This is a genomic window from Paracoccus maritimus, from assembly GCF_025195095.1.
GTDB classification, from domain to species: Bacteria; Pseudomonadota; Alphaproteobacteria; order Rhodobacterales; family Rhodobacteraceae; genus Paracoccus; species Paracoccus maritimus.
Window position 1 is genome coordinate 225,867 of record NZ_JANAVZ010000006.1, and the last position, 46,965, is coordinate 272,831.

53 protein-coding genes and 1 tRNA gene (1 of these 54 cut by a window edge) are annotated in these 46,965 nt (G+C 64.0%); 13 read left to right on the forward strand and 41 right to left on the reverse strand.

The window, feature by feature from the left end:
• A protein-coding gene (pyrC, locus tag MU516_RS12450) for a dihydroorotase (RefSeq protein WP_260277525.1) crosses the window boundary here: on the forward strand, positions 1 to 368 show its final stretch. Its footprint begins 922 nt before the window's first position; 368 of the gene's 1,290 nt are visible here — the last part of the coding sequence; the start codon falls outside the window, past its left edge; the stop codon is at positions 366 to 368.
• Complete coding sequence (gene plsY, locus MU516_RS12455; RefSeq protein WP_209055722.1) at positions 365 to 949, forward strand: glycerol-3-phosphate 1-O-acyltransferase PlsY; 585 nt, start codon at positions 365 to 367, stop codon at positions 947 to 949. Before pyrC ends, plsY begins: the two co-directional genes overlap by 4 nt.
• Here plsY and MU516_RS12460 read toward each other — a convergent pair.
• The 4 genes from MU516_RS12460 to MU516_RS12475 all read right to left on the reverse strand — a co-directional run bounded on the left by MU516_RS12460 (position 946) and on the right by MU516_RS12475 (position 3,747).
• Positions 946 to 1,374 carry a hypothetical protein gene (locus MU516_RS12460; protein ID WP_260277526.1) on the reverse strand — a complete coding sequence of 143 codons (429 nt, stop codon included), beginning with the start codon at positions 1,372 to 1,374 and terminating at the stop codon, positions 946 to 948. The two genes, plsY and MU516_RS12460, sit on opposite strands and share 4 nt — an antisense overlap.
• 100 nt (positions 1,375 to 1,474) lie before the next feature.
• The gene (locus MU516_RS12465) at positions 1,475 to 1,729 is read right to left on the reverse strand and encodes a hypothetical protein (RefSeq protein ID WP_260277527.1); all 255 of its coding nucleotides are present in this window, start codon (positions 1,727 to 1,729) and stop codon (positions 1,475 to 1,477) included.
• A 63-nt stretch (positions 1,730 to 1,792) separates the two neighbouring features.
• Positions 1,793 to 3,163, reverse strand: coding sequence for a glutamate--cysteine ligase (locus tag MU516_RS12470; protein ID WP_260277528.1), 1,371 nt, complete (start codon positions 3,161 to 3,163; stop codon positions 1,793 to 1,795).
• Positions 3,164 to 3,231: 68 nt separating this feature from the next.
• Entirely contained in the window at positions 3,232 to 3,747 is a 516-nt protein-coding gene (locus MU516_RS12475) for a hypothetical protein (RefSeq protein WP_260277529.1), read from the reverse strand.
• 300 nt (positions 3,748 to 4,047) lie between these two features.
• Here MU516_RS12475 and MU516_RS12480 point away from each other — a divergent pair, with 300 nt between their 5' ends.
• Complete coding sequence (locus tag MU516_RS12480; RefSeq protein WP_260277530.1) at positions 4,048 to 4,446, forward strand: pore-forming ESAT-6 family protein; 399 nt, start codon at positions 4,048 to 4,050, stop codon at positions 4,444 to 4,446.
• Between the two features lie 97 nt (positions 4,447 to 4,543).
• Here the strand turns inward: MU516_RS12480 and ilvC are convergent, their stop codons facing one another.
• Positions 4,544 to 5,566, reverse strand: coding sequence for a ketol-acid reductoisomerase (ilvC, locus tag MU516_RS12485; RefSeq protein WP_260277531.1), 1,023 nt, complete (start codon positions 5,564 to 5,566; stop codon positions 4,544 to 4,546).
• A 129-nt stretch (positions 5,567 to 5,695) separates the two neighbouring features.
• Between ilvC and MU516_RS12490 the strand changes: the two genes are divergently transcribed.
• Both MU516_RS12490 and MU516_RS12495 read left to right on the forward strand, forming a co-directional pair.
• Positions 5,696 to 6,151 carry an Lrp/AsnC family transcriptional regulator gene (locus MU516_RS12490; RefSeq protein ID WP_260277532.1) on the forward strand — a complete coding sequence of 152 codons (456 nt, stop codon included), beginning with the start codon at positions 5,696 to 5,698 and terminating at the stop codon, positions 6,149 to 6,151.
• Positions 6,148 to 6,627 (forward strand): Lrp/AsnC family transcriptional regulator, encoded by a 480-nt coding sequence (locus MU516_RS12495; RefSeq protein WP_260277533.1) that lies wholly within the window; start codon positions 6,148 to 6,150, stop codon positions 6,625 to 6,627. Before MU516_RS12490 ends, MU516_RS12495 begins: the two co-directional genes overlap by 4 nt.
• Positions 6,628 to 6,746: 119 nt before the next feature.
• Here the strand turns inward: MU516_RS12495 and MU516_RS12500 are convergent, their stop codons facing one another.
• The 8 genes from MU516_RS12500 to MU516_RS12535 all read right to left on the reverse strand — a co-directional run bounded on the left by MU516_RS12500 (position 6,747) and on the right by MU516_RS12535 (position 14,782).
• On the reverse strand, positions 6,747 to 7,547 hold the full coding sequence (locus tag MU516_RS12500; RefSeq protein ID WP_260277534.1) for a pyrroline-5-carboxylate reductase family protein: 801 nt from the start codon (positions 7,545 to 7,547) through the stop codon (positions 6,747 to 6,749).
• A 78-nt stretch (positions 7,548 to 7,625) separates the two neighbouring features.
• A complete protein-coding gene (locus tag MU516_RS12505; RefSeq protein WP_260277535.1) occupies positions 7,626 to 8,111 on the reverse strand; it encodes an RNA pyrophosphohydrolase in 486 nt (161 codons plus the stop codon).
• On the reverse strand, positions 8,104 to 9,534 hold the full coding sequence (locus tag MU516_RS12510) for a S41 family peptidase (protein ID WP_260277536.1): 1,431 nt from the start codon (positions 9,532 to 9,534) through the stop codon (positions 8,104 to 8,106). The genes MU516_RS12505 and MU516_RS12510 overlap by 8 nt, the downstream gene beginning before the upstream one ends.
• Before the next feature lie 16 nt (positions 9,535 to 9,550).
• Positions 9,551 to 10,726: a murein hydrolase activator EnvC family protein gene (locus tag MU516_RS12515; protein ID WP_260277537.1), complete on the reverse strand. Its 1,176-nt coding sequence runs from the start codon at positions 10,724 to 10,726 to the stop codon at positions 9,551 to 9,553.
• The gene (gene gpmI / locus MU516_RS12520) at positions 10,723 to 12,240 is read right to left on the reverse strand and encodes a 2,3-bisphosphoglycerate-independent phosphoglycerate mutase (protein WP_260277538.1); all 1,518 of its coding nucleotides are present in this window, start codon (positions 12,238 to 12,240) and stop codon (positions 10,723 to 10,725) included. Before gpmI ends, MU516_RS12515 begins: the two co-directional genes overlap by 4 nt.
• Positions 12,241 to 12,434: 194 nt before the next feature.
• On the reverse strand, positions 12,435 to 12,902 hold the full coding sequence (gene rlmH / locus MU516_RS12525) for a 23S rRNA (pseudouridine(1915)-N(3))-methyltransferase RlmH (RefSeq protein ID WP_260277539.1): 468 nt from the start codon (positions 12,900 to 12,902) through the stop codon (positions 12,435 to 12,437).
• 16 nt (positions 12,903 to 12,918) lie between these two features.
• The gene (gene rsfS / locus MU516_RS12530; RefSeq protein WP_425606854.1) at positions 12,919 to 13,218 is read right to left on the reverse strand and encodes a ribosome silencing factor; all 300 of its coding nucleotides are present in this window, start codon (positions 13,216 to 13,218) and stop codon (positions 12,919 to 12,921) included.
• A 199-nt stretch (positions 13,219 to 13,417) separates the two neighbouring features.
• Positions 13,418 to 14,782, reverse strand: coding sequence for a mechanosensitive ion channel family protein (locus MU516_RS12535; RefSeq protein WP_260277540.1), 1,365 nt, complete (start codon positions 14,780 to 14,782; stop codon positions 13,418 to 13,420).
• A 256-nt stretch (positions 14,783 to 15,038) separates the two neighbouring features.
• Between MU516_RS12535 and leuC the strand changes: the two genes are divergently transcribed.
• Positions 15,039 to 16,469, forward strand: a complete 1,431-nt coding sequence (leuC, locus tag MU516_RS12540; RefSeq protein ID WP_260277541.1) for a 3-isopropylmalate dehydratase large subunit — start codon at positions 15,039 to 15,041, stop codon at positions 16,467 to 16,469.
• A 66-nt stretch (positions 16,470 to 16,535) separates the two neighbouring features.
• On the opposite strand, the gene MU516_RS12545 is transcribed toward leuC, so the two are convergent.
• Positions 16,536 to 17,090: a hypothetical protein gene (locus tag MU516_RS12545; protein ID WP_260277542.1), complete on the reverse strand. Its 555-nt coding sequence runs from the start codon at positions 17,088 to 17,090 to the stop codon at positions 16,536 to 16,538.
• Between the two features lie 81 nt (positions 17,091 to 17,171).
• On the opposite strand from MU516_RS12545, the gene leuD reads away from it, so the two are divergent.
• Both leuD and MU516_RS12555 read left to right on the forward strand, forming a co-directional pair.
• Positions 17,172 to 17,777, forward strand: coding sequence for a 3-isopropylmalate dehydratase small subunit (leuD, locus tag MU516_RS12550; RefSeq protein WP_260277543.1), 606 nt, complete (start codon positions 17,172 to 17,174; stop codon positions 17,775 to 17,777).
• Entirely contained in the window at positions 17,768 to 18,868 is a 1,101-nt protein-coding gene (locus MU516_RS12555) for an endonuclease/exonuclease/phosphatase family protein (protein ID WP_260277545.1), read from the forward strand. The genes leuD and MU516_RS12555 overlap by 10 nt, the downstream gene beginning before the upstream one ends.
• Here the strand turns inward: MU516_RS12555 and MU516_RS12560 are convergent.
• From MU516_RS12560 to MU516_RS12620, 13 genes are all read right to left on the reverse strand, one after another.
• Complete coding sequence (locus MU516_RS12560) at positions 18,805 to 20,043, reverse strand: adenosylmethionine--8-amino-7-oxononanoate transaminase (RefSeq protein ID WP_260277546.1); 1,239 nt, start codon at positions 20,041 to 20,043, stop codon at positions 18,805 to 18,807. The genes MU516_RS12555 and MU516_RS12560 overlap by 64 nt on opposite strands.
• Positions 20,040 to 20,756 carry an ATP-dependent dethiobiotin synthetase BioD gene (gene bioD / locus MU516_RS12565; protein WP_260277547.1) on the reverse strand — a complete coding sequence of 239 codons (717 nt, stop codon included), beginning with the start codon at positions 20,754 to 20,756 and terminating at the stop codon, positions 20,040 to 20,042. The genes MU516_RS12560 and bioD overlap by 4 nt, the downstream gene beginning before the upstream one ends.
• Positions 20,741 to 21,913: an 8-amino-7-oxononanoate synthase gene (locus MU516_RS12570; protein WP_260277548.1), complete on the reverse strand. Its 1,173-nt coding sequence runs from the start codon at positions 21,911 to 21,913 to the stop codon at positions 20,741 to 20,743. The genes bioD and MU516_RS12570 overlap by 16 nt, the downstream gene beginning before the upstream one ends.
• Before the next feature lie 3 nt (positions 21,914 to 21,916).
• Positions 21,917 to 22,978: a biotin synthase BioB gene (gene bioB / locus MU516_RS12575; RefSeq protein WP_260277550.1), complete on the reverse strand. Its 1,062-nt coding sequence runs from the start codon at positions 22,976 to 22,978 to the stop codon at positions 21,917 to 21,919.
• An 84-nt stretch (positions 22,979 to 23,062) separates the two neighbouring features.
• Positions 23,063 to 23,434 (reverse strand): hypothetical protein, encoded by a 372-nt coding sequence (locus tag MU516_RS12580; RefSeq protein ID WP_260277551.1) that lies wholly within the window; start codon positions 23,432 to 23,434, stop codon positions 23,063 to 23,065.
• The gene (gene flhB, locus MU516_RS12585) at positions 23,428 to 24,489 is read right to left on the reverse strand and encodes a flagellar type III secretion system protein FlhB (RefSeq protein WP_260277553.1); all 1,062 of its coding nucleotides are present in this window, start codon (positions 24,487 to 24,489) and stop codon (positions 23,428 to 23,430) included. The genes MU516_RS12580 and flhB overlap by 7 nt, the downstream gene beginning before the upstream one ends.
• On the reverse strand, positions 24,489 to 25,241 hold the full coding sequence (locus tag MU516_RS12590) for a flagellar biosynthetic protein FliR (protein ID WP_260277554.1): 753 nt from the start codon (positions 25,239 to 25,241) through the stop codon (positions 24,489 to 24,491). The genes flhB and MU516_RS12590 overlap by 1 nt, the downstream gene beginning before the upstream one ends.
• The gene (locus MU516_RS12595) at positions 25,241 to 27,340 is read right to left on the reverse strand and encodes a flagellar biosynthesis protein FlhA (RefSeq protein ID WP_260277555.1); all 2,100 of its coding nucleotides are present in this window, start codon (positions 27,338 to 27,340) and stop codon (positions 25,241 to 25,243) included. Before MU516_RS12595 ends, MU516_RS12590 begins: the two co-directional genes overlap by 1 nt.
• On the reverse strand, positions 27,337 to 27,615 hold the full coding sequence (locus MU516_RS12600) for a hypothetical protein (RefSeq protein WP_260277556.1): 279 nt from the start codon (positions 27,613 to 27,615) through the stop codon (positions 27,337 to 27,339). The genes MU516_RS12595 and MU516_RS12600 overlap by 4 nt, the downstream gene beginning before the upstream one ends.
• The gene (motA, locus tag MU516_RS12605) at positions 27,615 to 28,481 is read right to left on the reverse strand and encodes a flagellar motor stator protein MotA (protein ID WP_260277557.1); all 867 of its coding nucleotides are present in this window, start codon (positions 28,479 to 28,481) and stop codon (positions 27,615 to 27,617) included. Before motA ends, MU516_RS12600 begins: the two co-directional genes overlap by 1 nt.
• A 12-nt stretch (positions 28,482 to 28,493) precedes the next feature.
• Positions 28,494 to 29,036, reverse strand: a complete 543-nt coding sequence (locus tag MU516_RS12610) for a MotE family protein (protein ID WP_260277558.1) — start codon at positions 29,034 to 29,036, stop codon at positions 28,494 to 28,496.
• Entirely contained in the window at positions 29,029 to 29,379 is a 351-nt protein-coding gene (locus MU516_RS12615) for a hypothetical protein (protein ID WP_260277559.1), read from the reverse strand. Before MU516_RS12615 ends, MU516_RS12610 begins: the two co-directional genes overlap by 8 nt.
• On the reverse strand, positions 29,376 to 29,852 hold the full coding sequence (locus MU516_RS12620) for a flagellar basal body-associated FliL family protein (RefSeq protein WP_260277560.1): 477 nt from the start codon (positions 29,850 to 29,852) through the stop codon (positions 29,376 to 29,378). Before MU516_RS12620 ends, MU516_RS12615 begins: the two co-directional genes overlap by 4 nt.
• Positions 29,853 to 29,943: 91 nt before the next feature.
• Here MU516_RS12620 and fliF point away from each other — a divergent pair, with 91 nt between their 5' ends.
• From fliF to fliP, 4 genes are all read left to right on the forward strand, one after another.
• A complete protein-coding gene (gene fliF, locus MU516_RS12625; protein ID WP_260277561.1) occupies positions 29,944 to 31,548 on the forward strand; it encodes a flagellar basal-body MS-ring/collar protein FliF in 1,605 nt (534 codons plus the stop codon).
• 104 nt (positions 31,549 to 31,652) lie between these two features.
• Complete coding sequence (locus MU516_RS12630; RefSeq protein WP_260277562.1) at positions 31,653 to 32,120, forward strand: hypothetical protein; 468 nt, start codon at positions 31,653 to 31,655, stop codon at positions 32,118 to 32,120.
• On the forward strand, positions 32,108 to 32,365 hold the full coding sequence (locus MU516_RS12635) for a FliM/FliN family flagellar motor switch protein (protein ID WP_260277563.1): 258 nt from the start codon (positions 32,108 to 32,110) through the stop codon (positions 32,363 to 32,365). Before MU516_RS12630 ends, MU516_RS12635 begins: the two co-directional genes overlap by 13 nt.
• Entirely contained in the window at positions 32,362 to 33,078 is a 717-nt protein-coding gene (gene fliP / locus MU516_RS12640; protein ID WP_260277564.1) for a flagellar type III secretion system pore protein FliP, read from the forward strand. Before MU516_RS12635 ends, fliP begins: the two co-directional genes overlap by 4 nt.
• Positions 33,079 to 33,117: 39 nt before the next feature.
• On the opposite strand, the gene dxs is transcribed toward fliP, so the two are convergent.
• The 6 genes from dxs to dapF form a co-directional block, all read right to left on the reverse strand.
• Complete coding sequence (dxs, locus tag MU516_RS12645) at positions 33,118 to 35,034, reverse strand: 1-deoxy-D-xylulose-5-phosphate synthase (protein WP_260277565.1); 1,917 nt, start codon at positions 35,032 to 35,034, stop codon at positions 33,118 to 33,120.
• 25 nt (positions 35,035 to 35,059) lie between these two features.
• Entirely contained in the window at positions 35,060 to 35,923 is an 864-nt protein-coding gene (locus MU516_RS12650) for a polyprenyl synthetase family protein (protein ID WP_260277566.1), read from the reverse strand.
• Positions 35,923 to 36,159, reverse strand: coding sequence for an exodeoxyribonuclease VII small subunit (locus MU516_RS12655; RefSeq protein WP_260277567.1), 237 nt, complete (start codon positions 36,157 to 36,159; stop codon positions 35,923 to 35,925). The genes MU516_RS12650 and MU516_RS12655 overlap by 1 nt, the downstream gene beginning before the upstream one ends.
• Positions 36,156 to 37,076: a histone deacetylase family protein gene (locus MU516_RS12660; protein WP_260277568.1), complete on the reverse strand. Its 921-nt coding sequence runs from the start codon at positions 37,074 to 37,076 to the stop codon at positions 36,156 to 36,158. Before MU516_RS12660 ends, MU516_RS12655 begins: the two co-directional genes overlap by 4 nt.
• A 76-nt stretch (positions 37,077 to 37,152) precedes the next feature.
• Positions 37,153 to 38,406, reverse strand: a complete 1,254-nt coding sequence (gene mtaB, locus MU516_RS12665) for a tRNA (N(6)-L-threonylcarbamoyladenosine(37)-C(2))-methylthiotransferase MtaB (RefSeq protein ID WP_260277569.1) — start codon at positions 38,404 to 38,406, stop codon at positions 37,153 to 37,155.
• Complete coding sequence (gene dapF / locus MU516_RS12670) at positions 38,403 to 39,233, reverse strand: diaminopimelate epimerase (RefSeq protein WP_260277571.1); 831 nt, start codon at positions 39,231 to 39,233, stop codon at positions 38,403 to 38,405. The genes mtaB and dapF overlap by 4 nt, the downstream gene beginning before the upstream one ends.
• A 232-nt stretch (positions 39,234 to 39,465) precedes the next feature.
• Between dapF and MU516_RS12675 the strand changes: the two genes are divergently transcribed.
• Positions 39,466 to 39,541, forward strand: a tRNA-Lys gene (locus tag MU516_RS12675).
• A 169-nt stretch (positions 39,542 to 39,710) separates the two neighbouring features.
• On the opposite strand, the gene MU516_RS12680 is transcribed toward MU516_RS12675, so the two are convergent.
• From MU516_RS12680 to MU516_RS12715, 8 genes are all read right to left on the reverse strand, one after another.
• Positions 39,711 to 40,115: a hypothetical protein gene (locus tag MU516_RS12680; RefSeq protein WP_260277573.1), complete on the reverse strand. Its 405-nt coding sequence runs from the start codon at positions 40,113 to 40,115 to the stop codon at positions 39,711 to 39,713.
• Between the two features lie 952 nt (positions 40,116 to 41,067).
• Positions 41,068 to 41,304, reverse strand: a complete 237-nt coding sequence (locus tag MU516_RS12685) for a hypothetical protein (protein ID WP_260277575.1) — start codon at positions 41,302 to 41,304, stop codon at positions 41,068 to 41,070.
• 209 nt (positions 41,305 to 41,513) lie between these two features.
• Entirely contained in the window at positions 41,514 to 42,008 is a 495-nt protein-coding gene (locus MU516_RS12690; protein WP_260277576.1) for a hypothetical protein, read from the reverse strand.
• A complete protein-coding gene (locus MU516_RS12695) occupies positions 42,005 to 42,337 on the reverse strand; it encodes an STAS-like domain-containing protein (RefSeq protein WP_260277577.1) in 333 nt (110 codons plus the stop codon). Before MU516_RS12695 ends, MU516_RS12690 begins: the two co-directional genes overlap by 4 nt.
• 11 nt (positions 42,338 to 42,348) lie before the next feature.
• Positions 42,349 to 43,407, reverse strand: coding sequence for a hypothetical protein (locus MU516_RS12700; RefSeq protein ID WP_260277578.1), 1,059 nt, complete (start codon positions 43,405 to 43,407; stop codon positions 42,349 to 42,351).
• Between the two features lie 265 nt (positions 43,408 to 43,672).
• Complete coding sequence (locus tag MU516_RS12705; RefSeq protein WP_260277579.1) at positions 43,673 to 43,981, reverse strand: hypothetical protein; 309 nt, start codon at positions 43,979 to 43,981, stop codon at positions 43,673 to 43,675.
• A gap of 61 nt (positions 43,982 to 44,042) precedes the next feature.
• Positions 44,043 to 45,992, reverse strand: a complete 1,950-nt coding sequence (locus MU516_RS12710; RefSeq protein ID WP_311319109.1) for a PepSY domain-containing protein — start codon at positions 45,990 to 45,992, stop codon at positions 44,043 to 44,045.
• Positions 45,993 to 45,995: 3 nt separating this feature from the next.
• Positions 45,996 to 46,205 (reverse strand): hypothetical protein, encoded by a 210-nt coding sequence (locus MU516_RS12715; protein ID WP_260277580.1) that lies wholly within the window; start codon positions 46,203 to 46,205, stop codon positions 45,996 to 45,998.
• Positions 46,206 to 46,965: the final 760 nt, after the last annotated feature.

Sequence of the window (46,965 nt, forward strand, 5' to 3'; positions counted from 1 at the left end):
GCTTCCATACCCCGCAGGACGAGGAATCCAAGCGCCTGCCCTTCGAGGCTGCCGCCCCCGGCGCGGTCGGCCTGCAAACGCTGCTGCCCGCTGCGATGCGGCTGTATCATCAAGGTGGGCTGTCCCTGCCGCAATTGTGGCGGGCCATGTCGCTGAACCCGGCCCGCCGGCTGGGGCTGGACGCAGGCCGGATCGAGCGTGGCGCACCCGCCGATCTGGTGCTGTTCGATCCCGACGCCCCCTTCGTTCTGGACCGCTTCAAGCTGCTGTCGAAATCGAAGAACACGCCCTTCGACGGCGCAAGGCTGGAAGGCCGGGTGCTGGGCACATGGGTCGCGGGGCGCCGCGTCTTCGGAGGTGATGCATGAGCCTGATCCTGTGGACCGTGCTGGGCTATCTTCTGGGGTCGATCCCGTTCGGCATCGTCATCGCCCGCGCGCTGGGGCTGGGCGATCTGCGCAAGATCGGGTCCGGCAATATCGGTGCGACCAATGTGCTTCGCACCGGCAACAAGCCCGCCGCGCTGGCCACGCTGCTGCTGGATTCCGGCAAGGGCGCCATCGCGGTGCTGCTGGCGCGCCATTTCGCCGGCGAGACGGCGGCGATCATGGCCGGCGGCGCGGCATTTCTGGGCCACTGCTTTCCGGTCTGGCTGGGCTTCAAGGGCGGCAAGGGCGTCGCGACCTTCCTTGGCACGCTGATCGCGCTGAACTGGCCCCTTGGGCTGATCGCCTGCGGGATCTGGCTGCTGACGGCACTGGTCAGCCGGATCAGTTCCCTGTCGGCCCTGATGGCGGCCGCCTTGTCGCCGGTCTTCGCCTGGGCGCTGGGACGGACCGACCTGATCCTTGTCTGCCTGTTCATGGCCGCGCTGATCTTTCTGCGCCACAAGGCCAACATCGCCCGGCTGATGGACGGCAGCGAACCGCGGATCGGCAAGAAGGGTTAGCGTTCGGCGACCAGTTTGCGTCCGGACGGGCGCGCCGGACGCGCAGGCGCGGCCACCGGATCCTGATCGGGCTCGGGCTGCTGCGCCACTTCGCGCAGCGGGCTTGCAGAAAACGGGCGCGCGCCGCCCGACACAGGTCCGGTCATAGGACCAGCCACCGACGCAGCACCAACCGGCTGGGAGGCAAGACGCCGCAGCGCCTCGGTGCCCCGTCGTGCCGAAATCGCGATCGAGATCAGCGCCATGCACGCGCCAGCCAGAAGCAGCAGCGCGACAAGACCAAGCAGTCCGACATAGACCGGCAGCGGCGGCACGCCTTCGGCCTGCCGCACCAGCGTGACCACCGTCGCGCCCAGACCGAACACCCCGACCAGGAAAACAGCCGCCACCAGCCGCTGGGTCCACACCATCAGATCCGCCCGCATCACACCCTCGTCTTTTCTTGCCCTTCGACCCGGGTGCCACCGGACCGAGCGCATTTCAAGACTGCCAAGGTCGTGCCCCTGTCACCTTGTCGTGCGCGGATCAGGGCCGGTCGGCCAGACGCTCGATCGCGTCGGCGGTCCGGCGGGTGTTGTTGTAGATGCCCAGACCCAGATAGATCATGCCCCCCAGCAGGATCATGTAAATCGTTCCGCCGACCAAGACGGCCAGCCCTTGCAAGATACCGCCCTGCGGGCTGAACATCGCGGCGATGGCACCGATCAGGACGCCGATCGCGCCCAGGATCACCACGACATTGACGATCCGTTCCATCCAGACAATAAAGAAATCACGCATTTAAAACGCTCCGCTTGATTGAAATCGCGGGACGCTTGGCACGCTGACAGCGGCGAGGCAAGATCAGTAGGAATATTCGGCGTAGATCCGGTTCAGATCGCCCTGCCATTCGCCCTGATATTTTTCCAGCAGCTCGTCGGCAGGCACCTTGCCGCTGTCGATGCTTTCCTTCAGTGCATTCAGGAAATGCGTCTCGTCGGGGACCAGCCCGCCGGCACCGGGACACGCACGGGCCTTCAATCCGGCCTCGGCGATCTCCAGAACCTGACGCGCCAGATCGTGCATCCGGATGCCATTCGCCTCGCCCTGCAAGGCGTCGCGTCCGGCCGCGCGGCGCAGCCCTTCGCGCGTCTCGTGGTCCCAGTCCTTGACCAGATCCCATGCGGCATCCAGCGCGGTCTGGTCATAGGTCAGGCCGACCCACAGGGCCGGCAGCGCACACAGACGCCGCCACGGCCCGCCATCGGCACCGCGCATCTCGATGAATTTCTTGACGCGCGCCTCGGGGAACACGGTGGTCAGGTGATCCGCCCAGTCCGACAGGGTCGGGATCTGGCCCGGCAGCGCGGGCAGCTCGCCCTTCAGGAAATCGCGGAAGGATTGTCCCAACGCGTCGATATACTTGCCGTCGCGATAGACAAAATACATTGGCACATCAAGGACATAATCAACCCACGCCTCGTAGCCGAAGCCATCTTCGAAGACAAAGGGCAGCATGCCGGTGCGCGCGTCGTCCAGGTTCTGCCAGATATGCGCGCGCCAGCTTTTCATGCCGTTCGGCTTGCCATCAAGGAAGGGTGAATTGGCGAACAGCGCATTCGCCACCGGCTGCAACGCCAACGCGACCCGCAGCTTCTTGACCATGTCGGCCTCGGACGCGAAATCCAGATTCACCTGCACCGTGCAGGTGCGATACATCATCTGCGTCCCCAGCGTGCCGACACGCCCCATGTAATCCGTCATCAGCCGATAGCGCCCCTTGGGCATCATCGGCATCTGATCCTGCGTCCAGATCGGCGCGGCCCCCAGCCCGATGAACCCCGCGCCGATCCGGTCGGCGACGGCCTTGACCTCGGCCAGATGGCTGTTCACCTCGTCGCAGGTCTGGTGAATGGTTTCCAGCGGGGCGCCGGACAGTTCCAGCTGCCCGCCCGGCTCAAGGCTGACATTCGCACCGTCGCGTTCCAGACCGATGATATTGCCCTGCTCCAGCACCGGCGCCCAGCCAAAGCGTTCCTGCAGGCCGGTCAGCATCGCCTTGATCGAACAGTCACCCTCGTAGGGCAGCGGCAGATTCTGCGCGTGGCAATAGCCGAATTTCTCGTGCTCGGTGCCGATCCGCCACGCATCGCGCGGCTTTTCACCGGCGGCGATATAGGCGGCAAGCTGGTCGCGGCTTTCGATGGGGCCTCCGCCCTGCTGGGGAATCGACATGGCTGAGGCCTTTCTGGGGTTTCAAGTCGGTCACAGGTGGCAACAGGCGCGGTCCAAGTCAACCCGCCTCAGACCGGCCTCCGCCAAACGGTGCGCACCGCATCGCGCTGATCGGCGACATGCGCCAGCGCGGCAGAGACCGCGCCCATGTCCAGACCGGGCAATGCCGCGAAGCCATGCGCCAGTGCATCGGCCCCCGCCGCATCGACCGGGATCAGCAAAGCCTCGCCCGCGCGGCTGCGCAGCCGCCAGTGACCATGGCCGCGCAATCGCAGCAGGCGGATCTCGACCAGATCTCGCAGGGCGATCTCGCCGCCAAGCGAGGCCGCGCCATAGTAACGCACCGCCCCTTCGACCAGTTCGACCACGCCGGGGGCATCGATCGGGCGCTGGAACGGCAACCTACGCCACGCGCCGACCAGCAGCGCAGCCCCGACCAGCAGAACCGCAGCGCCAAGCGCGCCCAGAAACCAGCCACCGCGCAGCGCCAGCCAAAGCCCGGACACGCAGACCGCCAGCGCGACCAGCGCCTCGGCGCGGCGACTGATCCAGTTGCGGATCTCGGGACGGATCAGGGGGACCATCGGCAATGCTCCTTCAGGGGCGGTTCGACGAACCTAATATCGCGCCCCCGGGCTTTCGAGATCAAATCCGTCGGCCCAAAGCTTCACGGCATCGGGCACGATCCGCGCAAAGATGTGATCGGGTTCGGCTGGACGGCTGATGCCCGCCGACAACGCCGTGCCGGATCAACCGGTTTCGGCGGGGATCTGCGCCCATTTACCACCCCGCGCAAGGGTGCGAACCATTGCCCGACGCCCCGTGTTACTGCCCCGAGCGCGTCGGAAGGCGCGCCTGATTGACGGAAAAACAGGAGTTTTCACATGTTCCGCCATATCGCCTTTGCTCTGGGCCTCGGCCTGACCGCCACCACCGCCGTCGCGCAAGAGCAGCAGGCCCCAAACCCCGCCGCGCTGGATCAGGCGGCCACCTACGAGGCTGCACGCAACCAGTTGGGACTGCTTAAGTTCTGCCAGCAGCAGGGTTTCTCGGGCGGTGAAGCCGTCGCCGCGCAGGAAAAGATGGTCGGCATGCTGCCGCAGGGCGACGCCGACGCGGGCGCAGCCGCCGAAGCGAAGGGCGCGGAAGGCACGGTCTCGGTCGCGGGATCGCAGGTCACGCTACAGGACGCCGCCAGCCAGCAGGGCAGCAATGTCGAGGAACAGTGCCGCCAGATCGAAGCCGCGGTGAACCAGGTCGCCGAACAGTTGCCGGCCGGCTGATCACAAGTCACGAATGGCGCTGTTAAAGAACAGCGACCCGAACAAAGAAAAAGCCCGGCGGTAACGCCGGGCTTTCGCGTGTGTGGCCGGGTCGCGATCAGTTGCGCGAACGGTCCACCATCTTGCCTTTGGAAATCCACGGCATCATCTCGCGCAGCTTTGCGCCGACCTGTTCGATCTGGTGTTCGTCGTTGATCCGGCGCGTGGCCTTGAACGACGGCTGGCCGACGGCGTTTTCCTGCATGAAATCACGCACGAACTTGCCAGTCTGGATGTCGCGCAGCACGGCTTTCATGCGGGCCTTGGTCTCGTCATAAGGCAGGATCCGCGGGCCGCTGACATATTCGCCGTATTCGGCGGTGTTGCTGATGGAATAGTTCATGTTGGCGATGCCGCCTTCATAGATCAGATCGACGATCAGCTTCACCTCGTGCAGGCACTCGAAATAGGCCATTTCCGGCTCGTAGCCGGCCTCGACCAGGGTCTCAAAGCCCATGCGGATCAGTTCGACCAGGCCACCGCACAGCACCGCCTGTTCGCCGAACAGGTCGGTCTCGCATTCCTCGCGGAAATTGGTCTCGATGATGCCGGAACGCCCGCCACCGATGGCCGAGCAGTAGGACAGACCCAGATCCATGGCTTTGCCGCTGGCATCCTGATGCACCGCGACCAGGCAGGGCACGCCGCCGCCCTTGACGTATTCGCCGCGGACGGTGTGGCCGGGGCCCTTGGGCGCCATCATGATGACATCGACGCCGGGCTTGGGTTCGATCAGGCCGAAATGCACGTTCAGGCCGTGGGCGAAAGCGATCGCCGCGCCTTCGCGCAGATTATCGTGGACGTATTTCTTGTAGGTTTCGGCCTGCAGTTCGTCCGGCATGGTGAACATGATCAGATCGCACCAGGCGGCGGCCTCGGCGATGCCCATGACCTTCAGGCCCTCGGCTTCGGCCTTCGCGGCCGATGCGCTGCCCTCGCGCAGGGCGACGACGACGTTCTTGGCGCCCGAATCGCGCAGGTTCAGCGCATGGGCATGGCCCTGGCTGCCATAGCCCAGAATAGCGACCTTCTTGTCCTTGATCAGGTTCACGTCGCAATCGCGATCATAGTAAACGCGCATGATGGTTCCTTTCCTCTGCAATTGTCCGTCGTTCTAACGGTGTTGCGACGTTGCGGATGTTCAATCTTCGCGGAATATGCAAGATCCTGTCGACACTCATGCCCATATCAACGCCCGAACGGATAAATCATGCCCGATGCCACCGATCGTCGCATTCTGCGCCAGATGCTGGCGGATCCCGACGCCTCGAATGCCGATCTGTCGCGCCGCGCCGGCGTGACACAGGCCAGCCTGTGGCGCCGGCTGGACAAGATGCGCGAAACAGGGGTCATCGCGGCAATCCAGTCGCGCATCGACTGGCGCGCGCTGGGATGGGAGGTCGAAGTCAGCCTGCGCTTCACGCTGGACAAGACCAATCCCCGTGCCTTCGACGATTTCATTGCCGCCGCCCGCGAGGTGCCCGAGGTGATCGAGATCCAGACCTTCCTTGGCAGCGTCGATCTGCGCCTGTCGGTGATCGCCCGCGACATGGCGCATTGGCAGCAGGTCTATCGCGACCGCATCCTGACCCTGCCGCATGTGTCCGACAGCGACGCGCTGATGCTGGTCTCGACCATCAAGGACAGCGCCGAGTTGGCGCTGTGAGCGGGCTGGATGCAACCGATCTGGCGATCCTGCGCATCCTGGCGGCGGATGCGACCACAAGCGCGGCCGAAATCGGACGGGCGGTCGGCATCGGACAGCCCGCAGCCTGGCGACGCATCCGCAAGCTGGGCGACCAACGGATCCTGGCCGGGCGCAGGGTTGTCGTGGACAATGCCGCGCTGGGGTTCGGGGTGACGGTTTTCCTGGGCGTGCGCCTGGCTGCAAAGGGCCGCACCAGCCTGGAGGATTTCGAACGTGCCGTGACCGCCATACCCGAGGTCCAGACGGTTCAGCATGTGCTGGGGCAGTTCGATTATCGCCTGCGCATTACCGCCCGCGACATCAGCGATTTCGAACGTATCCTGCGCCGCCGGATCATGACCCTGCCCGGCGTCGGGCAGGTCGAGGCCAATGTGATGCTGTCCGAGGAACGCCGGCCGGGACCACTGGGGGCATCGGGTCCGGAAGCCCGCTGATCGCGCGGCATTGCCGGGCGTTCGACGTTGCCACGGGCGGGGGGCGTGCCCTGCCGCCCCCATCGAGGGGCCGCCAGGGCAGTCGGAGCTGCGCCCCTCCGGCCCCGATGGTGGCCCTTTCAATCGCCGCCCAAACGTCTTGCCGCGTTCACCGAGGCATCAAGCCCTTCGGCCAGTTCCGCGGCAATTCCCGACGCCTGCAACCGTTTCAGCCCTGCCGCGGTGGTCCCGGCATAGGCGGTCATGCCGGCGACATGATCCGCCGCACTAGGGCCTCCCTTGGCCAGCATATGACCCGCGCCCAGAAACAGCTGTCGCGTCGCCAGGTCCGCCAGCTTGGGATCCACGCCGCGCGACACCGCATACTCGCTGACACATGCTGCGAAGAACGCCACGAATCCCGGCACCGGGCCTGTCAGTGCCGTGAAGATGTCCAGTTGATCTTCCGACGGCAGTTCGGCGGTCGTCCCGCAACAGCGCAAGATCGCCGTCGCGCGATGACGGTCTGCCCGAGTGGCTGTGTCGTGGGCGCACCATGGCGAGAAGGCAAGACCCTCGGCCGCCGCAGGGCTGGTCATCGCGCGGATCACGCGCGACGTGCCCGACAGATCGACGATACGCGCCAGCGTCTGGCCCGCCATGACCGACACGACCAAACGTCCATCAGCATGGATGTCCAGATCGCGCGCCGCCTGCGGTGGCACGCAAAGAATGACGGTGTCGCAGGCATCCACCAGTTCCCGATTATCCGCGGTGATGCGCACGCCTTGCGCCACGTCATCCGCAACACCCGACCGGCACGAGATCCACAGATCGCCCGGCACCACGCCACCGCGACGCAACAGCGCGGTCGCAAGCGCCCGCCCCAACATGCCGTTGCCGCCGATGATGCCGATCCTGCCGATCCCGCCGTCGTCCATGGCTGCCCCCGATCTTCGTCAATTCCGCCAGCGGCCCATGCATCAGGACGCAAGGGGACGATCGCCGCGCAGCGCGGGCTAGGCCAAATTGTCGCGAAAGGCCGCGATCACCTGGCGATACACGTCGCGCTTGAACGGCACGATGCTGTCCAGCAGATCATCCGCCCGGATCCAGCACCAACGGTCGAATTCCGGGTGATCGGTCTGGATGCAGACATCACCATCCTGACCCAGGAATCGCATCAGCACCCATTTCTGACGCTGGCCGCCGTATTTGCCCTTCCAGACCTTGCCGACCAACTCGGGCGGAAGATCGTAGAAAACCCAATCCTCGGCCTCGGCGACGATCTCGACCTTGTCGGCGCCGATCCCGGTTTCCTCGGTCAGTTCGCGCAGCGCCGCCTGACGCGGGGTTTCGCCCGTGTCGATCCCGCCTTGTGGCATCTGCCACGCATCCGGCCGATCAAGGCGCTGGCCCGCGAAGACCAGCCCCTCGCCGTTGATCAGCACGACGCCCGCGCAGGGCCTGTAGGGCAGGCCCTGCGGTCCTGCCGGTTCAGCCATTCTCTTTCGCGGCTCCGGTTTCGCCCTTGCCCGACCCCTCGCCGGTCACGGCGGGTGTTGCCCCGGCCGGAACCTGTTCGGCCTCGAAGTTTACGGCTGCCAGCCCCTTCAGGATATCCACGGCGTAGGCCATCTGATAATCTTCTTCGCGCAGCTTGGCGGTCGCCTCGACCTCTTTTGCCTCTTCCTCCATCTGCTTCTTTTCGTCGTCGCTGATCGAATCGTTGTTCAGCGCGCCGCGCAGATCCGCCTCGGACCGGCCGAAATTCGACTCGCTGCGGGGGCCGTCCTCGTCGTCCTCGGCATCTGCCGGCGGGCGGGGCTGGGCGACCAGGATATCGGGCTGAATGCCCATCGCCTGGATCGACCGGCCTGACGGCGTGTAATAGCGCGCCGTGGTCAGCCGGATCGCGCTGTCGGAAGTGACCGGCATGACCGTTTGCACGCTGCCCTTGCCGAAAGACTTCTCGCCCACGACGATGGCGCGGCGATGATCCTGCAATGCGCCGGTGACGATCTCGGACGCGCTGGCGGATCCGCCGTTGATCAGCACCACCATCGGCTTGCCCTGCGCCAGATCGCCCGTCTCGGCGTTCCAGCGTTCGCTGTCCTCGGACTTGCGGCCGCGCGTGCTGACGATCTCTCCGGCGTCAAGGAACGCATCCGACACCTCGATCGCCTGGTTCAGCAGCCCGCCGGGGTTGTTGCGCAGATCCAGCACGAAGCCCGTCACCTTGTCGATCCCGCCGGCATCCTTCACGGCCTTGTCCAGTTCGGACTTCATCGTGTCATAAGTTTCGTCGTTGAAGGTCGAGACGCGCAGCACCACAGCATGCCCCTCGATCCGGGTCTTCACGACCGTCAGCTTGATCGTGTCGCGCGTCATCGTCAGGTCGAACGGCTCGTTCTCGCCTTCGCGCAGGATCGTGACGGTGATTTCCGACCCGACCGGGCCGCGCATCATGTCCACCGCGTCGTCCAGTGTCAGCCCCATCAGGGATTCGCCGTTCACATGGGTGATGAAATCGCCCGACTTCACGCCGGCCTCGGCGGCGGGCGTTTCGTCGATCGGCGAGACCACCTTGACCAGACCGTCTTCCTGGCTGACCTCGATGCCCAGCCCGCCGAAACTGCCGCGCGTCTGGGTCTGCATGTCCTCGTAATCGCTGGCCGACAGGAAGCTGGAATGAGGATCCAGCGAGGTCAGCATGCCGTTGATCGCCGATTCGATCAGGGTCTTGTCGTCAGGTGCCTCGACATAGTCGGCGCGCACCCGCTCGAACACGTTTCCGAACAGTTCCAGCTGCTCATAGACAGAGCTGTTCTTGCCTGCCTCTTGCGCGACCAGCGGTCCCGCGATCTGGGTGGTGAACAGCGCGCCGGCCAGCATCCCCCCGACCCCTGCGATCAGATAATGTTTCATGACGGCCTTTCCTGCCTCAGTCCTGTTGCACCCCGACGACCGGATTCAGCACGAACCAGTCCGCCGGGTCCAGCGTTTCATCACCGCGTCGCAGTTCAAGATACAGTGTCTCGGTCCGACCCGCATCTGCGCCACGCGCGGCATTCGCGACGAACTGCGCTCCGAATTCCTGCGCCGGGGCTTCAGACCCGCCCATCAGCCCGACCGGATCCCCTGCCCCCAGCACGTCGCCGACTTCTCCGAACACCTGCGACATGCCCGCAAATATCAGAAGATAGCCGCCCGCGGGCTCCAGAATCATCACATTGCCGTAATCCAGCAGCGGGCCGCGATAACGGATCGTGGCGGGCCATGGCGTCGTGACCAGCGCGGCGGGCGCAGTGGCGATCACCCAGCCGGGGCGCCGGACCCCGGCGGCATCGGGTTCGTCATAGGGGCGCAGAACACTGCCGACCGCCGGAAGCGGCAGACTGCCCTGCGCGCCCTCGAAATCCTCCATCGGCGCGCCGATATCGGTCTCCATTCCATCGATGCCGCGGGCGAAATCATCCAGGCTTTGCGCCGCATCACGCAATTCCTGCAATTCCTCGGGCGCCTCGGCAAAGCGGACCGGCATCGTCGAACGGTCGGTGACGGCGCTGGCCAGCAGGCGCCGCGCCTCCTGCACCGACGCAAGCCCGGATCCCAGCATCTCGGCGGCTGCCGCCTGCAGGGCCCGGACGGTGCTGATCTCGTTCAGATCGTCCTGCAGCCGTTCAGCCTCGCTCCGCAATCCGGGCGTGACATCGCTGAGGATCATGCCGGTGCGCGCATTCGCCAGCGCACCCGCCGGATGCAGTAACATCGTCGCTTCGGGTGATTGCTGCAGGGCGGTCATGGCCCCCAGAACGCCGGCAAGCCGCGAACGCTCCGCCTCGAAGCGGCCGTGCAGCTCGGCCTCGCGCGCGCTTGCCAGCCGCAGCCCCTCGCGCAACGCCGCCAGACCCTGCTCATAGCCCCGGATCACCTCGGTCAGCGCGGTCACCTGATCATCCGCCGTCACCGCCTCGGCAAGCTTGCCGATCGCGCCGCGCAGCTGCGCGGCCGCGTCCTCGGCCTCGGCAACGGCCTGATTGGCGGGCGTGACGGCCATCGCCGGCGCGCCCAGCATCGTCGCCGACAGGATCATCGCCGCAAGCAGTCGTTGTTTCATGCGCTCTCGATCAGGCTTTCGCCGGTCATCTCGGCAGGTTTGTCCAGCCCCATCAGATCCAGCACCGTCGGTGCGACATCGGCCAGCCGCCCGTTGCGCAGAACGGCCCCGCGCGGACCGCCGAAGACGATGACCGGCACCGGATTGGTGGTGTGCGCGGTATGCGGGCCGCCGCTTTCGGGATCGACCATCGTCTCGCAGTTGCCGTGATCGGCGATCACCACCGCGGCACCGCCGGCGCGCTCCAATGCCTCCAGCATCCGCCCCAGCCCGGCATCGACCGCCTCGCAGGCACGCTTGGCCGCCGACAGGCTGCCGGTATGCCCGACCATGTCCGGATTGGCATAGTTCACCACGATCAGGTCATAGCCCGCGTCGATCACCTCGACCAGCTTGTCGCTGACCTCGCCTGCCGCCATCTCGGGCGCCAGATCATAGGTCGCGACCTTGGGGCTTTGCGGCATATGGCGATCCTCGCCCGGCTCAGGCGTTTCCTTGCCGCCATTCAGGAAGAAGGTCACATGAGGATATTTCTCGGTCTCGGCCAGCCTGAACTGACGCAGACCCTTCTGCGCGACCCAGGCGCCAAGCGTGTTGACCACCTGCGTCTTGGGATAGGCGGTCGACATGAAATCGTTGTGCCGTTCGCTATAGTCGACCATCCCCAGCAGCGCCGCCCAGTCGGGGCGGTCCGACACGTCGAATTCGGCGAAGTCCGGATCGGCCAGCGCCGACAGGATCTCGCGCGCGCGATCGGCGCGGAAATTCAGGCAAAAGAACCCGTCCCCGTCATGCACGCCGTCATAGCCGTCGATCACGAAGGGCTGGATGAATTCATCGGTTTCATCACGCGCATGAGCCGCCGCGACGGCGGAATCGGCGCGGTCGGCGGCATCGCCCTTGCCCGCCACGATGGCGCGATAGGCTCGTTCCACCCGGTCCCAGCGCCGGTCACGGTCCATGGCGAAATATCGCCCGATCACGGTGCCGATCCGGCTTCCCTTGGGCAGATTGCCCTGCAATTCGGTGACGAAGCCCTGTGCGGATTGCGGGGCAACGTCACGCCCGTCGGTGATGGCGTGAATGACGACCGGCACGCCTGCCTCGGCGATTGATGTCGCGGCCGCCAGAAGATGACGGATATGGCCATGCACGCCACCATCCGACACCACGCCCATCAGATGGGCGGTGCCGCCCGTGTCCTTCAGCCGCGCGATGAAACCATGCAAGGCGTCATTCTGGAAAAAGCTTCCATCCTCGATGGCCAGATCGATCTGGCCCAGATCCATCGCGACGACGCGGCCGGCGCCGATATTGGTATGGCCGACCTCGGAATTGCCCATCTGCCCGCTGGGAAGCCCGACATCGGGCCCGAACGTGGTCAGCGTCGCATGCGGACATTCGCGCATCAGCCGGTCGAAATTCGGTGTCACGGCCTGGTCGGGTGCGCTTTGTTCCGGCCGGTCCGAGATGCCCCAGCCGTCAAGAATGCACAGGATCACGGGTGTCGTCATGCGGGCCTCGCTGTGATTTGCGCCTTGTTACGCCGCCGCCGCCGCTGCGACAACCTCCCCGAAGGCTCGCCGCACGCCAATCGGCCCGATCTTCCTTGCCCCAATAGCCTCGGAAAGCAGACCTGCCAGCATCGAGCGGCGGACAGACCCATTCCGGGCCTTGCAGCGATCCTGTCCATGTCCGCTCGCGTCTTTCAGGCGCGATGATAGGGGGATCCGGCCAGAATCGTCGCCGCGCGATAAAGCTGTTCGGCCAACATGACCCGCACCAGAAGATGCGGCCAGACCATCCGGCCGAAGCTGATGGACCATTCGGCGCGGTCCCGCAGCGACGGATCCAGCCCGTCCGCCCCGCCGATCACAAAACAGGCATCGCGTGCGCTGTCGCGAAATTGCGCCAGCCGCGCGGCGAAATCCGGCGATGCGGGCTGATCGCCCCGCTCGTCCAGTGTCACCAGTGCCGAACCCGCCGGGATCGCCCGCGTCAGCAGTTCGGCCTCGGCCGCCATGCCGCCGCCGCGCCGGTCCTCGACCTCGATCATCCCGATGGCGGGCAGGCCAAGGCTGCGGCCGGTCCGGGCAAAACGGTCAAGATAGTCCGCGACCAACGCCGCCTCGGGGCCCTTCTTCAGCCGCCCCACGGCGGCGATGTCGATGCGCATGAAGCCGGATGGCCCCTCAGGTCAGGGGACGCGAAGCCTCGCGCACGCGGCTCAGCGTGTCGGCGGGCATCCACATCTTTTCCAACTGATAGAAGTCGCGCACCTCGGGACGGAAGACATGAACGATCACGTCGTCCGTATCGACCAGCACCCAGTCGCCGGCGTCCTTGCCTTCGATCCGGGGCGTCCGGCCCGTCGCCTGCTTGACCTTTTCGGCCAGATGCTCGGCGATGGCGCCCACCTGGCGTGCGCTGCGGCCCGATGCGATCACCATGTGATCCGCCATGGCCGACCGTCCGCGCAGGTCGATCGTCACGATGTCCTCGGCCTTGTCGTCTTCAAGCGAGGACAGGATGCGGGCCAGGCGCCCTTCGGCACCTTCCTGGTCGCCCGCGGCGGTCGCAGCCGGCCTTCCGGCCGACGAAGCGTCTTGTGACAGGGTTGTATCCTCCGGTCAACGCGCCGATCGCCCCCGGCGCAGGGGTATCCCCAAGATAGCATCTTTTCGGGCCATCTCAATCACCGGTCACGGATTCGGGACTTGCGCCGTCCGCGCGCCCTCCCCCGTCCTGCCGGACGGCGATCTGGTCGTTCAGCAACCGCACCTCGCGCTGCGGGAACGGAATCGACACGCCGTGTTCCTGAAACGCGTCCCACAGCGCCAGATAGACCTGACCGCGCACATTGGTCAGCCCGCCCTGCGCGTCGCCGATCCAGAACCGCAGCACATAATCCACGCTGCTGTCGCCGAAGCCCGTGACCCAGCAGACCGGCTTGCGCTGCGCCAGCACCCGCTTGACCGACAGCGCCGCGTTGATGGCGATTTCGGTGACCTTGTGGGGATCGTCGCCATAAGAGGTGCCGAACGGGATATCCAGCCGCACGAAATTGTTGGTGTGTGACCAGTTGACCACCTGCCCGGTGACCAGATCCTCGTTCGGGATCAGATATTCCTTGCCGTCGCGGGTGACGACGCTGACATAGCGCGCGCCCAGTTCCTCGATCCAGCCGAACGTGTCGCCCAGGCTGATCACGTCGCCGGGCTTGATCGACTTGTCCAGCAGGATGATCACCCCCGAGACCAGGTTGGACACGACCTTCTGCAGTCCGAATCCCAGCCCGACCCCGACCGCGCCCGAAAACACCGCCAAGCCGGTCAGATCGAACCCCACCGCCTTCAGCCCGACGATGATCGCCAGGCTGAACAGGAAGATCTGCAGCAGCTTGGCGGTCAGCACCCGCATTGTCGGCGAAATGTCGTCGTTCTGCGACAGCCGCCCGGTGATGACCCGAGACAGCATCCGGGCGCCCGCGATCATCAGTCCGGTGATCGCCAGCGCTTTCAGGACGGTCAGCGCCGACAGCCTGAAATCGCCAAGGCTGATCGCGATGCTTTCCAGAAACGCCGCCGCGGGTTCGGTCAGGTTCAGCAGGTGCAGCGTCACCCAGATCCATGCCGCCCAACTGACGATCCGGCGCAGGAAACGGTTGGTGATCACCCGCATCAGGAAAAAGATCCCGACCCAGGCGGCGGCGATGGTCGCGGCCAGTTCGATCACCTGGCTTCGGAAGGAATAGGTGACCTCGCGCATGATCAGCACGACCGCCCATGCAAGTATCGTGAACACGATCAGCGTCAGACGACGATCGATCAGCAACCCCACGCGCAGTCGCCATTTCGGCCAGTTCTCGCGCGACCGCAGCCAGCCGGTCAGGCGCGGGGACAGAAGCCGGGCGATCAGCCACGAGATCAGGACAAGCCCGCAAATGGCCGGCAGCTGATACATCCGCGACGGGATCAGCAGCATGTCCACGAACAACGAGATCCGGTACCACAGCCCCTGGGCGGCATCGATGACCTCGGGGTTCAGCTCTTCCATCCGCGCGTCTCCTTTGTCGCGATTACATATCGCGGCGGGCCGGCGGACAAGCCCCGGCGATCTTGTGTCAACGCGGAATCGGCCTTATTACGTCAGCATGACCGGGTTTATCTATTTCGACATTCACGACCGCGCGCGCCTGCCGTCGCGGTTCTTCGGCGAGGCGCTGTGCGTCACCGCGCGACTGTGACGGGCTGCGGTCCGGCCGCAGCCATTTTCCGCGCCATCGAAGCCACACAGCCGAAAGCCAATCACCATGACCGAACCCACCCCCGCCCCGCGCACGCTCTATGACAAGATCTGGGACGCGCATGTCGTGGACCGTCAGGAGGACGGCACCTGCCTGCTGTATATCGACAGGCATCTCGTCCACGAGGTAACCAGCCCGCAAGCCTTCGAGGGGCTGCGGATGACGGGCCGCAAGGTGCGCGCGCCTGAACGCACCATCGCGGTGCCCGATCACAACGTTCCCACGACGCTGGACCGCCAGAACGGCATCGAAAACGAGGAGTCGCGCATCCAGGTCGATGCGCTGGACCGCAACGCCCGCGAATTCGGGGTGAACTACTATCCCGTCAACGACATCCGTCAGGGCATCGTCCATATCGTCGGCCCCGAACAGGGCTGGACCCTGCCCGGCATGACCGTCGTCTGCGGCGACAGCCATACGGCGACGCATGGCGCCTTCGGCGCGCTGGCCCACGGAATCGGCACGTCCGAGGTCGAACATGTGCTGGCCACCCAGACGCTGATCCAGTCGAAGTCGAAGAACATGAAGGTGGAAATCACCGGACGCCTGGCGCCCGGCGTCACCGCCAAGGATATCGTGCTGCGCATCATCGCCGAAACCGGCACGGCAGGCGGCACCGGTCATGTCATCGAATACAGCGGCGAGGCGATCCGTAACCTGTCAATGGAAGGCCGCATGACGATCTGCAACATGGCGATCGAGGGCGGTGCCCGCGCGGGCCTGATCGCGCCGGACGAGACGACCTTCAACTACGTCAAGGGCCGCGCCCACGCCCCGAAGGGCGCCCAGTGGGAGGCTGCGGTAGCGTGGTGGAAGACGCTGTTCAGCGACCCCGACGCGCAGTGGGACAAGGTCGTGACCATCCGGGGCGAGGATATCGCCCCAACAGTCACCTGGGGCACCAGCCCCGAAGACGCCCTGCCGATCACCGCGACGGTGCCCGCGCCCGAGGATTTCAGGGGCGGCAAGGTCGATGCCGCCCGCCGGTCGCTGGACTATATGGGCCTGACCGCCGGCACCAACCTGACCGACATCGCCATCGACGCCGTGTTCATCGGGTCCTGCACCAACGGCCGGATCGAGGATCTGCGTGCCGCCGCCGAGGTGCTGCGCGGCCGCAAGCTGGCGCAGGGCGTGCGCGGCATGGTCGTCCCCGGCTCGGGCCTCGTCCGCGCGCAGGCCGAGGAAGAGGGGCTGGACCGCATCTTCCTGGACGCGGGATTCGAATGGCGGCTTGCCGGATGTTCGATGTGTCTGGGCATGAACCCCGACCAGCTTGCGCCGGGCGAACGCTGCGCCGCGACCTCGAACCGCAATTTCGAGGGGCGTCAAGGCTACAAGGGCCGCACCCATCTGATGTCGCCTGCGATGGCGGCGGCGGCGGGCGTGACCGGCCACCTGACCGATGTGCGCGACCTGATGGCCGAGACGGTCTGAGGGGTCGCCATGCCCGCCCGCCCGGACATGCCGGCGTCCTATATGGCAGGGTTCTGCGGGGCGGCCTCAGCCGCGCCGCAGCAGCCAGACGGCGTTCACCGCGATCAGCACCAGACCGGCATTCTCGAACATGTAGTTGGTGCTGAGACCGAACTGCCGCTGCCCGATCAGCGCATCCATGTGGTGAAACCCGACCGCCCGGACCGCCACGAAGGCGCACAGGATCGCCAGCCCCAGCAGCGCGATCCCGTGTCGGCCAAGCTGGCCGCGCATCCGCCGCATCAGGATCAGAAGACCCGATCCGATGCCCCACAGCAGCAGAAGGATGAATGCCACCTGCACGACCCTGCGGTAATCATACCACCCCTGCGCCTCGGCCAAGCAGCGTCCCAGCGCGGTCATCGCGCTTTGCAGATCCATCTGTTTGTTGATCGCCAGAAACAGCATCAGCACCGCGATCATGCCCCAGAACCCGCGCCCGCGCCGGCCGCGCAACCTGCGCCAAACCTGCGCGGCCAGCACGAAGCACAGCAGATAGGCCAGCACCGTCAACCATCCGGTCGCGTCCGGATCGCCGATGCGGGGCTGCCAAGCCCGGCCTACACACTCGATCAAACCCATCGTCCCGTCTTTCAGCCCGTCCCGGACGGAACCTAGCAGCCCGCCCGACACTCAGGCCAGACACAATTTCCCGAGGATCCCATGGACAAGTTCACAACCCTGACCGGCGTCGCGGCCCCCATGCCGCTGGTCAATATCGACACCGACATGATCATCCCCAAGCAGTTCCTGAAAACGATCAAGCGTTCCGGCCTTGGCGTGAACCTGTTCGACGAGATGCGCTATGATCGCAACGGCAGCGAACTGCCCGATTTCGTCCTGAACCAGCCGGCCTGGCGCGACGCGCAGATCCTTGTCGCGGGCGACAATTTCGGCTGCGGCTCGTCGCGCGAACACGCGCCCTGGGCGCTGCTGGATTTCGGCATCCGCTGCGTGATCTCGACCAGCTTCGCCGACATCTTCTTCAATAACTGCTTCAAGAACGGCATCTTGCCGATCACCCTGCCCCAGGATGCCGTCGATGTGTTGATGGATGACGCCCGCAAGGGCGCCAACGCCCGGATGACCGTCGATCTGGAAAACCAGACCGTCAGCACTTCGGACGGGCAGGAATTCCATTTCGACATCGACCCGTTCCGCAAGCACTGCCTGCTGAACGGCCTCGACGATATCGGGCTGACTATGAAAAAGGCGCCCTCGATCGATGCCTACGAGGATCAGATGGCGCAGGCCCGTCCTTGGGTCTAAGGGCCGCAGCCCTTTTGTGGCTGCTGATCGCCGCGGCTGCGATCCCTGCGGCGGCCGATCCGATCCGCATCGCCACCTGGGATCCAGGCCTGTCGCGCAAGGGCCCCGGCCTTCTGCTGCGTGACATCGCCCGCGACGATCCGCAGGTGATGGCGGCGGCAAAGGTGATCGCCGCCGCCGCACCGGATGTGATCCTGCTGACCGGGATCGACTGGGATCATGACGCGCGCGCCTTGGAAGGTTTTTCCGGAATTCTGACGAAAACCGGGTTGCGGCTGCCCTACAGCTTCACGGCACGCCCGAACAGCGGCATGGCAACCGGCCTCGATCTGAACGCGGATGGCCGTCTCGGCCGCGCTGACGACGCACAGGGCTGGGGGCTGTTCACCGGCCAGAACGGTATGGCAGTGCTGTCGCGTCTGCCGCTTGGCCCCGTCACCGACCACACCGACAGGCTGTGGCGCGACCTGCCGGGTGCCCTGATGCCCGACACCGCGCCCGAAATCGCGGCAGTCCAGCGCCTGTCCTCAACTGCGCATTGGGACATTCCGGTGCAGACACCCGACGGGCCGCTGCACCTGCTGGCATGGTCCGCCACCCCGCCGGTCTTCGACGGCCCCGAGGATCGCAACGGCCGCCGCAATCATGACGAGGCCGCGTTCTGGCTGCACCACCTGCCCGACGCGCCGTTCGTCCTGATCGGCAATATCAATCTGGACCCGGTCGATGGCGAGGGTCGTGCCGAAGCCCTTCGACGCCTGCTAAGCGTCGCGCAGGACCCACAGCCTCGCAGCGCCTGGCAACCCCCGCAAACCGGCACGAATGCCCGCCATCGGGGCGACCCGGCGCTTGATACCGGCGATTTCGACGATGACGGCCCCGGCAATCTGCGCGTCGATTACATCCTGCCGGACAAGGCGCTGAGCGTCATGGACAGCGGCGTGATCTGGCCGGCCCCCGACCAGCCGCTTGCCCAGGCGGTCAAGACCGCATCGGATCACCGCCTGGTCTGGGTCGATCTGGATCTTCAGGCCTCGAAGGACGCCACCGCACCCCAGGCCAGATCCAGATCCTCATCGGTCACGCAATAGGGCGGCAGCACGTAGACCGTGTTGCCCAGAGGCCGCAGCAACACACCGTTTTCCAGGAAATGCGCCCGCATCCGTGGCCCGGTCTCGGCCAGATAGCCGGCATCGCCGACCTGCAGATCCATCGCAGCGATGGTGCCGCATTGACGCAGATTGTGGAAACGTGGATCGCCCGCGAACCGCGCCAGCCGCGCGGCCTGCATCGCGGACAGCGATTCCAGCCGCGCCTGCATCGGGCTTTGCTGCCACAACCGCACCTGCGCCAGTGCCGCCGCGCAGGCAATCGGGTTCGCCGTATAGCTGGAAGAATGATAGAACGTCCGCCGCCGGTCGGTCGAATAATGCGCCTGAAAGATCCTGTCGCTGGCCAGCGTTGCGGCCAACGGCACGACTCCACCGGTCAAGCCTTTGCTGGTGCACAGGATGTCCGGCGCGATCCCGGCATGATCGCAGGCCCACAGGCGACCGGTGCGGCCCCAGCCGGTCATTACCTCGTCCGCGATCAGCAGCACGTCATGCCGGTCGCAGATCGCGCGAAGCCCGGCCAGCACAGCGGCCGGATAGATCCGCATGCCGCCCGCCCCCAGAACCAGCGGCTCAAGGATCAGCGCCGCCATCTTGCCGCTGGCCGCCAGTTCCTCGAACGCCGCCAGGGTCGCGGCACCATCACCGGTCGGAAAGGGCAGCTTGTCCACCGCGAACATCAGCGGGTCATAGGCTGCGTTGAACACGCCCCGCTCGCCCACGCTCATCGTGCCGATCGTGTCGCCGTGATAGCTGTCCTCGATCACCGCGATCCGGTGCCGTCCGTCGCCTTCGTGGCGCCAGTATCCCAACGCCATCTTCAACGCGACCTCGACGGCGGTCGAACCGCTGTCGCTGTAGAAGACACGCGTCAATCCCTTGGGCGCCATGCCGACCAGCGCCTCGGCCAGCTCCTCGCCCGGCGCGTGGGTCAGCCCGGCGAAGATCACCTGATCCATCCGGCCGGTGGCATCCTTGATGGCCTCGACGATCTCGGCCTGGCGGTGGCCATGCGTGACCACCCACCAGCTAGAGATGCCGTCCAGCAGACGCCGGCCGTCGGAGGTTTCCAGATACGCGCCGTCAGTCTCGACGATCCGGGGCGGGACAGGTTCGGTCGCGTGCTGCGTAAAGGGATGCCAGACTGCGCTCATCTAAAATCCTCCGGGTCAAAGTTGTCGGCCATCGCGCGGCTCAGGCTGTCGCGATCCAGCCGCGTCAGACGCGGCAGCCGGCCCAGCACCTTCACCGCGCCAAGCTGTCCGATCGTCGCGACATTGTCCCGGTTCTCATCCCCCACGAAGGCGACGCCATGGACCGGCACCTGACGCGCCCGCAGGCTTTCCAGCGCGGTCAGGCTGTGGCTGATCGTGCCCAGCCCGGTCGTGGCGACCAGGATCACCGGGATCTGCCATTCGGCGAACAGGTCGGCGAACAGAACCTTGCGCGTGACCGGCACCAGGACACCGCCTGCCCCCTCGATCACCAGCGGATCGATGTCGGGCGGCGTCAGCGTGCCGGGATCGACCTCGATCCCCTCAAGTTCGGCGGCGCGATGCGGCGACAGCGGCTCGCGCAGCAGCCAAGCCTCGGGGTGGACCTGCGCGCCGGATAGCCGCGCGACCTCGGCGGCGTCTGTGTCGGGCCGGGGCAGGTGTTGCGCCGCAACGCGCGTTAGCTGTGTACGCGCTGTGCTCGTGCTGTGCATGTCCGGTGCATGACCGGTGCGGCCCGGATTGGCGATGTTTCCGGCCAGCCCGGACTGCACCGGTTTCCAGTAATCCGCCCCGATCAACCCGCTCAGACCCGCCGCGAACACCGTCTTTCCGACATCCGTTCCGGTGCCCGTGATCACAAATCTGGCCATAGTTGCTCCAGCGTCTCTGCCAGCCGGATCACATCCGCAGGCGTGGCGTTCAGGGTCAGCGAAACCCGCAACCGCGAGGTGCCTTCGGGCACCGTCGGCGGGCGAATTCCCCTGACATCGAAGCCCCTTTGCTGGATTCGCGCGGCCAGATCCATCGTTGCGGATTCCGGTCCCACGATCAGCGGGACGATCTGGCTGCCGCTGACAGACAACTGCGGCAGGCGGCGCGACAACTCGGCCCCGAACACGGTGACATGGTCCCGCAACGCGTCGCGCCGCCATGGTTCGTCCCGCAGAATGTCCAGCGCCTCGCTGCCCGCCACCGCCATCAAGGGCGACGGGGCGGTCGCGAAGATGAACGGACGGCAGCGATTAATCATGAAGTCGATCAAGCACTTGGCGCCGCAGACCAAAGCTCCTGATCCGCCCAGCGCCTTGCCCAGCGTGTGCAGGGTCAGCACATTCTCGCGGCCTTCCAGATGATGCGCCAACCCTCGGCCATCGGGGCCGTAGACCCCGGTCGCGTGTGCCTCATCGACCAGCAGGAAACCGTGCTGATCGGCCAGTTCGGCAAGCTGGTCCAGCGGGGCCGCATCGCCATCCATGCTGTAGAGGCTTTCGACCGCAATCCAGACCGCGCCAGTATTCCCGGCCCGCCGCCACGCCTGGATCAGGTCGCGGGCATGGTCCACGTCGCCGTGCCGGAAAAGCTGAACCTCGGCCCTGCCGGCCCGCGCGCCCTCATGTGTGCTGGCATGTGACAGCGCATCCATCAGCAACAGGTCGCCGCGCTGCGGCAAGGTTGTGATGACAGCAAAGTTCGCGACATAGCCGCCGCCGAACCCCAACGCCGCCTCGGTCCCGAAGAACCGCGCCGCCTTGTCTTCAAACGCCGCATGCGGATCCGTGTGTCCTCGCAACAGCCGCGATCCGGCCGCGCCCACCGGCACGCCGTTGTTCAAGGCATCGCGAAGCGCGTCGGCCAGCCTTTCGGACCCGGCCAACCCAATGTAATCGTTCGAGGAAAAATCTATCCCGGCGCGCGCGACCAGTGATCGTCGCCGCGTCTGACGGGTCAATCCGTCAAGCTGTTCCCGAAACACCGACAGCCGATCCGCGGTGCCGTCAGAGTCCTCGCGTCGCAGGTGATCGGACATGTCCTAACGAAGGACCGGGATTGCCGGATCGGCCTCCAACAATGCCGCGCGATGCGCTTCGGCCGGATCCATTTCTGGCATATGTTCGTGGACCTGCATCGGCTCAAGCCCCAGCTTGGCGAACAGACGCATGTCCTGATCCTCGCCGGGATTGTCCTTGGTCAGCAGCGTGTCCCCCACGAAGATCGAGTTCGCACCGGCAAAAAAGCACAGCGCCTGCATCTCGTCCGACATCGCGGTGCGGCCCGCCGACAATCGCACATGGCTCTCCGGCATCATGATACGCGCCGTAGCAATCGTGCGGACGAAATCGATCGGATCGACGGGGGCGGCGTCTTCCAGCGGCGTTCCTTCGACCGGGATCAACATGTTGACGGGCACGCTTTCGGGCGGCTCGGGCAGGTTGGCCAGCGTCACAAGCATATCGACGCGATCCTGCGTGCCCTCGCCCAGCCCAAGAATACCGCCCGAACAGACCTTGATCCCGCTGTCGCGAACATTCTGAAGGGTTTGCAGGCGATCATCGAAGCTGCGCGTCGTGATCACATTTGAATAATACGATTCAGATGTGTCGATATTATGGTTATAATAATCCAGCCCCGCGGCCTTCAGGCGCTTTGCCTGATCGGCGTCCAGCATCCCCAGCGTCATGCATGTTTCCAGCCCAAGCGCCTTCACGCCTTCGACCATCGCAACGATCTGCGCCATGTCACGCGCTTTCGGGCTGCGCCAGGCAGCCCCCATGCAATACCGCGTCGCCCCGGCATCCCGCGCCCGCTTCGCCTCGGCGATCACGCGCTGGACCTCCATCAGCTTCGAGGCAGACAACCCGGAATCGTAGCGCGCCGACTGGCTGCAATAGGTGCAATCCTCAGGGCAGCCGCCGGTCTTGATCGACAGAAGACGGCTCATCTGGACACGATTGGGGTTGAAATTCTGACGATGCACGGTCTGAGCGCGAAACAGCAGTTCCATGAAGGGCAGGTCAAAAATCGCCCGCGCGGTCTTGGCGGTCCAGATCAACCGCTTTTCCTCGTCGTGGCTACGAAAATTTGCCTGCGACATGTCGATCCTCCTGCGAGCACTGCGAGGCGCTTCTAGCAGCTTGCCGCATTCCTGTCCAACCAACATGGCGAACATGATCGCGCATCAATAGCGCGGTTTTCCAGCCTCTCGGATCTGCCGGCTCGCAAGGTCAAGAAGCGCCTCGGCGCGGCCGAACTCTCGCACGGCGTCCCGTCTTGCGGCTTCATATCGCGGTGCCATCCGGGCAAGTTCCTGATCGGCCTTTCGCAGTTCGCGGGCGGCACGACCCGCCTGAGCATTGGCGATCCGCGACTCGGACACGGTCAGGGGCGCGACGCTGCGATAGCTTTGGTCAAGCGCCGCCTGCGATGCATCGACCCTTTGCCGGGCGGACGCCATATGGGTGCTGAAAGCCGCCAGTTTCTTCAACTCCTGTTCAGCCTTCAGGCGCGCGATACGTTCAAGCTGCGCAAGCTTGTGAGAAACACCTACCATCCCGCACGGGCCTTCTGGCGCATTTTCTCGGCAAATCTTATCGCGGCCGCGACCGCCGCGAAGTGATCGCGCCTGATTTCCTGACCGATCTCGACGCTGGCGTGAATGGCCCTTGCGCAAGGGGGATCCGACCAGATCGGCACCTTCGCCTCGCGGGCCTTGGCGCGGATACGTGCAGCAACCTCATCCGTGCCCTTGGCCAGACACACCGGCGCCCTGCCGCTGCCACGCTGCCATTCCAAGGCCACCGCGTAATGCGTCGGGTTCACGATCACGACATCCGCTTTCGCGACATCGGCAAGCATCTGCTTCATGGCGATATCCACGGCCCGCTGGCGCCGCGCCGCTTTCAGATGCGGATCTCCTTCGGCCTCCTTGTGCTCATCCTCCATCTCCTTTCGTGACATTCGATTCTTGCGGCGGTGCTCGTGCCACTTCCACAGCATGTCCAGCGCCGCGAAGCCGACCGATATTGCGACCGCCATCAGCAGCACCTGCCCCAGAAGAAGGCTCAGCCCGATCACCCAGCGATCCCCCGTCATCGCGCTGCCCGCCAACCTGTCCAGCAGGGCCGCGAAAAGGTACCACCCGCCAAGGCAGACCAGCGCGGCCTTGCCAAACGAAATCGCGAAGGTCACCAGCCCGGACGCACCGAATTTCTGGGATGCGTTCTTGATCGGATTCAGCCTGTTGAAATCAGGGGCCAGCTTGCCAGGGGCGAAGATCAAACCCCTTTGCATCACAAGGCCGATCAGGATGGCCATGGCAGGAACCACCGCCAGAGCGATTGCGGCAAGGCTGGCATAGTGCCCCAGCGATGCCGCCAGCCCGAAGGCCGTGTCAATCGGCCAACCGTCCGACCCCATCGCGCGGCTTGCCATCGAGAGCCACTGTTTCACTGCAAAGCCGGCACCGACCGCAAGCGACAGCCAGGCGCCGACATACATCGCCGCCGCATTCAACTCGGTGGAACGCGGAACATCGCCTTTCTCGCGCGCCTTCCGCAGCTTCTGATCGGTCGCCTCGAAGGGCTTGTCGTTGTGGTCTTCTGTCATCAGGGCCTCGGCAAGACAAAGCTCAGCACCGCGTCCGCCCAGATCGCGATCAACATGGGGGCCAGCAGCGTCAGCGCGACAAGCGCCAGCATGATCGAGGCAGGAGAGCCGATAAAGACGACCGGCAGCGCCGGCATGACGCGGTTGATGACACCTGACAGCGCCTGGAAAAGAAAGCCGCCCAGGGTAAAGGGCGCGGCCAGCATCATAGCCAGCCCGAAACTCTGCGCGACCAGCGCGATGGCTGCAGGCGCAAGCATGTCGATATCGGGCCAACCCGCCAGCGGCCAAAGCGTGAAGCTGTCGGCCAGCAACTGCACCAGCATCACCGGCAAACCAAGCGCCATCAACACGGCCATGCCACCCAGATGCATCAGGTTGCCGACCGGATGCGGGGCGGCTTCGTTCTGGACACCGATGATCTGAGACAGGGACGCTGTCGCGGCGATCGCCGTAGTGGCCACGTCCAATGCAAGGGCCAACAGCCGCAGCAAGCCCCCGGTTGCCAAGCCGATCACCATCTCGGCACCGCTTTGGACGATCAATTGCAACGGCTCCGACGGCGGCGCCACCGTCCCCGTCAACCCCGCCAGCAACGGCGTGACCGCCACCGCGGCCGCCACCCGCACCCGGACCGGGATCAGCCTTTCGCCCAGCCCCGGCAGGATCAGCAGACATGCCTGGACTCGCAGGTAGACAAGGACGAAGCCCCAATCCAGGCCGGGCACCCATTCGGCAAGCTGCTGCCACATCACGCGGCCTCTATCGTTCCGACCAGGTGAAGTTCGGCCACGGGGTCGATCTCCTCGAGGCCCAGGACCGGCGCAGAGACGCCATTCGATCCGAGCACCGCACGGATCATCCGTCGCCGATGGTCGGGCGCGACGACGACCGTGCGCGCGCCCGGTTGCGCGGTGGCCAGGGCGCGGCGGGTGGCGTCAAGCAGTTTCTGCGACAGCCCCGGCGTGATGGCCCCGCCGCCGGTTCGGCCCGTCTCGCCATCCGCGCGAACGAACTCTGCCTCCCATGCAGGGTGCAGCTGCAGCGCCGAAATGCGACCGGAATCGTCCGAGTATTGCTGCGTGATCTGGCCGCGCAGGCGCTTTCGCACCATTTCGTAGACCGTTTCGATCGAGTCGATCGAACGAAATTCGAAGATGGCGTCGATGATCAGCGGCAGGTTGCGGATCGACAGGCGTTCCTCCAGCAGAGCCCGCAAGACAGCCAACAGGCTTTCGGGGCTGACCTTGTCAGGGATCATGCTGTCAAGGTAACGCCTGTTGCGTTCCGCTCGGGAGGGGTCCGAAAGCGTCTTCAGTTCCTCGATCTGGCGCTGCATTGCGGCCAGTGTCAGCAAAGACGACAGGTTCGCCTTCACGACCTCCATCAGATGCGTGGACAGCACCTCCATCGGTGTCACCACGGTCGCACCCATGGTCGCTGCCTCGTCCTGATCCTCGCGCGCAAGCCAGCGCGCGGGGCTGGAATAGACCGGTTCGCGGACGGTGACGCCCCGCAACTGTTCCAGCAGCCGGTCCGGGCCCAATGCAAGAACCTCGCCCGGTCTCAGGCTGCCGCGACCACGCACCACGCCATGGACCCGGATCAAATAGTCGCCGGGCGCCAGTTCGTCGGTATCGGTGATGCGAACATCCGGCAGGATCAGCCCGAAACCGCGTGCGATGTGAATTCGCAGGTTGCTGATCCGGCTGCCCAGGCCGCGGGCCTGATCCAGCGCCGTCACGATCAGATCGGACCCTATCTCGACGCTGATATCGTCGGTATCCAGCACGTCGCCGATCCGACTGGCGGGCCGTGCCACCGGCTCGTCATCGGCCGGGATGTCGGGTTGGTCGATGTCATGCCTCAACCTGCGCGCGATCTGAAACGAGGCCATAGCCATCGCCAGCGCCAGCGCAACAAACAGCAGACGCGGCATGCCGGGAACGAAGGACATCAGCAGCATCGCCGCCGCCACCATTGCCGCGGGCTGCCAGCCGCGCGCGAATTGCTGCGACAGAAGCTGCGCGGTCGTGTCGGTCGCCCCCCCGCGCGACAGCAGCAACGCCGCCGCCATCGAGGTGATCAGCGCCGGGATCTGGCTGACCAGGCCATCGCCGATCGTGAGGTGTGAATAGGTCGAGACGGCATCCCCGACGCTCATGCCATGGACGGCGATCCCCACTGTCAGACCGACAATTAGGTTGATCAGGGTGATCACGATCCCCGCGACGGCATCGCCCTTGACGAATTTCGATGCGCCGTCGAGCGATCCAAAGAAGCTGATCTCGCGCTGTTCCTGAGCACGGCGCCGCTTGGCTTCCTGGTGATCGATCGCGCCTGCATTCAGGTCTCCGTCTATCGCAAGCTGCTTGCCAGGAAGCGAATCCAGCGCGAAGCGCGCCGCAACCTCGGCCATGCGCCCTGACCCCTTGGTGATGACCATGAAGTTCACCACCGAGATGACTGCGAACACGGTCAGGCCGACCAGAAGTGACCCCCCCGCCACAAAGGCCGCGAATCCGTTGATCACCTGCCCCGCCGCATCGGTGCCCGTGTGTCCTTCCGTCAGGATAAGTCGGGTCGAGGACACGTTCAGCGAAAGCCGGATGACCAGACTTACCAGCAGCAGAACCGGAAACGCCTGAAAATCGGTCGGCTTGTCCACCAGCGAGGCCATGACCAGCACCAGCGTCGCGGTCGCGATGGACAAAGCGATTCCGAAATCCAGCAATCCAGGCGGAAGCGGGATCACCAGCGAAATGACGATCAGGACCAGACCGCCAGTAACCAGCAAGGGTGCATCCAGCATGCGCCGGGACTTTCGGGCGACAGCGCCGACACTGTTCATTCCACGTCCTCCTGCGCCGCGATGGCGGGCTTCAGAATATCCTCGAGCGGCCAGGGATCTGCCGTCAGCAGCCCCGCGCGACGCAGAAAGACCAGGGCCTGCAGCCGTACCGATGGCTCCATGCCCATCAAACGCACACGATAGTCGCGCGGCAGCGTTTCGCCGGCCAGCAGCAAGTCGGACGCCTCTTGCGCGTAGCCGGCGATTTCGGGCGGCAATGACGCCGTCGGCTCGCCCGCATTCGCAGCCACGACAAGAAAGGCCATTGTCAGCATCACGCCGCCTTTTTCAGATCTCGAAGCGCGGTCTCCAGCGTATCGAAGCTGGGGCGCAGATGTTCCGGGGCGGTCTGGCGACCGACTTCGACGCACAGATTGGTGGCATGCTGATGCAGGCCGGCGACCAGCACCGACTTGATCACATCATAAAAGCCAAGATCCTGCTTGATGACGCCGCCAAGCCGGTTGGCCAGCGGCGCGACAAAGCCATAGGCCAGAAAGACACCCAGAAACGTCCCCACAAGGGCGCCGCCGATCATCTTGCCCAACACCTCGGGCGGCTGGTCGATCGAACTCATCGTCTTGATGACGCCCAACACGGCGGCGACGATTCCCAGCGCCGGCAATGCATCGGCCACGCTTTGCAGCGCATGTGGCAGATGCATCTCTTCCTCGCGCAGCGTCGCGATGCGGCGGGACAACATTTCCTCGACCTGATAGGGATCGTCATAGTTCAGGCTGGCCGAGCGCAGCGTATCGGCAATCAACGAGATGATGTTGTGATCGGCCAGCAGGCGCGGATAGGCCCCGAACACGGTCGATTCCCGCGGATTTTCGATATGCTGTTCCAGGCCGACCGGATTTTCGCGCGCGATCTTCAGCAGTTGAAACATCAGGCAAAGCACATCCTGATGATCCTTCGCCGACCACATGGGGCCCTTGAATGCCCGTATCAGCCCCTTCGGCGTCGCCTTCAGGATATGGCTGTCATTGGACAGCAGGTATGATCCGATCGCGGCACCCATGATCATCATCATCTCGAATGGCAGCGCATGGGTGATGACACCCATCTTGCCGCCCGCCAGCAGATAACCGCCGAAGACCATCGCCATGGTCACGAAAATGCCCACAAAGCCGAACATGACTGTCGCTCCTCAGTTCTTTCTGACGCTGCGTGCGCCCATCTGCGCGGTCAGCAGCGCCGCCTGACGCGGCTCGACCGCAGCAATGATCCGCGCTCCCGTTTCCGGCCGAACCCGCATCAGGATCTCGGCCGCGAAATCCGCGGGCAGGTTGGTCAGCACCGCGGCTGCCTCGGCTGGCTTCATCTGATCGTAGAGCGCGACAAGGCGCTGGATATCGTCTCGAACCGCTTCGGTGGCCGTATCCCGACGCGCGCGGATTCCGCCCTTCTGCGACTTCAATTGCGCAAGCCGTTCACGCAATGTCTGTTCGGCCTGCGCCAGTTCGGCCTTTCGGTCTTCGATACTTTCCATGTAGCGCTCGATCCGGAGGGCGCGATCGCGCAATTCCTCGGCCAAGGCGACCGCCTCGGGAACGTCGCCGCAGCCTTGCAAAAGACCGCTGGGTGCGGCGAACGCCGCAAACACCCGTGAAAGATCCTGGGACTTCAAGGCCGCGGCGGCCGCAGGCACGGCCAGAAGCAATGCCAGGGCCGGCAGGAACGATCTACGCATCGAATATCTCCGACTTCTTGCGAAGACGCCGTTGCGGTGCAGGTCGATCTTCGTGCATCGCCGCCTGGCCGATCCGCTGGCGCAAATCCCACAGTGCGCGTTCCTTCCGGGCCCGTGATATTTCCTCGGAAAGCTGTTCGCTTGCTTCGGTGGCCTCGGCGCGGGCCGACCGAATCGCTCGTTCCAGCCTGTCCACTTCGGCGGCCATCACCGCGATCGCCCCGCCCAGACCTGATTCCAGATCGTTCAGCCGACGCAGCCGGCGCGCCAGCAGCAGGCAGAAGCAGGCAAGTCCCACAGAGGCCGCGACCAGCGCGGCCTGAAGCAGTGTTTCGATGGTCATCTGATCAGAAACTCCGTTATCAAGAGATCCTTCACCGGCGCCTCACCCAGCACATAGCGGGTCCGCGTCACCAGCTCGGCTCGGATGATCTCCAGGACACCCCGCTTGTCGTAGGCTGCGGGATCGACGCCCGAGAGGAAGCCCGTAAAGGCGTCCAGAACGCGTGGCATGAGATGTTCGACCTCGGCGCGGTGGGTCGCATCCGTTTCAATCGATACGGCCAGGATCAGACTGCGCCCGCGACCGCCCGGTAAACTTAATTCGATGCGCGGAACCTCGACGAATACCGCTGGCGAAACGGTCGCCACGGCAGGGGCGCCTGACGAACCCGCAAACAGCCCCACAGGGGACCAGAACCCAAGATAGGTCGATGCAAAGCCGCCACCGCCCAGAAGGATCGCGGCCGCGACAGGTAGCAGTTTCCCCCTCTTCCTGGGGGCTTCGTCCGCGGGGTCGGCGACTGCTTCGGACATGGTGATTCTCCGTCGTGATGAAACGGATTTAGCACCTCGCGACTAACCAAATCTTAACATCAGCCATGTCATCAAGGCGATGACGAACAACATGAAGATGATTCGGAAAGGGCCGGTTTTGCAAAAATTGCAGGACTACTGGAACGAGCGAAGCTCGCAGCAGAAACTGATTCTCGCGGCTGCATTCCTGACCACCTTCCTCGCGATTGCGGGGTTTGGCTGGATGGCCAGCAGGCCCGGTCTTTCAATGCTGTATGGCGGTCTGGACGCTGCGCAGTCCGGCGAAGTGATTGCTGGAATTGAACGCGCGGGCGTCGCCTACGAGGTACGCGGCGACGCGATCTGGGTCGATGACAGTCAGCGCGACCGGCTTCGCATGGACCTTGCGGCGCAGGGGCTGCCGGCCTCGGGAAGCGCAGGCTACGAGCTGCTGGACGGGATGTCGGGCTTCGGCACCACCTCGCAGATGTTCGACGCCGCATATTGGCGCGCCAAAGAGGGTGAGCTTGCGCGAACCATCCTGGCGTTGCCCAACGTCAAGACGGCACGCGTGCATCTTGCGGTTGAGAACGGTCGAGGATACCGCCGCGACATCACCGGAAGCGCGTCGGTCACGCTGACCACGAATGGCGGGCAGATCACGCGTGAACAGGCGGCCGCACTGCGCTATCTGGTCTCGTCCGGCGTCCCGGGAATGCAGCCTGAGGCTGTGACGGTCATCGACAGCCAGCGTGGCATCGTTTCAGCGACCGAGGATACCGCGGGCCATGATCGCGCGGCCGAGATGAAGCGCAATGTCGAACGCATCCTCGAACCCCATGTGGGCGTCGGCAATGCGATCGTCGAGCTGAACCTGGATCTGGTCACCGAATCTGAAATGCTGACCGAGCAACGATTCGATCCCGATCAGCGGGCGATGATTTCGCAAGTCACCGAGGAAACGACCGATCAAAGCCAATCTTCGGGTTCGGGCGCGGTCACCGCGGCGTCGAACCTGCCGGATACGGAAGAAGCCGCCGGCGATACGTCACAGGCATCCCGGTCCGAAAACCGCCAGCAGGCGAATTTCGAGGTCAGCCAGATCACGCGTGAGATCCAGCGGCAGCCAGGCGCAACCCGCCGCCTTACGGTCGCGGTTCTGGTCAACGGCGTCGCGCAGGCTGATGCGCAGGGTGACACTCAGCTGGTTCCGCGCCAGGAACAGGAACTTGCGGTATTGCGCGAACTGGTCGCTTCGGCGGTCGGCTATGACGAGACGCGCGGGGATCTGATCACCGTGAAATCGCTGCCGTTCGCAACTCTTGGCCAGGACGGCACACTTGCGCAGCCCGGACTTCTGGACCGGCTGGATCTGAATACGCTGGTTAGGATTGCCCTGATCGGTGTCTTCGCGCTGGCGGTGATCCTTGCGATTCTGCGTCCCGCCCTGCGGGGCCGCGGATCCCCTCAGGCCGTGCCCGCTTTGCTGGACGACAGCGGTCCTGCAACCGAGGCCGTCACCGGTACGATCGAAACGGACCAGCCCCAGATCATCGGATCGGACAGACTGCTACCGCTCCAGCCGGAACCTGCCGAACCCCTGTCCCTGCCCCATGGGGATCCGGTGGCGAGACTGCGCGGCATGATGCGCGAGCGGCATGAGGAAAGCGTGAAGATCCTGTCCGGCTGGATCGAAAACAAGGAGAGCGCGAGGTGACACTGGCGATGTTCAAACTTGAATCTTTCACGACCGCGCTGGCGGGGCACGGAGCCAAGCTGTGCTATGACCGGCAGGCACTTGAAAAGGCTCACGCGGATGGCGTGGCCGAAGGGCTGGCGCTTCAGGAAGACGATCAGATGCGCAATCTTTGTGCAGGAATGGACCGCCTGGCACGTGCGCTGAGCGAGGACGAGCAGCGCCGCGCGGCCCTGAGGTCCGAGGCCGTAACTGCGCTAAGCCCTATCTTCGATGCCATTCTCGACAACCTGGCGCCCGCTGCCGAATCAAAGCGCCTGGAAATCGCGCTGACCGAGGAATTGTCGCGCCTGGCGCAGATGGCCACGCCGTTACGGGCGCAGATAGCCTGTGGCGCAAACCTGCGGGATCTGGTCGAGCGCTGCCTGACGGAAAGCGGTCTTGACAACATCGAAATCAGCGAGGTGCCCGCCGACCGTATCAGCCTGTCGCTGCAAGGCGGGCGTATCGAGCTCGCGCCCGATCGGATCGCCGCCGGAATTCGTGCACTGATTGCGGAAATCAAGGAGAACGAGACACCATGGACGCACTGAAACATCTGATCGACACCGACAATATCCAGGTCGAGGTGACGATCCGCCTTGGAAAGACGCACCAGACCGTCGCGCGGCTTTCCTCGCTTCGCGCCGATGATGTCCTGATCCTGGAGCAGTCCATCGAGGACGGGGTCGAGATCTGCGTCGGCGACAAGGTCATCGCCCGCGGCGAACTGACCGGCGACGGGTCCCACGAAGACCGACTTTGCGTTCGGATCATCGGCGCGACGGAGGCGATGTGACCACGCGGCTGCTGATCCTCATCGCCGGTTTGGCGTTGACCCCTGCAGCGTCACTTGCGCAGGATCCGGGAATGCTGGATCAGGCGGCGGCAGGGCTGGGCCAGAACGCCGTGATGCTGGTTCTGGCACTGACCGCCCTGTCGCTTGCGCCCGGCATCGCCATCATGGTGACGTGTTTTCCGTTCATCGTCACCGTACTGTCGATCCTGAGACAGGCAATCGGGCTGCAACAATCCCCCCCCAACATGCTGATCGTCAGCCTGGCGATGTTCCTGACATGGTTCATCATGGACCCCGTGTTGCGAGAGGCATGGCAGTCAGCGGGCGCGCCGTTGCGCGACGGCACCATCGGCATCGCCGAGGCTTTCCAGCGCGGTATTGTCCCGTTTCAGGGTTTTATGGCGGCGCGAACCAATCCTGACACACTGGCCGGTCTGGCCGAGATCGCGCCGGGCGCGGACATCGAACCGAACCGTCTGTCCGTCATGATCCCGGCCTTCATGCTGTCCGAAATCCAGCGCGCTTTCGAGATCGGATTCCTGATCGCCCTGCCGTTCCTGATCATTGATCTGGTGATATCGGCAGTGCTGATGTCGATGGGCATGATGATGGTGCCGCCGGTCGTCGTATCGCTGCCTTTCAAGCTGGCGTTCTTCGTCGTGGTGGACGGTTGGTCAATGATCGCGGGCGCACTGGTCCGCAGCTATCAATAGCTGCCCATCGCACGCCCTTTCCACGCGCCTGCTCGACCCTCAGGCGCGGCGACCGGCCAGATCTTCGACGCCCAACACACTCAGCACCTTCGCCTCGATGTGGCACGCGTTCAAAGCCGAATCTTCATACATGGCAAGCGGCGCACCATGTTCGACGAAGCGATCCGGCAGCACCATCGACCTGTATTTCAAACCGCTGTCGAACACGCCTTCCTCGGCCAGAAGCTGGGCAACATGGCTGCCAAATCCTCCGACAGCTCCTTCCTCGATCGTGATCAGAGCCTCGTGTGCACGGGCAAGTTCAAGGATCAGGTCCCTATCCAGAGGCTTGGCGAAACGCGCATCCGCGACGGTCGGACGGATGCCGCGCGCGGTCAACGCCTCGGCCGCCTCCAAGACCGATGCAAGCCGCGTTCCGAACGACAGCAGAGCCACGCCTTTGCCTTGTCGTACGATGCGACCCTTGCCAAGCGGCAGAACCTCGCCCCGCTCCGGCAGGTCGATTCCGACGCCCTCACCACGCGGGAAACGGAACGCGATGGGGCCGTCGTCATGGGCGGCGGCGGTCGCGACCATATGCATCAGCTCGGCCTCATCGGCGGCAGCCATCACGACGAAACCCGGCAGATTCGCGAGGAAGGCAATATCGAACGCGCCTGCGTGTGTCGGTCCGTCCTGTCCCACCAAACCGGCGCGGTCTATGGCAAAGCGCACCGGCAATCCCTGCACCGCCACGTCGTGAACAATCTGATCGTAGCCGCGCTGCAGGAATGTCGAATAGATGGTGCAGAAGGGTTTCAGCCCGCCAGCCGCCAACCCTGCCGAGAACGTTACCGCATGCTGCTCGGCGATCCCCACGTCGAAGCAGCGCCGCGGGAAACGTGTCGCGAACTGCTTGAGCCCGGTTCCGTCAGGCATCGCGGCAGTGACGCCGACGATGCTGTCATCGCGCGCGGCCTCGTCGATCAGCGCGCCCGCGAATACCGAGGTATAGCTTGGTGCGTTCGGCTTGGACTTGGTCTGCTTGCCAGTCACAAGATCGAACTTCGCGGTCGCGTGGCCCCGATCGGCGGCATTCTCTGCCGGGGCATATCCCTTGCCCTTGCGTGTGACCGTGTGAATCAGGACCGGGCCCGATGCCCGCGCCTTGACGGTCCGCAGCAACGGCAGAAGCTGTTCCATGTCGTGGCCATCGACCGGTCCGATATAGGAAAAGCCAAGCTCTTCGAACAGCGTTCCGCCGACGGCCATTCCCTTCAGCATTTCCTTGGCCCGACGCGCGCCTTCCTGCAGGGCTTCGGGCAGCATTCCGACCGCGCCTTTCGCCGCTGCCTTCAGTTCCTGGAACGGCCCGCCGGTGTACAGCCTGGTCAGATAGGATGACATGGCACCGACAGGCGGCGCGATCGACATCTCATTGTCGTTCAGGATCACGATCAGGCGCTTGCCCAGATGGCCCGCATTGTTTAGCGCTTCGTAGGCCATCCCGGCGCTCATTGCGCCGTCGCCGATGACCGCGATCGCGTCGCCCGGATCGCCACCCAGGTCGCGTGCGACCGCGAACCCCAGCGCGGCGGAAATCGAGGTCGAGGAATGCCCGGCGCCGAACGGGTCGAACGGGCTTTCGGCGCGCTTGGTGAATCCGGCAAGGCCGCCGCCCATGCGCAAGGTGCGGATCCGGTCGCGCCGGCCGGTCAGGATCTTGTGCGGATAGCACTGGTGTCCGACATCCCAGATGATCTTGTCCCGAGGCGTGTCGAAGACCGCATGCAGGGCCACGGTCAGTTCGACAACACCCAGGCCCGCGCCCAGATGTCCGCCGGTTTCGCTGACCGCGCTGATCGTCTCGGCGCGCAGTTCGTCGGCAAGCTGCCGCAGCTCGCGGTCGGACAGGTTCTTCAGGTCCGCCGGCAGGCTGACCCGATCAAGGACGGGTGTCTTCGGACGTTCGGTCATGGCTGGCCCTCCGGGCGGGCGTCATTCAGGTGTCGCGTTCGATAACGAAACGCGCGAGCTCTCGCAAGTTTCCCGCAGCCTCGCCGTAGGTTTCCAGCGCCGCTTCGGCATCCTGTACCAGCCGACGGGCTTCACCCCTGGCGCCATCCAGCCCCATGATCGACACGAAAGTGGCCTTTCCGGCCGCATCATCCTTGCCGACTCGCTTGCCGGTCACGTTCTCGTCACCGATGACATCAAGGATGTCGTCCATGATCTGAAAGGCCGATCCAAGCTTTGCGGCATAGCGGTCCAGATGCTCGGGGTCGTCGCCCGCGATCAGCGGACCGGCCGTCGCGGCAAAGCGGATCAGCGCGCCGGTCTTTGCACCCTGCAAGCGCTTGATCGCCTTCATGTCCAGCGGTTCGATCGAGGTTTCGGCCGCGATGTCCAGCGCCTGCCCCCAGACCATTCCGCCTGCGCCGACCGCATCCGCGAACGCGCGGATCAATCGAATGCGCGCCTCTGCGTCGCCGACGGCATCATCGGCCAGCAGCCGAAAGGCCAGCGTCTGCAGCGCGTCGCCGGCCAGAATCGCGGTCGCCTCGGACCATTGCACGTGGCAGGTGGGCATCCCCCGCCGCAGATCGTCATCATCCATCGACGGCAGATCGTCATGAACAAGGCTGTAGGCGTGCAGAGCCTCGACCGCAGCTGCGACCGGCAATGCGGCGTCATCGGAGACACCGTGCAGTCGCGCCGATTCCATCACAAGGAACGCCCGGATCCGCTTGCCGCCGACAGTGGCATAAGCCATCGCGTCGGCCAATTCGCCCGACGGCAGCAAGGCAATCGCCGAGTCCAGCGCGCCCTGAACCTGCGCCTTCACCTCGTCCATACGGGTCTGCATCACAAGCCCTCGGCCGGTTCCGATCCGGTCGGCTGACCGCTGGCGGACAAGGTGATCTTCTCGACACGCTCCTGGGCCTCGCGCAGGCGCTTTTCGCAATGCGCGCGCAGTTTCGCGCCGCGCTCGTACAGCGCGATGGATTCCTCCAGCGTCGCCTCGCCGGTTTCCAGCTTGCCAACGGTCGTTTCCAGTTCGCGCATGGCGTCCTCGAAAGACAGTTTCTCGATCTCGCTCATTTTCCGGCCTCCATCAGCACCTCGACATGGGCACGGACCGACCGTCCCAAGGCGGCCAGATCATAGCCACCTTCCAGGCAGGATACCACCGGCGCACCGCACCATCCCGCCACGTCGCATATCATCCGGGTGATCGCGACGAAATCGTCTTCAATCCAGTTCAACTGCGCCAGCGGATCGTCGCGATGGGCATCGAAGCCGGCGGACAGCAAGACCAGCTGAGGCGAAAATTCTCGGCACCGGTCAAGGATCCCTTTCCATGCCTGTCGTGCCTCGTCGCCCCCCGAACCGGCAGTCATAGGCACATTCAGGATCTGATCATGCGCGCCCTGCTCGGCCGCAGAGCCTGTCCCGGGGAACAATGGCATCTGGTGGCTGGACGCGAAGAAGGCCCGCTTTTCGTTCCACAGCAAATCCTGCGTGCCGTTCCCGTGATGCACGTCAAAATCCAGAACCGCGACCCGGTCCAGCCCGTGATGCTCCATCGCCCGAGTTGCAGCGATGGCGACCGTGCCGAAGAAGCAGAAACCCATCGGCGTCTCGCGTTCGGCGTGATGACCCGGCGGGCGCATCGCGACAAAGGCGCTGTCGGCCTCGGACGCCAGAACGGCGTCAACCGCGGCGCAGGCGCCGCCGACGGCACGCGATGCCGCCTGAAGGCTGCCCGGAGACATGCTGGTATCGGCGTCCAGCATCCGGAACCCGTCCTCTGGCCGTGCCGCGCGCAGCCGGTCCAGATACGAGCCGGGATGACAGCGCAGGATGTCCTGATCGTCGGCCAGCGGGGCGTCTCGCGCCACAAGGTCTAGCCCCGCCAGCGCAGACATGACGGCACCGTATCGGGCGACCTGTTCGGGATGGCCCGGCGGCATCAGATGTGCCTCGGCGTCGGAATGCGAAAACAGCAGGGTCGTCATTCGGCTCTCCTCCCAGAATGCCTGCGTTGCACTGTCGCCAGATTATCCGCGTGTGCAAGGTCAACCAGTTCGGGTGTCAGGCAACAAGCCGCCGCCCATCGTGCCCCACGATGCAGGTCTCGATCAGCGTTCCTTCCTGCTGATCCTCGGCAAAGCTCACCTCGGTGAACTGTTCGGTACGGCCAAGGCGCGGCCCTTCGGTCAGCACCCGATGCCTATGCCCGACCTGCGCCTCGAGGTGGCGGCGAAGCGCCGCATCACCCGCCTCGCGCAGGCGTGCCGCGCGATCACGGATCGCTGGCCCCTTCACGGCGGGCATCCGCGCCGCCGGTGTGCCGTTGCGCGCCGAATAGGGAAAGACATGCAAGAAGGTCAGGCCGCAATCCTCGACCAGTTTCAGGCTGTTGGCGAACATCGCCTCGGTTTCGGTCGGAAAGCCTGCGATGATGTCGGCACCGAAGACGATCTCGGGCCGCAACCTGCGCGCGTCCTCGCAGAACCGGATGGCGTCGTCGCGCAGATGGCGCCGCTTCATCCGCTTCAGGATCATGTCGTCACCAGCCTGCAAAGACAGGTGCAGATGCGGCATCAGGCGCGGTTCCGAGGCGATGGCCAGCATCAGGTTTTCGTCCGCCTCGATGGAATCGATGCTGCTGATGCGCAGGCGCGGCAGATCCGGCACAAGGCGCAGGATCCGCATCACCAGATCGCCAAGGCGCGGCGTGGCAGGCAGATCCGCCCCCCAGCTGGTCAGATCGACGCCGGTCAGCACCACTTCGTTGAAGCCGCGCCCGACCAGCCGCTTGATCTGTTCAACCACGACCCCGGCGGGGACCGAACGCGAATTTCCGCGACCATAGGGAATGATGCAGAAGGTGCAGCGGTGATCGCAGCCGTTCTGGACCTGCACATACGCGCGATGGCGACCGAACCCGTCGATCAGATGGCCCGCGGTTTCCTTGACCGACATGATGTCGTCCACCCGGATCTTTTCGGTGTCACCGATCAGGTCCGGCGCGCGCATGGCGTTCCAGGTATCGGGCTGCATCTTCTCGTGATTGCCGATGACCTTGGTCACCTCGGGCATCGCCGCGAAGGTCTCGGGTTCGGTCTGCGCCGCGCAGCCGGTGACGATGACAGGTGCGCCCGGATTTTCGCGTGCAAGCCTGCGGATTTCCTGCCGCGCCTTGCGCACCGCCTCGGCCGTCACCGCGCAGGTGTTGACCACAACCGCACCGGTCAGACCGGCTGCGTCCGCCATCTCGCGCATTGCCTCGGTCTCATAGGCATTCAGCCTGCAGCCAAGTGTCGAAAATACGGGCGCACTCATGCCGACAGCCACTGAGGCGTCAGCACGCCCGAAAAGACATGTGCCGTCGGACCCTGCATCCAAACGCCGTCCTCGCGCCAGTCTATCATCAGCACGCCGCCTGGCACGTTGACCTTGACGCGACGTCCGGTCAGGCCGCGCCGCGCCGCCGCAACGGCTGCCGCGCAGGAACACGACCCCGAGGCCAGCGTCGGCCCGGTTCCCCGTTCCCATATGCGCAGCACGATCTCGTCCTGAGCGATCACCTGCACGATCTCGACATTGGTGCGCTGCGGATAGAGGGGATGATGTTCGTGTTCGGCGCCGAAGCGTTCCAGATCGACGCTTGCAGCATCCTCGACGAAGAAGGTGATGTGAGGATTGCCCATGCCGGTGGCGACCGGATCACCGGGCAGTGGCAGGTGATCTATGTCGACGGGCTGCGCCAGCGGGATCGCCTGCCAGTCCAGAACCGGATACCCCATGTTCACCCGTGTCAGCCCGTTCCCGGCATCCTCGGCGATCAGGATGGCATGATCCGTTCTCAGGCTCAGCCGGTCTGTGCCGGTTTCGTCCATGACGAATCGCGCAATGCAGCGCGTCGCGTTCCCGCAGGCAGAGCTGAGCGAACCGTCGGCATTCCAGAATCTCAACCTCAGATCGGCCTGATCATCGGTGCCGAGTGCGGCGAACTGATCGAAACCGACCCCGCGATGTCGGTCCGCAAGTCGCGCAATCACCTCTGGCGCAGGGACTTCGCCACCTGCGCGCAAATCGATCACCACAAAGTCGTTGCCCAGCCCATGCATCTTCATGAAGGGCATTCCGGCGGGGAAGAAATCACTCATCGTCGCGCATATAGGCCTCTTTCAAGATTTCCGCCAGTGGTCGCGACTTTTCCGCTTGACGCCCCAAGTCGCCGCACCTAGTAAGCGCTCCGTGTCCGGTCTGTAGCGTGTTTGCTGGAGCAGCTAGCCAGCAGGAAACGGATCAAGACACGATAACTGGTTGGTCTTTTGGAAGTAATCAGTTTAGGACAAGAAGCTAGGACGACCGTTAAGGTTGTCCGGCACAGAGGATGGGCCGTTAGCTCAGTTGGTAGAGCAACTGACTTTTAATCAGTGGGTCGCAGGTTCGAATCCTGCACGGCTCACCATCTTCCCTAGTGAAATCAACGCATTAGCGAATTCCGTTATCCGCATGCGTCCGACGGTCCGAGAGCGTCCGCGTCGGACGCTGCTGGTGCCCTGCATTTCAGGGCCGTTTTAAGCGCAGATTATCGGGCACCGGGACGCTAGCGACAGCGACGCTGTGGATGAGGCAGCCTATCCGCCCCACGCCGACCAAGCCGGATCCAGACCGTCAATCCAGGCATTCAGATCGACATACTCCTGATCTGTCGGAATGTTCTCCGACGCCCATGCGGCATGGATCGGATAGGCAGCCTGCGCCGGGATCGTGAAGGACGAACAGGCCGACCGCGCGGGATTGCTGCCACCGCCATACCGTTGGAACTGGACCTTGGCGGCTTGCGGGTCGCTGACCGCCAGATCGACCAGGCGGAAAAGCATGGCATCGTCCACCCATATCTCGACCAGCCAATCACCCGAAGTCGGGGCGTTGAACATAGCAAAGCCCTGATCGACCCCGGCCGCATCCCATACCTGCCCCCACACGACTGGCGTCGCGCCGCCGTCATGCCAGCTTGGGCGCGCCATTTTAAGGACCATATGATCGTCGTCGGCACCGAACATGTGGACCAGATCGGTTTCGCTTCGCGTGACAGCATCCAGGGATGCTTGCCGCCGTTGTCATCCAAGTGGCCAGGCGACGTATTATCGTCCGCGTGCATGTCACGGTGCGACGTCAGCCCTGCAGGCAGGTTGCCCGCCAGATCGTCGTCATACCAGCGCGCCACGGCAAGGTGGGCGGGCACAATCCAAAGATCATCGGAAAGGCCGTTCGCGGCCAACTCTGCCCGCAGCCAGTCGCGGCGGTAGCGATGGGCCAGGTCGTATCCGTCGAACCGGGTCCGCCATTCAGCGTCCCGCGCCGGGATGCTCGCATTCCCGCCGCCCTCCTCGATCATCGGCGGCCATGCGCCGACCAGGTAAGGCGCCACGCCTGCAGCCACGGCCCGAGCGAAATGGCCGTATTCGAACGACAGGTCGCGCGCGAGCGTCCGCTTGTGGCAATCGCCAGCCCAGTAATAGGGCTGCGCCATCTTGCCTGTGTCCGCCATCTGCCAGTCCTCACCGATCGGTTCTTCGCCTTCCCAAAGAACGAAAGCCCTACCCGTGAACAGCGCCATGTCGTTGACCGGATCGCAGTATTCCGCCCACTCACCCTGCCACCGCTCCTGCAGGAACCTGCTGCTGTTTTGAATGCCGATCTCCCACGCCGCGCCAATGCCGGGAAGGATCGCGCTTTGCGCGGCAGACGAGATCGGGCCCGAATAATCGCCGCGCGTGGAGGACAGAATTGTATGCGCCGTCTCACCGCCCTGCAGGCCGTCAGCGCCGCCCCACCAGATGCCTGCGGTAGCGGCCGTTTCGCTGTTGCCGGCGAGCACCATCGGGGTGTCGGTGCCGACGCCCTCGTTCTGGACCGCAGACCCGCCAGTGTTTCCATTGAACAGCGACATCGGCCGACCGTTGCGGATCGGATCACGGAAGTAGATCATCAGAGCCCCCGGATCACAGCCACCCGGCTGATCGTGCCAGTGAGCGTGGCCGCGAAGATCTCGGTCGCGTCGGTGACCTGGAAGCCTTCACCAGGTGCGAGCTGGATCGCGTCGCCTTCATCCGCAGGACTGGACGGGCATACATAGATGGCGTTGTGGCCGTGGTTCTGAACAACGTCGCCGGCGGCGACAGCGATCGACGCGGACCAGGTCCGCGATACGGGATATGCAGGCATGGCTTGCCCCTCTGAAAAACTGACGATGTGTTGTGAGTTTTCGGAGGGGTTGCCCGGCGCCCGGACCCGCCCTGGCTGATGACGGGGGCCTGCCCGGCAGTCTTTCCCGCGGTCGTCCGGACCCGGCCAGCCGGGTTGCCCTTCGGGGTCAGATAGCCACAGGTCCTGCCTTCAAGCTAGAGTAAAGATCGTGAAAGACCTTGATGAGGCTATCGAAGAGTTGACCTAACTTTTTCCTGACATTCACGAAGGAGGCGCTTTGCTGGCGGTAGCGGATTGTAGACTGTCGAGCGAGAACCACGCAAAAAGTGGATGAGCGAGGCACACTCGCGTGAAATCTCGATCGCTGTCTCAGGCGAACGCTTGCGATTTCGTGTTTCAAATTCACCGCCGGTCACCAAACCGACCAATATCGTGATAGACTGCCGATACTCATCTATATCGTCAGCATCGATCCAACGATCGGCGACCTCCTCGAAAGCCGTTACTGCAGCGAGCGCCACCTGAACCTTTGCGGCATCAACCATCTCGTCCTGAGAACCTTCTGCCGGCTCAGCCAACCAATATTCGGTTGACTGCTGCCGGAGCGTCGCAATGTCTGATATATGATCAGTTATCGCAGCTTCACTTGCGCGCCGATTTCCCAGAAGGAACTGCGTCAACAGCCCCAACAAAAAACCGAAGATAAGAGTGGCGAATGTCACCTTTCAGCAGCGTCGCGCATGTAGTTTTCAATGTTCTCAGCTACAGGTCTCAGCCAAGGCTTCGTGTACCGCACCTTAATCGCCTCTCTGACGTCTTCAGATGGAGCGATCGCAAGACGAATAAGGCCGCCGAACGCCTCTTCAGCGAAAGATGAGCCCAATGCTTTCACGCCGTCGAGGTCGATCTGGATCACACCATGCTGATCCAGCGCCCGCCTGAGCATAGGCTCAAGCACCTCAGTGCGAAATCGTTCTCCGCTGAACTCACCGTCTTTCGAAGTTCGACCATGAGGATACGGCGAGAAATCTCTGGCAATGCTGATGTTCATCTCAGGCACGGTCATTTGCGCTCCGGCAAGGACAACTTCCATTCGATCAGTGTGCCCATGAGTGGTTGGCGGATGGGAGGCTCTTCGATCATTTTCTGATCTTTCCTAAGATAGCAGCAACCCTTGCGGCTGACAATTCGGAGGGATCCATCAGCGCACAGGTCAAGTATGTCCGCAAGTTGCGGCAACCCCTTACCTCGATGGTCAAGCCGGGTTCGAGACCTTCCATACTCAAGTGCCGCAGCGATCCAACGAGAGTCGGACCAAGACGTTGTTTCGTCTTTGCTTCCATACAACTTACGACCGAATGCCAGAATTCCTTCGAACCAATCTTGTCGTTTGATGGAATTGGGTATCGTTACCCCCTGATCATAGAAGACGACAGATAAATTCTTCGTTAACGGATCGAGCGTTGCTGCAAGCCACCATCGCTTAGGCTGGAGCGACCCCGCCCCACGGTAAGCCCACTGAGTGACGTTTGTTAGCGCCTCAGAGACCGCGGTGTTTATCCAGAAAAGTATGCCTGCGAGTTCATCATCGACGGTAAGCTCGTCATCCAATAGTCTTTCGAGCTCTTGACCGGCCTTGTCGAGCTCCGCTCGTGTCTCACCTGAAACGATCTGCATTGTGACTGTTCCAGCATGGGAAACAAAACGCTTCGACTCCGCCTCAGAAAGGCCGACCACCTCGAAGAATCCCATCTCATACAATTTGCCGAAGGCGTCTGGTGACCAGCTGTGCAATTCGATTGCCGGGGGCGAAGCACCTACTAAAAGCTTACCTCGTTCGTATTCAGCAGCGATCACAACTGAGGCAGCAGTCGAAATTTCCTCGATCTTGGAGAAGTCATAGTAAGATGTCATCCGAGGATACTTTTGCCCCCTGAGCGTTCGAAGCCAGGTTTCCCGGCCACGAAAATCGAAAGCCGCTTGTTTAACGCGGTGCTGCCACTTGGCCAAGAATTCCGCGACACGGATGTAATCTTTGTCAAAGCAAAGGCGCGCAACCGGTTCAACGGGTAACTGATCGATAGCGACGGTTATGGCTTCGGTCCCATCCCAAGCACTCACCAAGAGAGGCCCTTGGCGATCTCTCACGCGCTTTTTCCGCAGAACAAGCAGTCGACGGAGTTCGCGACGTTGCCGATTTCGGAGCCAGCGATGATATCGAGGAGTAAGTCGCTTCATGTGCTCCCGGACGTTCGTCAGTTCATGTTCACCTGCACCTATGCCGCCGGAGCCGTGTCGTGCGCAACCTACAATTGTCAAACCTCGATGGCCAAAGCCTCACGGCCACCAAGTCCATGACGAACCTGATGGCCGCCTGCCCTCGCGCTTAGTCCATGGTCAACCGCGCGACATCATCGATCCGGGCCGCGACATCGACTATGTATCGCCGCGACGCGAGCAACAGAGCCGATGCGGTGTGCTGAAGCTCCAATCCCTCGGATGCCATCCGGTCGATGACGACAAGCAGAGCAGCTGCACACCCATCCGCCAGGTGCAGGGCATCGGCCGCATCTTCTGCGGTGTCGTAGATGGCCTGCAGGCGCGCATCGTTCGTGGGAGATTGCGGTTTGACGGGTGTTGTGGCTGACATGCCGACCTCCAAAGTAGTTGACGCGCCCGAAGTCGTTTCGGGCAACGCAGCCTTGCAGCTTTAAATTTCCTACTTCGTGAAGATCGTCATCGACCCGGGGTGAACGTCACGCCCTACGTTTGGGTTTCATCGGCCTGCGGATCGCCTCGACCGCACGGCTGGCCGTGTCCAGCTGGCTGGGCATATAGGTGTTGGCCAGCTGCGGGTTCGATGCGGCGCTGTTGCCCAGCACGTCGCCGGTGTCGTCCTTCGTCGCGCCGCCCGAACGGGACAGGATCCCGAAGGTGCGGCGCAGGTCACGGAACTGAAGCCGGGACAGGCCGGTCAGCTTACCCTGCTTGTCGGCCGCCACAGCCTCGTCGCGGACCTTGCGAAAGCGCCGGCCGAACAGTTCGTCGTCATAGTCCGCGCCGGTCAGTTCGTCGCGCAGCAGGCGGCGGGCCGGATCATTGACCCCATCGAGGACGGACAGCACCCTGCCCTGCACTTCGGAATGCAGCCACAACGCGCCGCTGTTCCCACGCTTGGAGCGAGTGAACGTCCACTGGACGCGCGTGCGGGGCTTGCCCCCTTCCTGGACCAGGCGGGGTTCGAAATCGCCGGCAGTGGCGCTGAACACGTCGGTCTGTCGCTGGCCCTGCAGGAGCGACAGCAGGATCGCCGTCCCGACCGAGGGCAGTCCGATCCGATCGGCCGTCGCCACAAGAAGATCGACCTCATCCCAACTGGCCGCGCGCTTGCGCGGCTTTGGCGTTTTCATCTTCAGGCGCAGGCACGGGTTCGTTCCTTCGGCCCGCCACCCGATCATTTCGGCATGGCTGAACAGCAGCGACATGGCGCGGATCTGGGCGATGGCCATGTGATCCGACTTGGTGCGGTAGAGCGTTTCATACCAGGCGCGCATCACGGGCTTGGTAAAGTCGCGCACCGCACTGGCCCCCCATTTTTCCACAATCAGCCGGAAATGCCCGCTGTAGCTGTCCTGTGTCTTGGGGGCCAGTTCGGTGAACGCCAGCGACTTCCGGTACTGTTCGATCAGCGCCTCGATCGTGCGGCCACCGGGAGCGCGGGCTGTGCGCCTGCCATTTCTCTGCGCCTGCGCCAGTTCGCGGTTCAGTTTTTCCGCCTCGCGCCGCGACCAGGTCAGGCGCGTTTCATCCAGCTCGACCACCGAGAAACCCAGGGCGCGTGCGGCGCCAGACGGTTCCCACCAGATGCGGGTGGTTCCATAGGAGCGCGTCCGCTGGCGCAGGCCCTGCGGCGGATTGGGAATGAGGCGGTCGGTTTTCACTTCATGGCCTCCTGGCTTCGGCCAGCAGAACGACAGAACCCGCCCGGACCAAAGCCGGATCGATCCGATCCTCGACGTCACGGGGCAGGCCATCGCCTTGGCCATCAGAGAGTACTCCGCGTAGTGGATATCGGCGAGCACGTTGCCGGTGTACTGGTCAAGATGCGTCGTCCGGTCTTCCCACGGCATCACGCCATCTTCGTTGCGAACCTCCGCCATGACGGTGAAAACGCCGGCCTCATCCTGCGGAATGGAGATCTTGTACTGCCCCGAGAAACCGTTCTCGACAGCCCAGGCGCTTACCGTATCCAGCGTGACCCTATCGGAAACACCCGCGGCCCCAGCGTCACTGCCCGAGGCGGGCATCGGTACCTGCTCCATGCCCCATGCCACATCCTGGTGACCGGCGTGGTTCATCGAGGCGTGGGTGCGGTCGGAGAGGGGAATGTTCTTCCAGGACTTTTCAGCCGGGAACGACGCCCAGGGCTGCACAAACTGCGCGCCCCAGATCCCCGACCAAGACAGGCCCGACAGGACGAACAGAAGAAGGAAGAGCGAGATCACGGTCCCCACACTGGTGTGCAGCGACTTGAACAAGTTTCGCCCCCGCGCTCGAAGGTCTGGGACCACGGCACGGATGCCTGCCTTGGGCAGCCACATCCAGAGCCCGGTGACGATCAAGAGCACGATCAGCGACGCCGTGGTTTCCATGATCCGGTCGCCGGTATCCCCGATCAGGAGCGTCCCGTGGATGCGGTTGGCAATGGCCTAGAGCGTGGTGGTCTTGTCCTGGCTATTCAGCACCGTAACGGTATAGGGGTCCACGGCGACAGACATGACGGTGTTGCCTTGGTCGATGGCGAAGAATGCAGGGCGGTCCGGCGCTTCGGGGGCGACATACTGGTTCAGCGTGCCGCCAGGGACAGAGGCAAGCGCGGCGTCCGCCTGTTGGGTCACGGGAACCGCGGTACCCGTCATCGCGACATCCGCGACGTTTCCGAGCTGGTTTGACGTTGCGGTCGAGATCATCATGATCATGCCGGTCAGGCTCAGCGCGCGCGAGCCGGTGCGCAGGGAGCGCAGGAACAGGTAGCCGCAATGCTGTTTGTCCTTCTTGGTGAACGGCTCGGGCTTGTCGTCCTCCGTTAGGCTACGCGAATAGAAGGTGTTGCCTACGAAATCGTCCTCATCGGAATCGTAGGCTCCGATGAAGGTGGCGCGCAGCGCCGCCTTGATGTTCGCGGCGTCGATACCCGCCGGGTTGGCCTCGGTGAAGAAATCGCCAGTTTCGATATTCAGCCACTCGATATTGCCGCCGAAGCGCGCCTCCTGCTCTTCCGACAGACCGACGATGGTGACATCGATAGTGATCTTCGAAATTTGCGACCATTCAATCAGCCGCCAACCTGCCGATCAAGCGACCTGTTCTACACAATGTTCGCCGTGCGGTTGCGGTTGATAGATGCTGCGGGCGACTGCTTCTCGCCTTCAAGGCCGGTTCGACGGAGCTCTTCACGGCAGTTCGAATGGATGGCTGCTCTTCTAAGGCTGCTGCATCGGCCACGCCGCACTGCCGCAAATCCGCATTCCGCCCTCCCTTCCTGGGCGTCGCTCCCGGCCGAGGCTGTGTGGAAACTCGGCCTTATGGTAGACTTAGACATGGTGGGAGATCGGCATGTCGGGTTTCATCGAAGGCACTGTGCGGGAACAGACGGCTCTTTTTCCAGATCGCCTTGAG

Coding starts and splice junctions, on each gene's coding strand:
- plsY (WP_209055722.1), top strand. CDS start 365: ATGAGCCTGATCCTGTGGACCGTGCTGGGCTATCTTCTGGGGTCGATC.
- MU516_RS12460 (WP_260277526.1), bottom strand. CDS start 1,374: ATGCGGGCGGATCTGATGGTGTGGACCCAGCGGCTGGTGGCGGCTGTT.
- MU516_RS12465 (WP_260277527.1), bottom strand. CDS start 1,729: ATGCGTGATTTCTTTATTGTCTGGATGGAACGGATCGTCAATGTCGTG.
- MU516_RS12470 (WP_260277528.1), bottom strand. CDS start 3,163: ATGTCGATTCCCCAGCAGGGCGGAGGCCCCATCGAAAGCCGCGACCAG.
- MU516_RS12475 (WP_260277529.1), bottom strand. CDS start 3,747: ATGGTCCCCCTGATCCGTCCCGAGATCCGCAACTGGATCAGTCGCCGC.
- MU516_RS12480 (WP_260277530.1), top strand. CDS start 4,048: ATGTTCCGCCATATCGCCTTTGCTCTGGGCCTCGGCCTGACCGCCACC.
- ilvC (WP_260277531.1), bottom strand. CDS start 5,566: ATGCGCGTTTACTATGATCGCGATTGCGACGTGAACCTGATCAAGGAC.
- MU516_RS12490 (WP_260277532.1), top strand. CDS start 5,696: ATGCCCGATGCCACCGATCGTCGCATTCTGCGCCAGATGCTGGCGGAT.
- MU516_RS12500 (WP_260277534.1), bottom strand. CDS start 7,547: ATGGACGACGGCGGGATCGGCAGGATCGGCATCATCGGCGGCAACGGC.
- MU516_RS12505 (WP_260277535.1), bottom strand. CDS start 8,111: ATGGCTGAACCGGCAGGACCGCAGGGCCTGCCCTACAGGCCCTGCGCG.
- MU516_RS12510 (WP_260277536.1), bottom strand. CDS start 9,534: ATGAAACATTATCTGATCGCAGGGGTCGGGGGGATGCTGGCCGGCGCG.
- MU516_RS12515 (WP_260277537.1), bottom strand. CDS start 10,726: ATGAAACAACGACTGCTTGCGGCGATGATCCTGTCGGCGACGATGCTG.
- gpmI (WP_260277538.1), bottom strand. CDS start 12,240: ATGACGACACCCGTGATCCTGTGCATTCTTGACGGCTGGGGCATCTCG.
- rlmH (WP_260277539.1), bottom strand. CDS start 12,902: ATGCGCATCGACATCGCCGCCGTGGGGCGGCTGAAGAAGGGCCCCGAG.
- MU516_RS12535 (WP_260277540.1), bottom strand. CDS start 14,782: ATGGAAGAGCTGAACCCCGAGGTCATCGATGCCGCCCAGGGGCTGTGG.
- leuC (WP_260277541.1), top strand. CDS start 15,039: ATGACCGAACCCACCCCCGCCCCGCGCACGCTCTATGACAAGATCTGG.
- MU516_RS12545 (WP_260277542.1), bottom strand. CDS start 17,090: ATGGGTTTGATCGAGTGTGTAGGCCGGGCTTGGCAGCCCCGCATCGGC.
- leuD (WP_260277543.1), top strand. CDS start 17,172: ATGGACAAGTTCACAACCCTGACCGGCGTCGCGGCCCCCATGCCGCTG.
- MU516_RS12560 (WP_260277546.1), bottom strand. CDS start 20,043: ATGAGCGCAGTCTGGCATCCCTTTACGCAGCACGCGACCGAACCTGTC.
- bioD (WP_260277547.1), bottom strand. CDS start 20,756: ATGGCCAGATTTGTGATCACGGGCACCGGAACGGATGTCGGAAAGACG.
- MU516_RS12570 (WP_260277548.1), bottom strand. CDS start 21,913: ATGTCCGATCACCTGCGACGCGAGGACTCTGACGGCACCGCGGATCGG.
- bioB (WP_260277550.1), bottom strand. CDS start 22,978: ATGTCGCAGGCAAATTTTCGTAGCCACGACGAGGAAAAGCGGTTGATC.
- MU516_RS12580 (WP_260277551.1), bottom strand. CDS start 23,434: ATGGTAGGTGTTTCTCACAAGCTTGCGCAGCTTGAACGTATCGCGCGC.
- flhB (WP_260277553.1), bottom strand. CDS start 24,489: ATGACAGAAGACCACAACGACAAGCCCTTCGAGGCGACCGATCAGAAG.
- MU516_RS12590 (WP_260277554.1), bottom strand. CDS start 25,241: ATGTGGCAGCAGCTTGCCGAATGGGTGCCCGGCCTGGATTGGGGCTTC.
- MU516_RS12595 (WP_260277555.1), bottom strand. CDS start 27,340: ATGAACAGTGTCGGCGCTGTCGCCCGAAAGTCCCGGCGCATGCTGGAT.
- MU516_RS12600 (WP_260277556.1), bottom strand. CDS start 27,615: ATGCTGACAATGGCCTTTCTTGTCGTGGCTGCGAATGCGGGCGAGCCG.
- motA (WP_260277557.1), bottom strand. CDS start 28,481: ATGTTCGGCTTTGTGGGCATTTTCGTGACCATGGCGATGGTCTTCGGC.
- MU516_RS12610 (WP_260277558.1), bottom strand. CDS start 29,036: ATGCGTAGATCGTTCCTGCCGGCCCTGGCATTGCTTCTGGCCGTGCCT.
- MU516_RS12615 (WP_260277559.1), bottom strand. CDS start 29,379: ATGACCATCGAAACACTGCTTCAGGCCGCGCTGGTCGCGGCCTCTGTG.
- MU516_RS12620 (WP_260277560.1), bottom strand. CDS start 29,852: ATGTCCGAAGCAGTCGCCGACCCCGCGGACGAAGCCCCCAGGAAGAGG.
- fliF (WP_260277561.1), top strand. CDS start 29,944: ATGAAGATGATTCGGAAAGGGCCGGTTTTGCAAAAATTGCAGGACTAC.
- MU516_RS12635 (WP_260277563.1), top strand. CDS start 32,108: ATGGACGCACTGAAACATCTGATCGACACCGACAATATCCAGGTCGAG.
- dxs (WP_260277565.1), bottom strand. CDS start 35,034: ATGACCGAACGTCCGAAGACACCCGTCCTTGATCGGGTCAGCCTGCCG.
- MU516_RS12650 (WP_260277566.1), bottom strand. CDS start 35,923: ATGCAGACCCGTATGGACGAGGTGAAGGCGCAGGTTCAGGGCGCGCTG.
- MU516_RS12655 (WP_260277567.1), bottom strand. CDS start 36,159: ATGAGCGAGATCGAGAAACTGTCTTTCGAGGACGCCATGCGCGAACTG.
- MU516_RS12660 (WP_260277568.1), bottom strand. CDS start 37,076: ATGACGACCCTGCTGTTTTCGCATTCCGACGCCGAGGCACATCTGATG.
- mtaB (WP_260277569.1), bottom strand. CDS start 38,406: ATGAGTGCGCCCGTATTTTCGACACTTGGCTGCAGGCTGAATGCCTAT.
- dapF (WP_260277571.1), bottom strand. CDS start 39,233: ATGAGTGATTTCTTCCCCGCCGGAATGCCCTTCATGAAGATGCATGGG.
- MU516_RS12680 (WP_260277573.1), bottom strand. CDS start 40,115: ATGGTCCTTAAAATGGCGCGCCCAAGCTGGCATGACGGCGGCGCGACG.
- MU516_RS12685 (WP_260277575.1), bottom strand. CDS start 41,304: ATGCCTGCATATCCCGTATCGCGGACCTGGTCCGCGTCGATCGCTGTC.
- MU516_RS12695 (WP_260277577.1), bottom strand. CDS start 42,337: ATGAACATCAGCATTGCCAGAGATTTCTCGCCGTATCCTCATGGTCGA.
- MU516_RS12715 (WP_260277580.1), bottom strand. CDS start 46,205: ATGACGGGTACCGCGGTTCCCGTGACCCAACAGGCGGACGCCGCGCTT.